Raw genomic sequence first — 57671 nt, forward strand, 5'->3', positions numbered from 1 at the left:
ATCTAATTCTCCTTGTACCCAACGTTGCCCGCCATGCCATTCAACCAGGCAATCCTGAGCGATGGCTAATGGAGGTGTGGTGGGTGGTAAGGCAAAGCGCCAAAGCTTAAGCTCAGGATTGAACCATGGGTGACTTTGCTCGCGTAGCCCTTGCCAGTGGAGTACTGCTTCGGATTCATTAACGGTTTGCATGCCATATTCTTTAAATGCAGAGATGGCTGATTGAACAGCGGCTTTAGCACCGTTCAGACGTAAATGTAGAGTGCCTTCTTGTTGACCTTGCCAGCTAGAGGCATTGATGGGCCAAGGTTGACTAGCTAATGTATTACTCAAGCGTATGGCTTGCTCTTGAGACATTCTGGCGCTAACCGTGGCTGATGCGGCAGGTTTTGGTAAGACTTTGATGGATACATCGAGGAGTAAGGCTAGCGTGCCCATAGAGCCTGGCAAAAGACGAGAGATATCATAGCCGGCCACGTTCTTCATCACCGTGCCACCAAATTTAAGAACATCGCCACGTCCATCCATCACGGTGACCCCGAGTACAAAGTCACGCAGATTGCCAACGCTGATTCTGCCAGGGCCAGCTAGGCCAGAGCAGACCATGCCGCCGATGGTGGCGTTCTCATAGACAGGTGGATCAAACGCAAATTGCTGATCTTTGCTAGCGAGTTCGGCGAGCACTTCTTTGACGGGCGTGCCTGCTTTGACAGTAATGACCAGCTCATCTGGCTGATACTGAACAATCCCCTGATGAGATTGTGTGGGGAGTACAGTGCCACGAAGTTCATTGCCTAGCCAATCTTTTGTGCCGGCACCGCGAATTCTGAGTGGGGTTTTTGAACTTCTTGCTTGGGCAATTGCGTCTTTAAATAATTCGTATTGGTCAGCCATCAGAATCTTTCAAGTTCAGGGTGAGGTAAAACGCCACCAGATACGCGCATACGACCATATTCAGCGCAGCGATTTAATGTCGGTATTGCTTTGTCAGGATTAAGCAGTTTCTTAGGATCAAAGGCAGCTTTAACTCCCCAAAACATTTCTCGCTCATTTTCACCGTATTGCACGCACATTGAATTAATTTTTTCAATGCCCACCCCATGTTCACCCGTGATGGTTCCGCCAAGTTCAACGCATGTCTCAAGAATATCGCTACCGAACTCCTCGGCACGATGCCATTCATCTTGATCTGCGCCGTTGAAAAGAATGAGGGGGTGCATATTGCCATCACCGGCATGAAACACGTTGATGCAACGCAATTGATATTTGACTTCCATCTCTTTAATGCGCTTAAGAAGGGTGGCAATATGTTGTCGAGGAATAGTGCCATCCATACAGTAGTAATCGGCTGAGATACGGCCGGCCGCTGGGAATGCGTTTTTACGGCCGCTCCAAAACTTCAGACGTTCAGCTTCTGATTGAGAAACCTGTATGCGGATAGCACCACTATTTTTAAGCACTTGAGTCATGCGCTCAATTTCTTCAGCGACCTCTTCAGGGGTGCCATCAGATTCACAGAGCAGAATGGCTTCTGCCTCAGTGTCATAGCCAGCATGAACAAATTCTTCGACTGCGCATGCGGCTGCTTTATCGAGCATCTCTAAACCTGCAGGGATGATACCCGCCGCAATGATCGCCGCTACTGCATTCCCACCTTTTTCAACATCATCAAAGCTTGCCATGATGACTTGAGCGAGTTGAGGTTTAGGTACCAATTTAACGGTGATTTCAGTCACCACCGCTAGCATCCCTTCGCTACCAACTAGGATGGCGAGTAAGTCTAAGCCTGGCGCATCGGGTGCTAGGCTGCCAAATTCAACGACTTCACCAGTCATCAACACCGCTCTAACCTTAAGTAGATTATGTAGTGTGAGACCATACTTGAGGCAATGAACTCCGCCTGAGTTTTCGCTCACATTACCGCCAATCGAACAGGCAATTTGTGAAGAAGGATCGGGTGCGTAATACAAACCATATTGAGCCACCGCTTCAGAGATGGCAAGGTTACGAACACCAGGTTGAACGACAGCGGTTCTTGCAATCGGATCAATCGCAAGAATTTTTTTGAATTTAGCCAAAGATAATACGAGACCATCAGCAATCGGCATTGCGCCACCGGATAGGCCTGTACCTGAGCCACGAGGCACAATCGGCACTTGTAATTCATGGCAAACCTTCATCACTTGGATCACCTGATCTTCAGTTTCAGGTAGAGCCACAGCCAAAGGCATTTGACGGTAAGCCGCTAATCCATCACATTCGTAGGGAATAGTATCTTCGGGCTCCCACAGCAAGGCGTGTTCGGGCAGTATGGACTGAAGACGGCCTACTAGGGTCATTTGACGCTCCTTGAGGGCCGTAAAATTGATATCGGCAGGTTTATTCATCGTCTCACTTTTTCTAAGATATATGACATTCTAGCCATTTCCATATAATCTGACATATGGGGAAAAGATTAACGCAAATAGCCACTCGCACCGGTGATGCCGGCGAGACCGGTCTTGGGGATGGGCAAAGAGTTTATAAAGACCATTTGCGCATCTGTGCCATGGGCGATGTGGATGAGTTGAACTCGCATATCGGCCTATTGATGACCGAAGACTTACCCGCCTCAGTTGCTAGTGAACTCAAAGCGCTTTTTTCTCAAATTCAGCATGATTTATTTGATTTGGGGGGTGAGCTTTGTATCCCGAATTACACCCTCTTGAAAGAGGAGCAAGTTGCTCAGCTCGATGTTTGGTTAAAGCAATACAACGATACCTTGCCAAAATTAGAAGAATTCATATTGCCCGGGGGTAGTCGTGCTGCTGCACAAGCGCATATTTGCCGCACGGTCTGCCGCAGAGCCGAGCGCTCGATTGTTAAGCTGGGGCGCCATGAGCCTATTCATGACACGCCTAGGCAATACGTCAATCGCTTATCCGACCTCTTGTTTGTCTTGGCACGTGTCTTAAATCGTGCGGCAGGCGGTGCGGATGTTTTGTGGCATCACAAAAAAACAGCTGAATAAGTCATAGCTATTTGGCTTATCAAATACTCCCAATAAAAAACGCCTCCCAAGGAGGCGTTTTACTTTCCGAAGTTCAGATTACTTTTTTGCGCGACGCTTCTTGACCGCATCCGCTAATACCTCAAGAACTTCCAAGGAGTCATCCCAATTAATACATGCATCAGTAATGCTCATGCCGTATTTAAGATTTTTGGGATCATCTTTGCCGGGCGTAAACTTTTGTGTACCAGCATGAAGATGGCTTTCGACCATCACGCCAAAGATTTTCTTGGATCCCTTGGCTAGTTGTGCAGCAATATCTTTAGCCACTTCAATTTGACGTTCATGCTGTTTGCTTGAGTTGGCGTGAGAGCAGTCCACCATAAGAGATGGGTTGAGCTTGGCGGCCTCTAGTTCAGCGCAAGCCTTATTGACACTTTCTTCGTCGTAATTCGGTGCTTTGCCACCACGCAGAATCACGTGACAATCCGCATTACCTTTAGTTTCAACAATCGCGACCTGACCATTCTTGTGAACGGATAGGAAGTGATGTCCTTTGCTAGCAGACTGAATAGCATCAGTGGCAATTTTGATATTGCCATCCGTACCATTTTTAAAACCAATTGGTGCTGACAAACCTGAGGCTAACTCGCGATGAATTTGGCTTTCTGTGGTGCGCGCACCAATAGCGCCCCAGGAAATCAGGTCGCCAATGTATTGTGGGGAAATCACGTCTAAGAACTCACTACCGGCAGGCATGCCTAAGCGATTAATTTCCATGAGTAAATGTCTTGCCACACGAAGACCTTCATCGATTCTGTAGCTTTCATCGAGGTATGGGTCATTAATGAGACCTTTCCAACCTACAGTGGTACGTGGTTTTTCAAAATAAACACGCATCACGATCTCGAGTTCGCCGGCATACTTTTTGCGTTGTTCTAATAAGCGGCTAGCGTACTCAATGGCTGCGCTAGGGTCATGAATCGAGCATGGACCAATGATGATTAATAAGCGATCATCTTTGCCGTTGAGAATGTCACGAATCTTCTTGCGGGTTTTTTGGATGAGTGACTCAACACTGCTTCCCTTGATCGGAAAGAAGCGAATCAAATGCTCAGGCGGCGGTAATACCGTGATGTTCTTAATGCGCTCATCATCCGTTTCTGAGGTCTTATCTACACTGGCGTACCAGCTGTCTAGATTACTGAGGGCTTTATCGGCCATTTTTCACTCCTTCGTTTACCGCTTTGTTTTTGTCAAAAAAAAACCGCCGGGACATCGGCGGTTTATTTGGAGCTGCGAATTTATTTATAACACTTCGCCTCTCGACCGCCTTGGCCAGAGATACTAAAGTAATAGAAATAGTCTTTGTGCAGCATCATGGCTCTAATGTAGCACAAAATATTGAAAATGAGAAAAATGCCTCAAAGGACCTAAGCGGTCCCGCCAACGGTCATGTTTTCGATTCTGAGAGTCGGCTGTCCCACACCCACGGGTACGCTTTGGCCTTCTTTACCGCATACACCCACACCACTATCTAAGGACATATCATTGCCGATCATCGAAATATCTTTTAGTGACTCAGGCCCATTGCCAATAATTGTGGCGCCTTTAACCGGATATTGAATCTTGCCGTTTTCAACCCAGTAGGCTTCTGAGGCTGAAAATACGAATTTACCGCTTGTGATATCAACTTGACCGCCGCCGAAATTAACAGCGTACAAACCCTTTTTGATGCTCTGAATGATTTCTTGGGGGTCGTGAGAACCAGAGAGCATATAAGTATTTGTCATGCGTGGCATGGGCAGGGCTGCGTAGCTCTCGCGGCGCGCATTGCCAGTGACCGGCATATTCATGAGACGTGCATTCAGGCTATCTTGGATATACGTTTTTAGAATGCCATCTTCGATGAGGGTCGTGCACTGTGTGGGATTGCCCTCATCATCCACGCTCAATGAACCACGACGCCCTGTAATTGTGCCATCGTCAACCACAGTGACTCCTTTGGCTGCTACGCGCTCGCCAATTCTGCCGCTGAACGCCGAAGAGCCTTTACGGTTAAAGTCGCCTTCTAGACCATGACCCACTGCTTCATGTAAAAGTACGCCCGGCCAACCAGGACCGAGTGCGACTGTCATAGGGCCAGCGGGAGCAGGGCGAGACTCTAAATTGATGAGGGCGCTACGTACGGCCTCATTGATCCAGTAATCGATTTTGTCGCTAGTCAGTAGTTGATAGTCAAATCGGCCGCCGCCACCGGATGAGCCCACTTCACGACGACCATTTTGGCTCGCAATTACCGTGATGGACAGTCTCACGAGTGGACGAATATCGGCGGCAATCGTGCCATTAGCGCGTGCGACTAAAACGACATCATGTTCTGCTGCAAGACCGGCCATCACTTGAGTGATGCGCGGATCTTTGGCTTTCGCTGTTCTTTCAATGGACTCCAGTAGGGCCACCTTAGCCTTGGCATCCATTGCAGTGATAGGGTCATTGTGTGGATAGAGCGCAGGTCTGGCATACGTTTTTTTCTGCGGCACTATGTACTGACTATGTTGTTGTGCGCCGATGATTCGAGTGGCTTTGGCTGCCTGAGTAATGGCAGCAGCACTGATTTCATCGGAATATGCAAATGCTGTTTTATCGTGACTGATGCTACGTACACCCACGCCCTGATCAATGCTGAATGAGCCTGATTTAACGATGCTTTCCTCAAGACTCCAAGATTCGCTCAGAGTTCTTTGGAAATAGAGGTCGGCATCATCGAGTTGATGGTGATGCATGAGCGCAAGAGTTTTTCTTAAGAATGATTCATCGATGCCATGAGGGCTTAACAAAATATCTTTTGCAATCCCTAGGGCATCTTGAGCCGATAGGGCTTGTTGATCGATTAAGGCAAGAGGATGACTCATCTTTATAGAACTCTATGCTGTAAAGCTGGTAATTTTGAACGAATTTCAGAAATCAGGTTTTTATCCAAATCGGCACATACGATGCCATAGCCATCTTTTAACTCATCGACCGTATTACCCCAAGGATCGATTAGGATAGATTGCCCCCATGTATTACGCCCATTTTGATGTTTGCCGCTTTGCCCGCTGGCTAAAACATAGCATTGATTTTCAATGGCTCTGGCCTTTAGGAGGGTTTCCCAGTGGGCTTTGCCTGTGGTGTAGGTGAAGGCGGCGGGGATTAAGTGACAGTCCACAGCGCCTAGTTGACGATACAGCTCAGGAAAGCGTAAGTCATAGCAAATCGACAAACCAAAGGACCAAGCTTGCCCTGCAATCTCAATTTCAAAACGACAAACTTCACTGCCCGCCTCAATGGTACTTGATTCATCGTAGTGCTCTTTTTCATGATGAAAGCCAAATAAATGAATCTTGTCGTAGCGGGCGATGATTTTGCCGCAAGGGTCAAAAACTAAAGAAGAGTTTCTGACTTTATTGGCCTGTTCTGCTAGAAGTGGGATCGTGCCCGAAACCAGATAAACACCATGTTCTTGGGCTAATTGGCTCATGGCATCTTGGATAGGCCCCTGAGCAAACGCTTCTCTAATTTTTACCTTATCGTCATCTTGCTGACCCATGAGGCAAAAATATTCAGGAAGCAATACAACTTGTGCCCCAGCCTCGTGCGCTAGCCCCACTAGATCTGTGGCGCTTTTTAGATTATCAGTCCAGCTGGTGCCAGAAGTCATCTGGATAGCCGCTACGCGCAGAATTGAACTCATTGCTCTATTCTAGAGCTATTTTTTACTTGGGCTATTTTGTTGTTTGAGGAGGGATTTATCTCTGATGTCTTTCAGTTGGGCCTCGTTAATCGGCTGGCCCTTACTATCTAAAGCAATGATTTCCGGTTTATCCCAGCCACCCTGAATTAAATAGTCCAATTGGAAGAGTTTGCTGACAGGATCAGCAATTAAGTATTGGCCTAAAAGAGTACTTAAACCAATAATGGGATTGACAAAGGTATACGCAACAGATGCTGAACCAGCGTTTAGGGCGGGTAGTACAGTGATACGTATATCTTGAGTTTCATTGAGTAAGTTGGCGCGGCCGCTCAAGCGGACGTTGCCTTGAGGGCTTCTTAGGCTGAGATCTTGAATTTGCGCAATACCATTTTGGATCATCCCTTTTGAAGTGATTCGATCAAAAGGCATTCCTTGAGACACGATGGGTTTGAGTACCCCACCAATATCTAGTGTGGCCAAACGGTTGAGTCCTTGGAAACTTAACACACCTAAAAGGCGGGCAACCCCAGGCTCTACTTGCAAGACAGTGCCCTTAATTAAATCGAGCGACAAATTGCCGTTCAAAGACTTGAGATCAAAACTGTAGGGTGCATTAGACCAAGAAATAGATCCGACTAATTTACCGGCACCCTTATCCACGGTACTTGGGAAACCAAGATTTTTGAGAAGCTCACCGGCATTATCAATATCTAGATCAAAGTTCAGTATTGTGCTACCTCGATCATCCTTGATGCCCGCCTTCGGTAGTGCCCATTTGCCAGTAGCTTGAAGTTCAGCCACAGGCGTTTTTAAATACAAACGATCTATGCGCCAATCATTTTTGTCATTGCTTGCAAGCAGACTCATCTTGCCATAAGGCTTGCCATTGAAGATCAGGGCATCCGCTTCAATATCCAAGGCTGGAATTTTCTGCATGCGTTGGTTGATGCCGCGGGTGAGCGTATCTCCCTGAGATTCATTTTGAATATTGAGTTTTTGTAATCTTGCAGTGAGCTTTCCCTGTGGTAGGCCGATTTGTGCCGATTTCCATTGCACTAAGCCAACAGCTAGCTCTGAGTTGATGCTGGCATGCCATTGATCTTTTTCATGTGTTGCTAAAACGGCAACATCCTTAAATTCTCGGTCGGCGACGATCAGGCGATCCACATAAGCCGAAATAGTATCTATGGCTGGGGCGCTAGGATTGGCTGATTTAGTGGGTGCATTGGTTTTGATGGTTTTTTCATACCAGTTTTGCCATTCATCAAGATTTAATGTGTTGAGAATGATGTTGGTTGTAAAGCCTTGCTTGGGGAGATTGACGGGGGAGTTAATGCCGATGGAGCCGCGCAGTGCTTTTTGTTCTGCCCAAGCCAACTTCATATCAATTAACTTACCAAGAACGAGCTGCCCTTTATTCTCGAAAACGCCCGTATCTTTGTTGCCTTGCAGTACAAATTGACCCGTTAAACCTTGTCCAGTTTTTTTGCTGAGAGGTTGCGGTAAGCGACTTTGAAATTGTTTGAAATCGAGACCTAAATCTAGCTTGTAACCTTTAGAGCCAGCATTGAAGAAGCCCTCTACTTGAATAGGTCCGTCGAGTTGCTTTATGATATTTTTTTCTTCTGTTTGGCTAGAGGATGATAAGTAGTCAAGCAATTCCTGACTTTGAATCGTGCCGCTTAACTTCGTGCGTTGGGCCTTTTGCCAAGGTAATTGCGTGGGGATACTCGCCATGATATGGCCCCCCCAGACATCAAAGCCTAGTTTTTTGGCCAAAATTTGTTCTTCAGAGAAAACAACAGTGCCGTTGATGTTCTTCACGGCGAGTTGTTTGTTATAGAGTAGTTCGTTAGCTTTTAAAGCCAACTCACCCTCCACGCGAGTGTCAATAGATTTTGCAAGAGGTATATCTAATTTAATGAGTAATTCAGCATTACCGCTGATTTGAAATTCTTGCCATTGAGAATATAAGCGTTGCCCTACTGGACTCTTTGCAAAATAGTTAAGGAGGTCTTGAGTGGGGCCGCTCGCTTTACCCTGAATTTCAAGATGAGTATCTTTGGCGGTGATGTCTTTGGTGTAAGCGCGTGTATTGCTCAGTTGAATTTGTTCAAAGCTCGCTTTTTCAGCGAGCACCTCAAACTCCCCACGGTTCATTTTGATGAGGCCGCGAAGACCATAGAAATCAGACCACAGCCCTTTTTGTTGAGGATCTGCTGGAGCTGGACTGTAGCGTACCTCGCTGACGGGTAAGTGAAGGGTGAATACGCCGATATTTTTATCATTAAATGGTAACCATTGAGGGTGCCCATCAATTTCTAATTTACCTTGGCGAACGACACCTGATTTGAGATTGCTGCGGATATAGTTGCGCGCGTCGGCTGACATGGCTTTGGGAAAGTATGCAGTGATGCCAGCAATATTGGCCTCGTCAATCTCGAGACTAAGCTTGAGATGATCTTTATCTTTTTTATCCTTGAGGGGATGTGTATATTGGCCATTAGCCTTCAGTTTTAAATCATCATTTTGAAGAGCTAAATTTTTAGCACTGACTGACCAATACTTCTCTTGTCTTTGCCAATGGATCTTACCTTTGATCTCTTGGAAATATAGATCACTTTTTTCAGTCAAGTCCAAAAGATTTAACTGGGTATGTGTAGACCCTAGATGAATTTCACCACCAAGCTCAGAGGCTTGTATTTTCCCGCTTAGGCTGCGAATTGAATAATCATTTTTTTGGTAAGGCGTGATATTGATGTCATCAAATGCCATGACCACTCGATAGCTAGCATTTTTTTGCCAAGGCAGTTGGATATCAAAAGGAAGTTTCTTGCTTTCTTTATGCCAACTGATATCCAGATCACGGATTTTTCCAGACGCTTGGAAGCGTTGATTGAACTGATGAAAGTCCTGCGGTAGAGGAAACTGATTCAATAGTTCCTCAAGGAGTGAGACCTCAATTTTTTCTGCCTGAATACCGGCATGTTCGATGGCGCTGATTGATTTAGCTTTTTTCCAATAGATGGCAATATTTTTTAATTCTTCTAGAGGCGATTGTGCTTTGACTTTCCATTGCAGCAGAGGAGTAGTCACAGTCATTTTTTGACCATTGAGGAACTGATTGATTTCAGATTGTGCATAAGCAATCTTGAGTTCTTGCTTGAGACGTCGCCAATCAATGTGTAGTTGTTGTACCTCTAATAATGCTTTTGTTTTTTCAGCAACGCCACCACTTAAGTCAGTGCTACCTTGTGATGAAATTTTGCCGTCCTTTATTTTGAAAGGGAGCTCTATGATTTGATGAATTTTTGCAACTTCAAATTCTTGAATATCCCAGTTAAATTGGCCATGCCAGTCAAGCCAATTGCCGGCGTTCCCGAAAATACTATGTCTAAATTGAGCGTTCAGACCAACCAGATTTTTGGAAAAGGGTGTGCTGGCTGATAGTTCAATAGCGTGCCTAAAGAGATGACTTTCTAAATCAAGTTTGTGTATTTGGAATTGGTGAGTATGGTTGCCATAGCGTTGATCATCCCAGACGATCTTTGAGTTAGATATTTGAATACGATCTTGTTCAAAGATCCAGTTACCTACATCATGTCCTGCAGAGTTGGCATTGATATCAATCCCGGCAATATTCCAGTTTCCTTGTTGGTCACGCTCTACTTGAATCGTTGCATCTTTGATTAATAAAGAGCGAAACATGGGTTTTCTGAACCACAGGGAGTCCCATGAGACGGTACCTTCGACTTCCGGAATCTTGAGCGCTATAGCGCTAGCTTCGTTGAGTTTACGTAGCTCAATATTTTTAATGGCAAAGGATGGCCAAAAAATATCCCATGATGTTTGTATGGACTCAACCTTGACCGATAGCTGAAGTTGCTGGCCAAGCAGTTTTTCGAAATCTTCTTTTTTCTGATTGATTTGTGGCCAGTAATAAAAGCGTACTGTCAGATGAATAGCAATCGTCAAAATGAATACTGCAACTGCAAAATAAGCACTGATACGCAACCAACGCTGGTCATGCGGTTGACTAGCTTTTTCCTTAAGCGCTTGGATGAGCTGCAGAAAAGATTTAATTGCAAACATACCCCACATTATGCGATAGCCGGCAGCCCAAGACTAGCGTTAACATCTTGATTATGAATCTAAATAAATCTAGCTTAGAGAGAGTTTTTGAGCATTCCGCCTATGCCAAGCGTTGGTTAAGTGCTCGGCCCCAATGGCAGGAGGAGTTGGAGCGGGAGGGGCAGCGTGCTCTGGATCCGGGGGTGATTGAGGAAATTCTTGAGCAAGCAAAACACTTTGCACAAGAACCGGTGGTTGATCTGGAAATTGTCGCACGTGAGCTACGTTTGGCTAGGCAGCGTTTCATGTTACGTCTCATTTACCGAGATTTATTAGATTCGGCTTGCCTTGGCGAAGTGACTCAGGCCATTTCGCAATTTGCCGAGCGTGTGCTGGCCATAGGCATTCAAGCTATTAGCCAAGATATGTCTTTGACTGTGGGAAGACCCTATGCTGAAGATCGTTCGCCAATGCCCTTGATGGTTGTTGGTATGGGCAAATTGGGTGGTCGAGAGCTTAATGTTTCCTCAGATATTGATTTGGTATTCCTCTATGAAGAGGAGGGGGATACCCAAGGGGGTTCTAAAAGTATCTCCCATCACGAGTGGTTTACACGCTTAGGTAAAAAATTAATGGGACTCCTTGCGGAGGTTCAGGCAGAGGGTTTTGTATTCCGGGTGGATATGCGTCTACGCCCCAATGGTGATTCTGGACCGCTGGTATGTAGCCTGGGCATGTTGGAAGAGTACTTTACAGTCCAAGGAAGGGAGTGGGAGCGATACGCCTGGATCAAGGGGCGCTTGGTCTATCCTCCAGAGGGTTCAGATCAGTACCCTAAGCGGGTCAAGCTATTGCAAGATATTGTGCGCCCCTTTGTTTATCGGCGCTATTTGGATTTTGGTGTCATTGCGGCGATTCGTGATTTACATGGGCAAATCCAAGCTGAAGCTGAAAAACGATCTTTAGCTCACCCTGAGCGCGCTGCGGATATTAAATTGGGTCGTGGAGGTATCCGCGAGATAGAGTTCTTAGCGCAGATGTTTCAGCTAGTGAGAGGCGGCCAAGACCCTAGTTTACGCATACGTCCTACGCTAGACGTGTTACAGCTTGTGGTGGATAAGCAATTGATTCAGCCTCAAGATTATCAAGCTTTGACCCAGGCTTATGACTATTTGCGGCGCTTGGAGCATCGTTTGCAATATTGGGAAGATGCTCAGACACATCATTTGCCTAATGATGATCTTGCTCAAGAGAGACTTTCAAGGGCGATGAACCATGCCACGGTGGATGAGTTCAGGCAAACCTTATCAGCTCATCGGGATCGCGTAGCTACATTATTTGCCAATGCATTTGTACTCAAGCCAATTGACAGTGATGTGGATCATGAGGTGGCTGATGCACCATGGAACCCTCCAGAGTGCTATGAGCAGTTAAAGGCGGCATGGTCTACCTGGCAGGGTGGTGCGCGGTATCGCTCTTTAACCGATGGCTCCCGACGCCGCTTCATACAACTCATTAGCTACTCTTGTAAACAAATTGCAGATACCGATTGGTCTTTGGAGAAAAAAGATCGCGTCTTAGTCAGAATGCTCAATTTGCTAGAGTCGATTGCGCGACGTTCTTCATATTTGGCACTTTTGTCTGAGTACCCACACATTACCGCCAAATTAATTGCGCTGATTTCATCCTCGAGTTGGGGTACGGATTACCTCATCAAACATCCTCATTTGTTAGATGACTTATTGACGGGGCAGGGTCAGTATTCTCCTGAAGAACACCCTGAGGTGTACTGGGATCAATTAAGAGCCGAAGTGAACTTGATGCTTGATGATGTTTTGGATCAAGGCGATCAGGGTGAACGTGCCATGGATATTCTGCGTCAAGTACATCACACGGAAACTTTCCTGACGCTCTTAGCGGAATTAGGGATTGGCCGTTCAGAGCCTTTGGCTATTGAAAAGGTCAGTGATCGACTCTCGGCATTGGCTGATTTGATTCTGTCTATCACTTTGCAACGGGTTTGGCCTTTTGTTCTCAAAAAATTTAAGCTTGAAAGTATTGAGCCACAATTTGCCATCATTGCTTATGGCAAATTGGGTGGCAAAGAGCTGGGTTACGCTTCCGATTTAGATATTGTGTTTTTGTATGATGCACCGCCTGAAGATCAAGCAGCGCCAGAAATTTATTCTTTTTTTGCGCGTCGCTTGATTGCCTGGCTAACTACCGCGACACCGGCGGGTGTTTTATTTGAAATTGATACACGTCTAAGACCCAATGGTGTATCTGGTTTATTGGTTACTAATTTGGAATCATTCAGACGTTACCAGTTGCGAGAGGGAGATAACGCAGCTTGGGTTTGGGAGCATCAGGCTCTCACGCGTGCACGTTATTGCGCCGGTGATCAGCGTATTGGCCAGCATTTTGAAGAAATACGTGAAGCAGTTTTGGCGCAACAACGCGATACTCCAACCCTCAAGCAAGAGATACGCAGTATGCGCCTGAAAGTGTCTGAGGGGCACCCGAATGACACTGATAGTTTTGATGTGAAGCATGACAGTGGCGGCATGGTGGATATTGAGTTTGTTGTTCAATATTTAGTTCTACAACATAGTGGTCGTTATCCTACGCTGTTGGGGAACTGGGGCAATATTGCTCTACTTAAACGCGCCGCCGATGCTGGTTTGATTGCCAATGAGTTGGCTGATCAAGTGGCCAATGCTTATCGTCTTTACAGAGAGTATCAGCATCGTGCACGCTTAGATGGTGCTGAAAAAACTCGTATTGCGCCTGCGGATATGACTGATGTATTGCAGCAAGCACGCAATGCAGTCAAACTGCTTTGGCAAGATGTCTTAGAGACTTAGCATTTCGCGTGCATGGCGTAAGCTAGTGTCTGTGAGGTTTTCTCCGCCTAACATGCGTGCGATTTCTTGAATACGTCCTTGACGATCTAGATAGTTAATTTCTGAGACCGTGCTGAGATCTTTAATCTGTTTTGTCACTTTCCAGTGTTGGTGTGCGCACGCAGCTACTTGTGGCAGATGGGTCACGCATAAGACTTGATGTTTTTGACCGAGTTCTTGAAGACGTTTGCCTACCATGGCTGCCACGGCGCCGCCGACACCTGAATCGACTTCATCAAAAATTAAAGTCGGAATCTGACTGGCTTCAGATGTGATCACGCTAATGGCAAGACTAATGCGCGCTAACTCTCCACCTGATGCGACTTTTGCTAAAGATTTCGCTTGTACACCTGGATGCCCGGCGACTAAATACTCAATACTTTCTTGGCCGAAGGCGCTAGGCTCTGCTAATGTTTCTAGGTGTATTGCAAATTGACCTCCAGTCATTGCCAAATCTTGCATGGCCAATGTGACTTTACTACTGAGATCTTTTGCTACTTTTTGTCTTGCCTGCGTGAGTTTCTTGGCTGATTTTTCATAGATGGCCAGTTGTGCTGCACATTTCTTTTCTAAAGCGCTGATGTCTTGAGCATCTTCAATGGCTTGTAGTTGTATTTGGGTGTCTTGCCAAAGTTGTGGCAAATCTTCTGGGTTCACACGGTACTTCTTTGCCGCCGAAAAGAGTGTTTTCATGCGCTCTTCGATGTCAGCTAATCGGTCGGGATCTAATTCAATTTTTTGTAGATAGCGATTCAGATTTTGAGCAGCTTCTTGGCTTTGGATGAGGGCAGATTCTATGGCTAAGCGCGCATCTTCGAGGTGGCTATCAATTTTGGCTAGATCTTCTATCGCGTCATATGCCTGACTCAGTAGTTGCTCCACATGCGGTTCGGCTTCCTGTAGATGGTGTAAGGCGGTTTGTGCCCCATCGAGCAGGCGCGAGGCATTAGAGAGGCGTTGATAGTTTTCTTCAACTTCAGCCCATTCACCAGGCTGAGGTGAAATTTCATTGAGTTCATTGACCTGCCAAGCCAAGCGCTCTTTTTCTTTCAGTAAGTGTTCTGCCGCATGTAAAGCGTTATTCAATTGTTGTTTGGCTTCATGCCAAGCATGGAAATCTTGGCTCACCTCAGCGCGTAATGCCTGTAATTGCCCGTACTCATCCAGTAAATCTCTTTGTGCACCTGTTTTCATCAGGGCTTGATGAGCATGTTGACCATGAATATCAATTAATTGTTCGGCCAGACTTTTGAGTTGTGCCAGGGTGGCTAAGCTGCCATTGATAAACGCACGACTGCGGCCATTGGACTCAATAATGCGTCGAAGAATAATGGTCTGCCCATCGTCCTCTAAAGAAAAACCTTCGTTATCGAGAAAGGCTTTCATTCTGTTGAGGAGACTGTCAACTATGGAGAAGACCACCGTAATTTCAGCTTTACTTTTACCTTCTCGAATCTGGCTTGGGTCTGCGCGTTCGCCCAAGGCGAGTGCGAGTGCATCGAGTAGGATTGATTTACCAGCGCCAGTCTCGCCTGTTAGGGCCGTAAAGCCTGCCTCCAGCTCGATATCAAGCTGATCGACGATGACAAAATCCCGAATAGATATATGGCGCAACATGACTGATTAAAAAGAAGAGGGGTATTCATTCCAATGCAGTTTCTGGCGCATTGCACGGTAATCGCTATGACCTACGGGGTGAAGTAAGGTGACATTTTTATTGGAGCGTTCAATACGAATTTGATCGCCAATTTTTAAACTGGTCAGAGATTGCATATCAAAGTTCACGCAGACGTCTTTACCGCTGACCAGTTCAATAGTGATTTGTGAGTCACTCGGTAGTACGATAGGGCGATTCGATAGAGCATGCGGTGCAATGGGAGCTAAGACCATCCCAGCTACTGCGGGATGCAAGATAGGGCCTCCTACAGACATTGCATAAGCTGTAGAGCCTGTTGGGGTGGCGACAATTAAGCCATCAGAGCGTTGGTTATACATAAACTGGCCATTGACATTGACCGTTAACTCCACCATGCCAGCAATACCTGAACGATTGACCACTACATCATTCAGTGCCGAGCCTTCTCCAATAAGGGCGTTATTTCGATAAACCTTGGCTTCAAGAAGGTAGCGTATATCTTGTTCATAGCGCCCAGCCATCATGTCTGTGATTACGGACTCGGCTTCCTGAATCGGAATATCGGTCATATACCCTAAAGTGCCCATATTGACGCCCACGATAGGAATACCAAGGCCCGCTATTTGACGGGCGATACCTAATAATGTGCCGTCACCACCGACTACCAAAACCAAGTCTACATTTTGTGCAAAACGACTTGTTGGTAATTCTGGAAGTTGATGTGCTGAGCTGTGGCGTGCCGTTTCTGACTCCAAGAAGACTTCGCAGCCTAGTTTTGCCAGAATTTCGGAGATATGTTTCAAAATCTGCGAAAAGCCTTCGGCCTGGTATTTACCAACCAGAACTATCTTTTTGAAATGCTTTTGCGCAGTTTTTGACTTAACATTGGACATGTAATGATTAAACCATAGCGGTAATGACTCTACAATTTCTCAATTATGGATGAGCGCTCCAAAGTATTACTGAAAATTCTGATCGAACACTACATTGCTGATGGTCAGCCGGTGGGCTCACGCACGCTCTCAAAGTATTCAGGCTTAGATTTATCTGCTGCCACCATCCGTAATGTGATGTCTGACTTGGAGGAAATGGGTTTTGTGTCTAGCCCACATACTTCAGCGGGCCGGATTCCAACGCCTAAAGGTTATCGTTTGTTTGTCGATACCATGCTCACGGTGAAGCCTTTGGAAGAAATCCTCACCCATGAGGTCCAAGATGCGATTCAGATTGATGCACCTCAAAGAGTGGTCACAGCAGCTGCCCAGGTTTTGTCTAATTTATCGAGTTTTGCAGGCGTCGTATTGACCCCGCGCCGTTCCGAGCTCTTTCGGCAGGTCGAGTTTTTACGCTTATCAGAAAAGAGAATCTTGCTGATTTTGGTGACCCCCGATGGGGATGTGCAAAACCGCATTATCTTGACGCAAAAAGATTACAGTCCTTCTGAGTTAACCGAGGCTGCAAATTACTTGAATGCTCACTATGCCGGCCTGAGTTTTTATGACGTACAGGGGCGCTTACGTCAGGAGTTAGAGGGTTTGAGAACGGATATCGCCAGTTTGATGGAAGCCGCTTTACAGGCTGGAACAGATGCGAATGAAGCTGAAGCAGACGTGGTCATATCAGGAGAGCGACGCTTGCTGAATGTGAACGATTTGTCTTCAGATATGGATAAGTTAAAACGTTTGTTTCATCTTTTCGAAGAAAAAACCGGTCTATTGCAGCTGTTAGACGTCTCTTCTAAAGCCGATGGCGTACAAATATTTATTGGTGGCGAAAGTCAGTTGGTGCCCATGGAAGATATGGCCATTATTACAGCCCCATATAACGTTGATGGTAAGGTGGTGGGTACCTTAGGGGTGATTGGCCCCACACGTATGGCTTATGAACGTGTCATACCGATTGTCGACATTACTGCTAAATTACTCTCAAGTGCTTTAAGCACGAAATAAATAAAAAATTGGAGACACCATGGGGCCACATCAAAAACCCTTAAGAACAGGCATTTTGTTGGTGAACTTAGGGACGCCGGATGCACCGACGGCCTCGGCAGTTCGCCCATACTTACGACAATTTTTATCCGATACGCGTGTGGTTGAGATACCCAAATTGATTTGGTGGTTCATCTTAAATCTCATTATCTTGCCCCTGCGTTCATCAGCTTCAGCCAAGAAATACGCGAGTATTTGGATGAATGGGCCTGATGGGGGTTCGCCACTTTTAATTCATACGCGACGCGTCGCTCTTGCTTTAGAGCAGCAGTTGCTCTCCCATGAGAAAGACATTCGCGTCGAGATGGCGATGCGCTATGGCAACCCCAGTATTGAGTCTGCCATGAAGAAGCTACAGTCTGATGGTGTTGAGCGTTTACTGGTTCTACCCATGTATCCACAGTACTCAGCGACAACCTCGGCATCTAGTTTTGATGAAATCTTCCGGATTTTAAAAACTTGGAGAAATCAACCTGAAATCAGAATTGTGAAGCATTACCATGATCATCCAGCCTATATCCGGGCGTTGAAGCTACAGGTTGAGCGCTATTGGGATGCCCATGGGCGCCCTGATTTTTCTCAAGGGCATAAGGTCTTGTTTTCATTTCACGGAGTACCTAAGCGTACCTTGGATAAGGGCGATCCTTATCATTGTGAATGCCATAAAACTGGACGCTTATTGCGAGAGGCCTTGGGTTTGTCGGCAGAGCAGGCCATGGTTACCTTTCAATCTCGTTTTGGTAAAGCGGAGTGGTTAAAACCTTATACCGCTCCAACGGTTGATAAGTTGGGACATGAGCGTTTACAAAGAATGGATATATTTTGTCCGGGCTTTCCATCTGATTGTTTAGAAACCCTCGAAGAAATTGCGATGGAGGTGAGGGAAGAGTTCTTGACTGCAGGGGGTGGCGAGTATCACTACATCCCTTGTATGAATGATTCTCCTGATTGGATCAGCAGCCTAGAGGAAATCGCCTTGCAACACATGGGGGGCTGGCCTATGCAGCCAGAATCTAGTCAAGAGGTCGCCATGCGCTTACAACGTGCTCAAGCCTTGGGTGCCAAAAACTAAACCCTTGAAATCCTCTTAATTGGCCCTATATAGGTCTTTGTTAGTTAAACAAAGACCATTATGAACGACCCTCAAAATCCAGAAAATAATAATCAAAACAAAGAGTTAGAACCTATCCAGGCTGAGGAAGCCGCGAAAGAGGCGGCTAACGAGTTAACGCCAGAAGAAAAAATCCTGGCTTTAGAACAGCAAGTGGCCGACTTGCAAGATCAATTTTTGCGCGCCAAGGCAGAGGCTGAAAACAGCCGACGTCGTGCTATCGAGGAAGTTGCTAAAGCCCATAAATATGCTATCGAAGGCTTTGCTGAGCATTTATTGCCCGTGGTTGATAGCTTGACCGCGGCCCTGGCTGATCAATCAGATGATTTGGTCAAGGTGCGTGAAGGTGTTGATCTGACCATGAAGCAGTTGATGTCAGCCTTAGAAAAAGGTCGGGTGATTGAAATTAATCCGGTGGGCCAAAAGTTTGACCCTCATCAGCATCAAGCGATTTCGATGGTGCCTTCTGAGCAAGAGGCGAATACGGTGGTCACCGTTTTACAAAAAGGCTACATGATTGCTGAGCGAGTCTTAAGACCAGCCTTGGTAACAGTTAGTCAGCCGAAGTAGGCGCTAACTTGAAATCAGCAGATTCAGACATATATACAAAACATAGATTAATTTAGGAGTAGAACATGGCAAAGATTATCGGTATTGATTTGGGTACAACGAACTCATGTGTGGCAGTTTTAGAAGGTAATAGCCCTAAGGTGATTGAGAACGCAGAAGGTGCGAGAACAACTCCATCGATTATTGCTTACATGGAAGATGGTGAAATTTTGGTAGGTGCACCGGCTAAGCGTCAGTCAGTGACGAATCCTAAAAATACGCTATATGCCGTTAAGCGTTTGATTGGCCGTAAATTTGAAGAAAAAGAAGTTCAAAAAGACATTTCCTTGATGCCATATAGCATTAGTAAAGCCGATAACGGTGATGCTTGGGTAGAGGTGCGTGGCAAAAAAATGGCCCCTCCACAAATCTCTGCAGAAGTCTTGCGTAAGATGAAGAAAACAGCTGAGGATTACCTCGGTGAGGAAGTGACCGAAGCGGTGATTACTGTACCCGCTTACTTTAATGATAGTCAGCGTCAGGCAACTAAAGACGCAGGTCGTATCGCTGGCTTAGATGTTAAGCGCATCATCAATGAGCCTACGGCTGCTGCTTTGGCGTTTGGTTTGGATAAACAAGAAAAAGGCGATCGCAAAATTGCTGTGTACGACCTAGGCGGCGGTACATTTGACGTCTCAATTATCGAAATCGCTGATGTGGATGGTGAAAAGCAGTTTGAGGTTTTATCAACCAACGGTGATACTTTCTTGGGTGGTGAAGATTTTGACCAGCGCATCATTGACTTCATTATTGAAGAATTCAAAAAAGAGCAGGGTGTTGATTTATCAAAAGATGTGCTCGCTTTACAGCGCCTAAAAGAAGCTGCTGAAAAAACCAAGATTGAGCTCTCATCGAGCCAACAATCAGACATTAATCTGCCCTACATTACTGCTGATGCAAGTGGCCCTAAGCATCTGAATATCAAGCTCACACGTGCCAAGCTCGAGTCTTTGGTTGAAGATTTGATTGCGCGCACGATTGAGCCATGCAAAACAGCGATTAAGGATGCTGGTATTGCTGTGGGCGATATTCATGATGTGATCTTAGTCGGTGGTATGACTCGTATGCCGAAGGTTCAGGAGAAGGTCAAAGAGTTTTTCGGTCAAGATCCTCGTAAAGATGTGAACCCAGATGAGGCCGTTGCTGTCGGTGCTGCAATTCAGGGGGCTGTTTTGGCGGGTGACCGTAAAGACGTTTTGCTTTTAGATGTCACCCCTTTGTCTTTGGGTATTGAAACCTTGGGTGGTGTGATGACAAAGATGATCACAAAAAACACCACTATTCCTACCAAGCATGCTCAGGTCTTCTCAACGGCTGAAGATAATCAACCGGCTGTGACGATCAAGGTATTCCAGGGTGAGCGCGAGATGGCCTCTGCGAATAAATTATTAGGTGAGTTCAATCTCGAAGGAATTGCACCTGCAGCGCGTGGCACCCCTCAAATTGAGGTTTCTTTTGACATCGACGCCAATGGTATTTTGCATGTAGGCGCCAAAGATAAGGCGACTGGTAAAGAAAACAAAATCACGATCAAAGCTAATTCAGGATTGTCTGAAGAAGAGATTCAGCGCATGGTCAAAGATGCAGAAGCCAATGCTGAAGAAGATCGTAAATTGCGTGAGTTAGTTGACGCTCGCAATACTGCCGAGGCTTTAGTGCACTCTACTAAGAAAGCTTTAGAAGAGCATGGTGCTAGCTTAGAGGCGGGTGAAAAAGAAAAAATTGAAGCCGCTATGAAAGACTTGGAAGAGGCAGCTAAAGGGTCTGATAAGGATGCGATCACAGCCAAGACTGAAGAGTTGGGTAAGGTCAGCCAAAAGTTAGGCGAAAAGGTCTATGCTGCGATGGCTGAAAAAGCTAAAGCTGGTGAGGCGCCTGCAGGTGAGGCGAAGCCAAAAGATGATAATGTGGTTGATGCTGAATTCAAGGAAGTGAACGACAAGAAGTAAGCATAGGCTCCACCCAATCAACTACACGATTAGGAATTTGTTTTGGCTAATAAGCGTGATTTTTATGACATTTTGGGCATTGCCCGAAATGCTAGCGACGACGATATTAAAAAGGCTTATCGCAAGTTAGCGATGAAGTATCACCCTGATCGTAATCCGGGTAGTCAAGAGGCTGAAGAAAAATTCAAAGAGGCTAAAGAAGCCTACGAGATGCTGTCTGATCCTCAAAAACGTGCCGCATATGACCAATATGGTCATGCGGGTGTCGATCCTAATATGGGTGGTTTTGGCGGTGGGGCACAAGGCTTTGGTGGTTTTGCCGATGCCTTTGGTGATATTTTTGGCGATATCTTCGGTGGTGGTGCGCGCGGTGGCCGAGGTGGACCACAAGTCTACCGCGGTGCAGATTTGCGCTACAGCATGGAGATTTCTCTAGAGGAAGCTGCCCACGGTCATGAAACGCAAATTAGGGTACCTAGTTGGTCGAATTGCGAATCTTGTGAAGGTACTGGTGCTGAACCAGGCTCTAAAGTAGAGACTTGCTCCACCTGCGATGGTGTGGGGCAGGTGCGAGTTTCGCAAGGCTTCTTCTCCATGCAGCAAACCTGTCATCGTTGCAGTGGTACAGGTAAGTACATTCCTAAGCCTTGCAGAAAATGTCATGGTTCTGGGAAGATCAAGTCGCAAAAAACTCTTGAAGTCAAAATTCCAGCTGGCATCGATGATGGCATGCGCATACGTTCGGCGGGTAATGGTGAGCCTGGTGTCAATGGTGGCCCCCATGGCGACTTATATGTTGAAGTACACATTAAGCCCCATCCTGTATTTGAACGTGAAGGTGATGATTTGCATTGCCAAATGCCAATTTCTTTTGTCGATGCTGCGCTAGGTGGGGAGATTGAAGTCCCAACCTTGTCGGGTAAAGCTAGCTTTGAGGTGCCAGAGGGTACTCAAAGTGGCCGCACATTCCGTTTGCGTTCTAAAGGAATTAAGAGTTTAAGAACAGCCTTGCCGGGTGATTTATATATTCACGTACAGGTAGAAACTCCGGTGAAGTTAACGGATGCACAAAAGAAAATCTTACGTGACTTTGAAGAAAGTTTGCAATCGGGTGGGGCCAAACATAACCCACAACAAAAAGGCTGGTTTGATCGAGTGAAAGACTTCTTTAACTAAGCGTCGGCTTTAAAACAATGCTCGGGGCCAGGAAACTGGCCCTTTTTGACTTCTGCGATATATGTTTTGAATGCTTCTTCAATCGAGTTCGAGGTGGCCAGGAAATTTTTGACAAATTTCGGCGCTCGCCCCGGAAATGCGCCTAGTAAATCATGCATCACTAGAACTTGACCCGAGCAATCTGGGCCAGCACCAATCCCAATCGTTGGTATTGAAATTGCTTGAGTGATTTTTTGACCTAAAGTCGATGGGATGGCTTCAAGCACTAAGAGTTGTGCCCCTGCTTTTTCTAAGATTTGCGCATCCTCGATGGCTAATTGGGCTGCTTCTGGTGATTTGCCTTGAACCTTAAAACCACCCATGGTGTGAACGGATTGTGGCATGAGACCTAAATGTGCGCAAACCGGTACGCCATGCTCTACCAGATGTTTGACTGTATTGGCTAGGTGGCGGCCACCTTCTAGCTTCACCATTTGTGCACCGGCACGCATGAGTGCGGCCGCATTTTCTAATGCTTGATCAGGATTGCCGTAACTGGCAAATGGCATATCTGCTAATAAAAAAGCATGGTGACGACCACGTGCTACTGCGCTCACGTGATAGACCATATCTGCGATGGTAACCGGTGTGGTGCTGGTGTGACCTTGAATCACATTACCTAAGGAATCCCCCACCAAAATTACATCAATGCCAGCGCGATCCATGAGTGCCGCAAAGCTAGCATCATAGGCCGTGAGGGTTGTAATTTTTTCGCCACGGGAACGCATTTCTTGTAGATGACTGATTGTCATCACAGGGCGTGATGGGTTTTCTTGTAAATAAGACATAGGCGCTTATTCTAAACCTTGCTGGGGCAGCAGCAACCTTTAATTTTTTCGATGCGTTGATTTTGTAGGTGCGGCAGGTAGTCAGCTAATTTGCCAAATCGAGGGAGGGATAAATTAGGTTCGATTTCTAATAAGGGCAGTAAAACAAAAGCTCTTTCTACCATTCTAGGGTGGGGTACTTGCAGTTGTTCATCATCGAGAATGACTTGATCATAGGCGAGTAGGTCTAAATCAAGTGTTCTTGGAGCGTTTAGAAAGGGACGCTCACGGCCAAAATCATTTTCTACTTGTTGGCAGACTGTCAGTAATTGATGTGGGGTGAGTTCGGTCTCTAAAGAAATAACTGCATTGATGAAGTCTTGCCCATCGCAACCGATGGGGGCGCTTTGATACATACAACTGCGCGTTAATACTTTTAGCTCGCGTCTTTGCGCGAAACACATAATGGCATCTTTGATGAGTTGTTTTGTATCACCAATATTGCCACCTAGACCAATGTAGGCCAATGCCATCTCAACTACTCCCTCGTGCTGTTGTGCTTACTTTATCTTTTTTTTAAAGTTTTTGCTCGACGGGGGTCTTTTTTGTATTTCTGCGGCGACGACGCTTGGGACGTTCAGGGTTTGCATTAGACAGAGTTTGTTCTTCTTTGACTTGCTTGAGTAGTTCTTGGCGCTGGATTTCATCACTGTGCGCAAATTTGTCCCACCAGGCGGCTAGTTCAGTGGGCTTCTCCCCAAGCTGGCTACGCAGCAGAAGAAAATCGTAGGCTGCCCTAAATTTTGGATTTTCAATCAGTTTGTATGGCCCGCGTCCCACGCGTTTGTCTAAGCGCAGTTGTAAAGACCAGATTTCACGCATATCTGCTTCATGACGTCTTTGCATGCCCATAAAGGCACGTTGGCTGCTTAAAACCTCATCGATTGCTGCGTGTAGTGCAGGGACCGTGGGTAGTTCTGCCTCGTATTTAGCCCAACACTCAATCACCTCGTGCCACAAGAGAGTGGCAAAGAGAAAGCCTGGAGAAATCGATTTACCGGCTTGGACACGTGCATCAGTATTTTTTAAAGCCTGTGAAACAAATGCCAGGCGATCTTCGTCTGCGGCGATTTTGTTGACGAGAGGTAGAACGTAGGGACTAAGACCTAATTGACGTAGACCCAAAAGAGATTGCCAAGCATGACCAGACATGAGTAGTTTTAGGATTTCATCAAACAGGCGTGCCTCTGGGACATCCTGAATGAGACTGGCTAATACGGTAATGGGTTGAGCGGTTTTTTGTTCAATCGTAAAACGAGTTTTGGCAGAAAATCGAATGGCGCGTAGCATACGCACGGGATCTTCCCGATAGCGCTGGCTAGGTTCGCCAATCATGCGAATCATTTTTCTTTCAATATCTTGGATGCCGCCGTGATAGTCCAACACGATCTCTGATTGCGGATCGTAGTACATAGAATTAATCGTGAAATCTCGTCGCAGAGCATCTTCTGCTTGGGTGCCCCAAACGTTGTCGCGCAAAATCCTACCTGAGGCACTCACATGCCCCTCTTCTTGCTGGCTAAGAGAGCGAAAGGTTGATACTTCAATAATTTCAGGACGTTCTTTGCCGTAAAAAGTGACGTGCACAATCTGAAAACGCCGCCCGATAATTCGTGAGCGACGAAACAGTTTTTGTACCTGATCAGGTGTTGCGCTCGTGGCCACGTCAAAGTCTTTCGGAGCGATACCTAATAGCAGATCTCGGACTGCGCCTCCTACGATGTAGGCATCGTGCCCTGCCTCTTGGAGAACTTGCGTCACCTTAATCGCGTTTTTTGAGACTAAGGACAGATCGATCTTGTGATGCTTCTTGCTGATCTTTTGAGGGTGAAAATTTTTACCGTGGGCGATTTTCTTTTGCGCCGGTGATTTCTTAAAAATGCGATCAATAATTTTTTTGATCATGCAAATAAATCCAAGATCTTCCAACCACGTCGTATGCTTTCTGCGCGTAAGCGTTGATCGGGGTTTGTCGCTATCGGGTTTTGTACTTTTTCCAACAAGGGTAAATCGTTCATAGAGTCGGAGTAGAACCAGGTTTCGCCGACAGTGGCCCAAGTTAGATTGAGGCTTGCTAGCCAGTTTTCAACGCGGATTACCTTCCCTTCTCTAAAGTTAGGTAAACCGGCGACTTGACCAGTGAAGCGTGCGTTGGGATCATTATTTTCAGTGGCGGGTTCCGTGGCAATCAAGTGTTCTACACCAAAAGCGTGTGCAATGGGGCGGGTCACGAAGCTATTCGTGGCCGTCACCACAGCGCAGATGTGACCGGCGGATTGATGTTGTTCTACAAGTTGGCGAGCGCTATCACGCAAAGCAGGTTGAATCACTTCTTGCATAAAGTCTGCATGCCAATTGGCAAGTTGCTCACGCGTGTGGTTGGCAAGCGGTTGCAGCGCGAACTCTAAAAAAGCATAAATATCTAGGCGACCTGCTTGATAGTCCTGATAAAAGCGCTCATTCTCTTGCGCGTAATGAGCGCCATCGACAACACCGCGTTTAACTAAATAGCGGCCCCATTCATGGTCGCTATCAATCGGTAAAAGGGTGTGGTCTAGGTCAAATAAAGCAATACCATTCATAGCCGCCATTATCCTGATTTTTCTTGGAGTAGTTGTTTCACGAGTGGTAACGTGACGGCGCGTTTGGTTTCAAGAGAGTAAATGTCTAGGGCTTCAATCAAGCTCATCAGACTTGGCATGTCTCTGTGGAAGTGGTGTAACAGCCAAGGAGCGACATCTGCAGATAAATTCATGCCGCGTGCTAAAGCGGCTTGTTCAATGGCTAAAACTTTTTCTGGATCAGAAAGTTCTTTGACTCGATAGACGCATGCCCAGCCTAAACGGGTTCTTAAATCTTCTCGAATATCTAAATATGTAGGTGCTTGATCACTCGCGGTGAGTAATACGCTTTGATTTTGGTCTTTGATGAGATTGTGGATTCTGAATAACCAAGCTTGTTGATCTGTATTGAGTAGTTGGGTGTCGTCACAGGCAACACAGGATAAACGGGCCTCTTCTAGCCCTTGTATCGCTTGTTGCCAAGCCATATCAGAGCTAGTCGGAGATAAAAAAATGCCGTTTTGCTCGGGGGCTTCTTTACTGTAAGCAAATAAAAGATGAGATTTACCAGAGCCGGATGCTCCCCATAAATGGATCATCCGTTCGTGAGCTGGTAGCGCGCTATTTCGCACTTTGCCTGCTAAACCCAAGAGGTGTTGATGTAAGGCTTCATTACCCTGTGGCAAATAGTTATGCAGCGTGGGCTTGGGAACCTCACTCAAATTAAGGGCATTTTGCTTGGGTAAATCAACCATACTATTTATTGCGGTACCAAGATGACTGTTGATATCGCTCAAAGCCATGACGGGTGAGAACGAGCAAGATTGCTGATAGTGGTAGGGCTAATAAGATGCCGAAAAAGCCAAACCATGATCCAAATAGAATCAGAGCAAAAACAACAAGTACTGGATGAAGTCCAATTCTTTCCCCCACGAACTTAGGAGTTAAAAATAAACTTTCAATCAGTTGGCCTAGGCCAAAAATAATGAGCACACCAATAATCGGTACAGCACTTTCGGCTTGCAAGATGGCAGATAAGAGTGCCAATATAAAGCCCAAAGCAAAGCCAATGTAGGGGATGAATACCGCAATACCAGTAAATAGGCCTAGGGCTAAGGCGCCGGTAATATCGAGTATCGAGAGTGCAACACAGTAGTAGATTGCTAAGTAAATAATGACGATCAATTGGCCGCGAAGATATTGTGAGAGCAGTTCATCAATTTCACGGGCAATGGTATTGGTAGTCTCTAAGGATTTTCTGGGAACAATATGCTGTATTTTCTCCAGAAAGTGATCCCACTCAGTGAGTAAATAAAACATCACGAAGATAATCAATAGGAAATTCACTAAGCCAGACAAAATACTTTGTGTTGAGGCCAGTAGCGCACTCAAGCTAGAGTTAATCAGGGTATTCGCATTCTCAGAGAGTTGTTGGCTGATTTTGGTTTGGATGAGTTCGCGTGTTTGGGCTAGATCAATTTTCAAGGCGAGCTTGTCGATGTATGGCTGAAGATTATTTTGCAGATGCGTCAGCCATGCGGGTAGTTGCTCGCGAATCAGTGGAATTTCACTTTGCAAAACCGTCACAATGAGGGCAAAAAGCCCTAGTATTGAAGCTAGAGCCAGGATAATGGTGCTAATGGCAGCGAGCGCGCTAGGGCTGCGTAAACTGATGAGACGTAGATAAACCGGCCTTAAGACATAAGCCAAAATAAAGGCGGCAAGGAAAGTTGTTAATAAAGAGGCCATAAGGACGACTTATCCACTAAAATTCCATGATTCTACCGATACATAACCATTTTTAACCATGTCAGCACAAAATACTCAAAATTCTGGATTGTCTTATCGTGACGCGGGTGTCGATATCGAGGCGGGTGACGCTTTAGTCGAGCGCATTAAGCCTTTGGCCAAAAAAACCCTCCGTGAGGGTGTATTGGGCGGTATTGGTGGTTTTGGAGCACTTTTTGAGGTCCCTAAGCGTTATCAAGAGCCTGTTTTGGTGTCTGGTACTGATGGTGTGGGAACAAAGTTAAAACTTGCTTTTGAGTGGAATCGTCATGACACCGTCGGTCAGGACTTAGTGGCCATGAGCGTGAACGACATCTTGGTACAAGGGGCTGAGCCTTTATTCTTCTTAGACTATTTTGCCTGCGGCAAGCTCTCTGTAGATACCGCAGCCACTGTGGTTGGTGGTATTGCACGAGGGTGTGAGTTGGCTGGTTGCGCTCTGATTGGTGGTGAGACTGCAGAAATGCCGGGTATGTATCCTGAAGGTGAGTACGACCTAGCCGGTTTTGCCGTCGGCGCAGTAGAAAAGAAAAAAATAATTGATGGCTCTAGCATTGCAGCGGGTGATCGGATTCTGGGCTTGGCATCTAGCGGAGCCCATTCGAACGGATACTCTTTGATTCGCAAGATTATTGAGCGTGCTCAAGCGCGCCCTAGTGATTCACTCAACGGGCAGCGTCTTGAAGACGTGGTGATGGCCCCCACACGTATTTATGTGAAATCCATGTTGCATTTGATGCAGCATTGCACTGTTAAAGGAATGGCTCACATTACGGGAGGTGGTTTAGTCGAAAACGTGCCACGTGTATTACCTGAGCATGTACAGGCTGTTTTACACCGTAGTGCTTGGCAAATGCCTGCTTTATTCCAATGGTTACAGCAACAAGGTGGCGTAGAGGATGCCGAGATGCATCGCGTCTTTAACTGCGGCATTGGTATGGTTGTGATTCTTGCTGCTGATCAGATCAAGGAGGCCAAAGCTATTCTTGAGGCGCAAGGTGAAACGGTTTATGAGTTGGGTGAAGTTGTCGCTAGACCGGCAGGCGCACACCAAACTATTGTGGTTTAGTCAAAAAATCAAAGCAGTATTTGAGAGCTGCATCGAGCGATCCTTCGGATAAGGGGTCAAAGCAAGTTTTATCGCTGATACCTCTTAGCCATGTGATCTGGCGTTTAGCCAATTGGCGTGTAGCAGTAATAGCCTGCTCACGCATTTCTGCAAAAGTAGTTTGATTATCTAAATACGACCAAGCTTGACGATAACCTACCGCCCTGATGGCTGGTAGGTTGGGATGGAGTGCTGGGTTTGCTTTTAATTGTTTTACTTCATCTAAAAACCCTGCATTTAGCATTTGTTCAAAGCGCTGTTCAATTCTTTCGTGAAGTATTTTGCGGTCCCCCGGTTCCAGGCTGACCAGGTGCCAGATCGAGTCTTGGACTTGATCTTCATAACGGCCGGTTGTTTTAGGATTTTCAGCTTGCCATGCGCTCATTGTTTTACCGCTGATGAGATAGACCTCTAGCGCTCTCTGAATTCTCTGAGAGTCATTCGGTTTGAGGCGTTCTGCTGTGAGCGGGTCGATCTTGGCTAAACGGGCGTGTAAAGTCGGCCAGCCGATGGACTGTGCTTCAGATTCTAATTCTGCGCGAATGACTGGATCAGCCGTTGGCATTTCACTTAAGCCATGGGCGAGAGCTCTCCAGTAGAGCATGGTGCCACCGACAATCACGGGTATGTTGCCGCGGTCGCGTATTGTTTTGACAAGCTTTTGGGCATCTTGGGCAAATTTTGCCGCTGAATAGGGTTCATTGGGCTCGCAAATGTCGATGCAATGATGTCTCACCTGTTGCAGTTCAGTGGCGGACGGTTTGGCTGTCCCAATATCCATGCCACGATAGACCAAAGCCGAGTCCATACTGATGATTTCAAGTTCACGTTGATGGGCGTGCAATTTATCTGCGAGCCGCATACTTAAAGCTGATTTACCACTGGCTGTGGGGCCGGCAATGACTAAGACGGCCTGATCCATTAGCGACCCCGCATGAATAATTTGTCTAAGTCTTGAATACTGAGTTGTATCCAAGTGGGGCGTCCATGGTTACATTGATCGGCACGATCGGTGGTCTCCATTTGTCGTAAAAGCGCATCCATCTCGGCAAGATTGAGGTAGCGATGTGCGCGAACTGCAGCATGACAAGCTTTTGTGGCTAATTCCTCATGTTGCGCGGCCTCTAAAACAGCTTGGCTACCAGTCTGATGCAAATCTTCTAATAAGTGACGCAATAGTTCTGCTGGGTCAGCCTTCGCTAATAGGACGGGCAGACTACGAATGGCAATTTCATGTTTGGATAAAACCGACAGGTCAAAACCCATCTGTCTGAGTGCGGCGCGAGCCTCTTGAGCAAGCCCAGTCTCTTTTTCAGAAACATGGACCACAATCGGTACAAGTAACTCTTGTACACGAACTTCTGCACTTAATTCAGTTTTGAATTTTTCATACAAGACACGCTCATGTGCCGCATGCATATCAACTAGAACTAGGCCATGTTTGTTTTGGGCCAATATATAGATGCCACCAATCTGCGCAATCGCATGGCCCAGTGGTAAATCATTCGACTCTGGTATGGCTTGCGGCTGGGCAACGCTGGGGGTCAGTTTGACAAATAAACGCTCTAAATCTGTACGCTCAGTAACGGGTAGATTGAGATTCTTTGACTCAATGAATCGATTCCATAGCGGATTGCTAGGAATGCTTTGCATAGTTTCCATAGCGCTTGCGCTTGCAGGTTTGGCAAGAGCCTGATGAATTGCTTGATAGATGAATTGATGAACGGCACCGCTTTCCCGAAAGCGGACTTCTGTCTTGGCCGGGTGCACATTCACATCAACTAGTTCCGGTTGAATTTCTATGGCCAACACTAACATCGGTTGTCGATCACCATGTAATACATCTTGGTAAGCGGCCCGAATAGCGTGTTGTATGACTTTATCTCTGACATAGCGGCCATTGATATAAGTAAACTGCATATCAGCTCGCGCGCGACTGGCAGTCGGCTGGCTGATAAAACCACGAACCGATACTTGCCCTTGAAGCACTTCAATGGGGATGCGATGGTTTTTAAACTCTTCTCCCAAGATGGCATCTACACGCTCTGCGATTGATTGGCTAGGCCAACGTTCAATCACTTTGCCGTTATGCCAAACGGCAAATGCAATATCAGGTCTTGCTAAAGCAATACGACGAATCACATCTAGGCAATGGCCTAATTCGGTAGCGGGACTTTTGAGGAACTTGCGGCGCGCAGGGGTATTAAAATACAGGTCAGCGACATCAATGCTTGTGCCAAGGGGCCCCGAGGCTGGAGCCACATCTTGCACGCATTGACCCCCGTTCACTTGAATGCTCCAGGCATGACTTGCATCGCTAGTACGAGTAGTTATGTTCAGGCGTGAGACTGAGGCGATGGAGGCGAGGGCTTCCCCCCGAAATCCCAAAGAGGCTACTGATTCCAAATCATCTAGGCTACGGATTTTGCTTGTTGCGTGACGTGCGATGGCTAAAGGCAATTCATTAGCCACGATACCTATGCCATCATCTTGGATCAGAACGCGTTGGCAACCGCCTTCTTCTAGGCGAATGGTGATCGCTCTAGATTGTGCATCGATCGCGTTTTCTAGAATTTCCTTAACGACTGATGCTGGTTTTTCAACGACTTCGCCAGCAGCAATCTGACTAATGAGAGTATCGGGTAATGCAGCAATCGAGGCACGCATGATTAATGATGCTTGTGCTGTTGTTCCAGCTGCTCAATTTGCGCTTGTATTTCTTCGATATCACTCGCATCACTGGCATGCTCGATGTAACGCTGCATATCTTCAATCGCTGGACGGATATAGTCTAGTTGTGCCAAAGCTAAGCCTCGATCCCTGATTTCTTCTAGAGCATCGGGTAGAAGTATCACTAGCCGTTGTTGGATGCCTAAAAGACGCTCCCAGCGTTCTTGCTGCGTATAGATCGCTTTTAAGTTGCGCAAGTAACGAGAGAGAATTTCTCTTGAGCTCGAGGTGCGCAAAAAAATACCTAAGGGTAATTGCAGTTCATCTTTATATCCTTGGGCATCCAAATAAGGATCTAGCATGTTCTGCAGCTCTTGTTTTGATAAGGAAGTGCCTGTCAGAGGGTCGATGATCACCTCACCTTGCGGTAGAGACAGACGCACCATAAAGTGATTTGGAAAAGACACCCCCTTAATGGGTAGATCGATCCTTTGGCCTAGTTCAATCAGCAAGATAGCCAAAGAAATCGGTATGCCACGCCGCGTTCTAAGTAGGCTATGGATGTATGAGTTATCTGGGTCGTAATAGTTGTTTTGATTAGGGCCAAAGCCCAGTTCTTTGTAAAAGTAGAGCTTCAGAATTTGTAGTTTCTGTAAGCCTGACATTTCTTTACTGATTCGGGCATGCAGTTTCTGGGCAAGACCATCGATTTCATCAACGACATGCTCGACATCTAGGTCAGGATAGGCATGTTGTGCAACCGCGATCGCTGCTTCAGTCAATGGAAAGTGATCATCATCGGCTACGAGTGTGGCGAAGTAATCTAGCTGTTGAGTGGGCATATATTAATTAATGAGCTCGTAGTAAGAAGTCTTTGGTTCTAAAACCTAAGAGCCATAGACATGCTAAGTATGTTACACCGGCAAAAGATATCCAAGCTGTAAAAATGCCGATGCGTAAAAACGGGGTGCTTTGTAGAGCAATCCAATCGTGTTGTTTGAGGCCGCTATACAAAATCACGCTAATTAATATCAAGGCAAGGAGAAGTTTTGCAAAGAACATCAGCCAACGAGCATTTTTATGAAACACGTTTTTGCGATGAAGGCCATACCAAAGTAGTAAGGCATTCATGATCGCGCCCAAGCCAATAGACAGGGCTAAACCTGCGTGAGCAAAGTAAGGCACAAAAATGATGTTCATGAGTTGTGTGGCAACTAGCACCAGAATAGCTATTTTCACTGGCGTTTTAATATCTTGGCGTGAATAAAAGGCGGGCGCCAAAATCTTAATCATGATCAGACCAATCAGGCCAACTCCATAAGTCGCTAGAGCATAACGCGTCATATGGACATCGTGAGCGTTGAAGGCGCCATAGTGATACAGAACCGCAGCCATCGGTTCGCCAAAAATAAACAGGGCCACTGCGCTAGGCGCTGCCAAGATAAAGGTGAGCTTCATGCCCCATTCCATGAGCTGCCCAATATGTTCATGATCACCTGAAGCATTGGCGCGACTGAGGCTAGGAAGTAATACTGTGCCAATCGCAACCCCTAGCAAGGCTGTCGGAAACTCCATGAGGCGATCGGCATACGATAGCCAAGAGACACTACCTGCGACTAAATGGGAGGCGATGTTGGTATTAATGATTAAGGATAATTGCGCTACCGATACCCCAAATAAGGCCGGCCCCATAAGCTTGACGATTTTTTGAGCCCCTGGATGAAGCCAGGCAGCCTTGATCGTAGATGGGCCTAAACCAATTGTGGGCAGCATGCCAATACGCTTTAAGGCTGGAATTTGTATCGCTAACTGCAAAATGCCACCCAAGATCACGCCACAGGCTAGGGCATAAATCGGTGTCTCTAGGTAGGGTGAAATAAAAATTGCCGCCCCGATCATCGAGAGATTTAATAAAACGGGCGTAAATGCGGGGATACCAAAACGCTTATAGGTGTTTAGGATTCCGGCTGCCAATGAAACCATGGAGATCAGGGCGATGTAGGGAAACATCAGTCGAGTGAGGCCAATCGCACTGTCTCTACCTGACTCGGCTAAGCCAGATGCGATTAAATAGACCAAGAAGGGGGCGCACAAAATCCCTAAGAGGGTGCTGAGTATGACCGCCCAGAATAAGAGGGTGGCGACCGCGGAAACGAGTTGTTGGGTGCCTTCTTGACCCTCTTTGGCGTTAGTTTCACCCAAAACGGGTACAAAAGCCTGGGAAAAGGCCCCTTCCGCAAACATTCGACGCAGTAAATTAGGCAGTCGGAAGGCCACATTGAAGGCGTCGGTCCATTCTGAGGCCCCAAAGGTCCTGGCGATTAAGGTTTCCCTCAAAAGCCCCGTAATACGGGATAGCATGGTCAGACTACTGACTTTGGCGGCTGCAGATAATAGATTCACGACGTTAGTTTTACAGATTTTCGGCGGGGGTGGTAGTCTAATGGCGGATAAGATATAATGCTAGTTTCTGATTTTCAGGGATATTTTGCTGGTGCACGGTAATAAGGCTGTGAATTCAGCTAGCAAAACCCTCAAAAATGCAGTTCTGATTGTTTTTTATAAAGGTTAAAAATGGCAAATACCGCCCAAGCTCGTAAACGTGCCCGCCAGGCCGTTAAGCAAAACGAACATAACGCCAGTTTGCGTTCACGTTTGCGCACAGCAATTAAATCAGTGCGCAAAGCTGTAGAAACTGGTGACAAGGAAGCCGCTGCGAAAGTTTTCCAAACAGCGCAAGCGACGATCGACAAAATTGCTGACAAGAAGATTGTGCACAAGAACACGGCTGCACGTACAAAGTCTCGCTTGTCTGCTGCTGTAAAAGGCATGGCTGCTTAATTAGCACGTTGTGCAAATAAGCCCGTTCCTGTTGTAGGAGCGGGTTTTTTGTTTTTAGGTATTTGGTTTTACGGGGAGTTCGCAGGCTTCGACCAAAGGTAAATTATTGTCTTTTGCGAAATTCTTCACGAAATCAAGCGCTTTGGGTTCTATGTCTTTGAGTCGTTCGTCGACAATGACACATTTAACCCCTGCAACGATCACGGGTTTGACATAGGGTGAGTAGGTCAAGCGAGGATCGCCAGTGTCGTCTTCAGGTCGAAATTGAGCCATGACGCCACATAAGCGCTCTGCCCAATCGCTGGGTCGAAATGGTTTTCCATCGTGGGTCAGACCTTGAATGAAAAATTGTTTGTTCGACACAGTCTAGGCAGCTTGAATAAAGGGATGGATAATTCGGGTTAACCCGATGATTTTAGCAGTTTGAGATTGTGATCAACCAATATATTTAATTTGAATCGGAAAGATAGGTAAACCAATATGGCAGCCACTGTTCCAGTGAGACACTATCTGCAGTTCGCTGATTTCGATGCGAAGGACTACGCCTATCTACTAGAAAGATCTGCTTTACTGAAGGCCAAGTTCAAGCGTTATGAGACTTGGCATCCCCTTCATGATCGCACCTTGGCAATGATCTTTGAAAAAAATTCTACGCGTACACGCTTATCTTTTGAGGCGGGGATACATCAGTTGGGGGGTCATGCTGTCTTTCTGAATACCAAGGATACTCAATTAGGTCGTGGTGAACCGGTTGAAGATGCGGCCCAGGTGATTTCTAGAATGACTGACATCATCATGATTCGCACTTTTGGTCAGGACATTATTGAACGATTCGCGGCCAACTCTCGGGTGCCTGTGATTAATGGTTTAACCAATGAATATCACCCCTGTCAGGTCTTAGCAGATATCTTTACCTATGTAGAGCATCGTCAATCGATTGCCGGTAAGACGGTGGCCTGGGTTGGGGATGCTAACAATATGGCTTATACCTGGATACAAGCCGCTGAAATTTTAGGCTTCCAGGTTCATTTCTCAGCGCCGCTGGGTTATCAATTAAGGGCTGAAATGTTAAGCCCGAATGCCAAGCAATATTTGAAAGTCTTTGATGATCCTAAAGCGGCTTGCGAGGGCGCTGATTTGGTAACCACTGATGTGTGGACCAGTATGGGTTATGAGGCTGAAAACCAAGCCCGTTTAGCTGCATTTAAGGCGTGGATGGTTAACCAAGACTTAATGGCTGTGGCCAAGCCTGATGCCTTGTTTATGCATTGTTTGCCTGCTCACCGCGGTGAGGAGGTTTCTGCGGAAGTGATTGATGGACCACAAAGTGTTGTTTGGGATGAGGCGGAAAATCGCCTTCACGTTCAGAAGGCTTTGATGGAATATTTGTTGTGTGGCAAGTTGTAATGACCCTTTGAGTAAATAAATATGTCTGATATTAAAAAAGTAGTACTGGCCTATTCTGGTGGCTTAGATACCAGTGTGATTTTGAAGTGGTTACAAGACACCTATCAATGTGAGATTGTGACCTTTACGGCTGATTTAGGCCAAGGTGAGGAGTTAGAGCCTGCCCGTGCCAAGGCTTTGAAATTCGGGATTAAGCCTGAGCATATTTTTATCGATGACTTGCGCGAAGAGTTTGTGCGTGATTTTGTTTTCCCGATGTTCAGGGCTAATACGATTTATGAAGGTGAGTATCTCTTAGGTACATCGATTGCTCGTCCGCTGATTGCCAAGCGTCAAATTGAAATTGCTCGTGCAACGGGTGCTGATGCAGTCTCGCATGGTGCTACCGGTAAAGGGAATGATCAGGTCCGCTTTGAGTTGGGTTACTACTCGCTTGAGCCATCGATTAAAGTGATTGCCCCATGGCGCGAGTGGGACTTACTCTCTCGCGAAAAGTTACTGGCCTATGCAGAAAAGCATGGCATTCCTGTAGAAATGAAACACAAGCAGGGTGGAGCACCCTACTCTATGGATGCTAACTTGTTGCATATTAGTTATGAGGGGCGCCATTTAGAAGATCCTAAAGCCGAGGCAGAAGAGGCGATGTGGCGTTGGACTGTATCTCCTGAGCAGGCTCCCGATCAAGCCGAATACTTGGATATTGAGTATGAAAAGGGCGATCCTATCGCTATTAATGGTAAGCCTTACAAGCCCCATGATTTACTCGCTGAGTTAAATAAGATCGGTGGCAAACATGGCATCGGTCGCTTGGATTTGGTTGAGAACCGCTATGTGGGTATGAAGAGCCGTGGTTGTTATGAAACGCCTGGCGGCACAATTCTGCTGAAGGCGCATCGTGGTATTGAGAGTATTACTCTTGATCGTGAAGTCGCCCATCTCAAAGATGACTTGATGCCTCGTTATGCAAGTTTGATTTACAACGGTTACTGGTGGGCACCAGAGCGTGTGGCTTTGCAAACATTGATCGATCATACCCAGCAGCAAGTCAGCGGCTTTGTACGTTTGAAGTTGTATAAGGGCAGTGTCACTGTCGTTGCACGTGATTCAAAAAATACCCTTTTTGATCAAACAATCGCCACCTTTGATGACGATGGTGGTGCATACAATCAGGCCGATGCCGGCGGCTTCATCAAGTTAAATGCTCTGCGTATGCGCATTGCTGCGAATGCACGTCGTAAGCGTGGCCTCTAATTTAATAAGGACAAAAAATGCAATTTGAACAAGTCACAGTGAACAAAAAGGCGAATGTTTTTTTTGATGGCAAATGTGTGTCACACACGGTCACGTTGGCCAGTGGTGAGCGTAAATCTGTAGGTGTTATTTTGCCAAGCACCTTGCGTTTTGATTTAAGCACTCGTGAAGTGATGGAAGTCGTTGATGGCACAGCTCATGTGAGTATCAATGGTGCGGCAGAGCAAGCTTATGCTGCTGGTCAAGCATGGACTGTTGAAGCCGGTGGCTACTTCATTATTCGTGCAGAGGCACCCGTTCATTACGTTTGCCACTTTGGTTAAACCTACTTCGGTAGACCAACAACGCGGTGGTTCGGCCCAATTCCTTTTTTGGCGAACCAGCCGCGATTCATTTCTAAAGCATAGCGAATAGCCTGATGGGGGCAATGATTTGTCTCTGTCATTGCTTGCATATCTTCAATATTCACAATCTTGCCATCATCGGCAATAAAGGCGATCGATAAAGGGATGCGGGTGTTTCTCATCCAAAAACAATGAAAAGCCTTGTCTTCAAACACAAACAACATACCGTCATCATCGGGTAAAAATTGGCGATACATGAGACCTTGCGTACGAGCTGCGGGCGTTGCGGCAATCTCAGCTCGGATTGTATAAAGCCCAATGCTTAATTCGGTATGTGAGGTCTTTTGGGCCTCGGCTTGAAACCCACATAAGCTTAGGGTTAACCCAAGTATGACTAAAAAACTCCCTCTGTATCGATACGAAAACATCTTCTTTTATATTTTTCTGTAAGTTTGGTGTTGAGTTATCAGGCGACAATAAGCCTAGCTAGGTGGACTGTATCAGAGGTGTCACAGGTCTGATCAGAGTCTTTGCACATTTACCCCATGTCCAAAGTAGTACACTATGCGAAAATAACAATTCCTTACAATGGAGAGCACTTGCATGTATAAGCATATTAAGGTCCCAGCTGGTGAAAAAATCACCGTCAATAAAGACTATTCATTAAACGTTCCAGATCATCCAATCATTCCTTACATTGAGGGAGATGGTACAGGTTTTGACATTACCCCCGTGATGATCAAGGTGGTGGATGCCGCTGTTGAGAAAGCCTACAAGGGTAAGAAAAAGATTTCATGGATGGAAATCTATGCTGGTGAAAAGTCCACCAAAGTGTATGGCCCTGATGTTTGGTTGCCAGAAGAGACTCTGCAAGTTCTCAAAGACTACGTTGTTTCAATCAAAGGTCCTTTGACAACTCCTGTAGGTGGCGGTATTCGTTCTTTGAACGTGGCCTTGCGTCAAGAGCTTGATCTTTATGTTTGCTTGCGCCCTGTACGCTATTTCAAAGGCGTGCCATCTCCTGTGAAAGAGCCAGAAAAAACCGATATGGTGATCTTCCGTGAAAACTCCGAAGACATCTATGCGGGTATTGAGTGGCAAGAGGGCACTGAAGGTGCCAAGAAGGTCATTGAATTCCTAACCAAAGAAATGGGTGTGAAGAAGATTCGCTTCCCAGCTAGCTCAGGTATTGGTGTTAAGCCAGTCTCCCGTGAAGGTACGCAGCGTTTGGTTCGTAAAGCGATTCAGTACGCGATTGATAACGATAAGCCATCCATGACGATCGTTCATAAAGGCAACATCATGAAGTTCACTGAAGGTGGCTTCCGTGATTGGGGCTATGAAGTTGCGATCAAAGAGTTTGGCGCACAGTTAATTGACGGCGGTCCATGGTGCAAGTTTAAGAATCCTAAGACAGGCAAAGATATCATCGTTAAAGACGCTATTGCAGACGCCTTCTTGCAGCAGATCTTGTTGCGTCCTGCTGAATACAGCGTGATCGCCACATTGAACTTGAATGGCGACTACATCTCTGATGCCTTAGCGGCTCAAGTGGGTGGTATTGGTATTGCTCCAGGCGCTAACTTGTCAGATAGCGTTGCGATGTTCGAGGCAACTCACGGTACAGCACCTAAGTACGCAGGCAAGGATTACGTGAACCCAGGTTCAGAAATTCTTTCAGCTGAAATGATGCTGCGCCATATGGGTTGGTTTGAAGCCGCTGATTTGATTATTAGCTCGATGGAAAAGTCAATTTTGTCTAAGAAAGTGACATATGACTTTGCTCGTTTGCTTGAGGGTGCTACGCAAGTATCATGCTCTGGCTTTGGTCAAGTCATGATCGACAATATGTAATTGAGCATGCTTCAGAAAAACCCCGGGATATCCCGGGGTTTTTTATTTTCTAGGTAAAAATCCTTTCTGACTGATTTTGGAACTTGTGTTTAGAATAAGGGCATGAGTAAACAAAAAAGATCTGGACAAATTGACTTACCCGTTATTAAGGGTGATGAAGCTGCCGTCATGGATCGTCAGGCTGAACGTGTTCGGCCTCCTAAAATGTATCGTGTGGTTTTATTAAATGATGACTACACTCCTATGGAGTTTGTGGTCATGATTATTCAAGAATATTTTCACAAGAATCAAGAAAGTGCCACGCGAATTATGTTGCAAGTTCATCTTGAAGGTAAGGGCGTTTGCGGCGTCTATACCAAAGATGTTGCTGCAACGAAAGTGCATCAAGTTGTCGATCGCGCGCGTGAGGCAGGACACCCATTACAGTGCACTATGGAGGAAGCATGATTGCCCAAGAGCTAGAAGTCACTTTACATATGGCATTCGTTGATGCGCGCGCATCACGACATGAGTTCATCACTGTAGAGCATCTACTATGTGCGCTATTAGATAACGCGACTGCCACTGATGTACTCAAGGCGTGCGCGGTCAATATCGATGATTTAAAAAGTCATCTAAAAAATTTCATCAATGACAACACGCCCATTGTGCCGGGTACTGAAGAAGTCGATACACAGCCTACCTTAGGTTTTCAACGCGTGATCCAAAGAGCCATCATGCATGTGCAGTCGACCTCTAACGGTAAAAAAGAAGTGAATGGCGCCAATGTGTTGGTGGCCATTTTTGGTGAAAAAGATTCTCATGCGGTCTACTATTTGCAGCAGCAGGGCGTGACCCGCTTAGATGTAGTCAACTACATCAGCCATGGCATTCGCAAAGATCAAGCGGAGAGCCCAAAGCCACAGGAAGGCGCCAATGAGTCTGAGGAAGGCAATGCCTCTGGCAAGGATAGCCCCTTAGAGCAGTACACCCAAAATCTCAATGTGATGGCACGCCAAGGCCGTATTGATCCTCTGATTGGTCGTGAAGCCGAAGTCGAGCGCGTGATTCAGGTGTTATGCCGCCGTAGAAAAAATAATCCTCTGTTAGTTGGTGAGGCAGGGGTCGGTAAAACCGCGATTGCAGAAGGTTTGGCTTGGCGGATTACCAAAGGTGATGTTCCTGATGTTCTTTCGCAAGCCGTGGTCTATTCTTTAGACATGGGTGCATTGCTAGCGGGCACCAAATATCGCGGTGACTTCGAACAGCGTTTAAAAGGCGTGCTCAAGAATCTCAAAGATAATCCGAACGCTGTCCTCTTTATTGATGAGATTCATACCTTAATTGGTGCAGGTGCTGCTTCAGGAGGTACCCTAGATGCGAGTAATCTACTAAAGCCTGCTTTGTCAGGTGGTCAGATGAAGTGTATTGGCGCCACGACCTTCAATGAATATCGAGGTATCTTTGAAAAAGATGCTGCGCTTTCTAGACGTTTCCAGAAGGTGGATGTGGTTGAACCTACAGTCGATCAAACTGTACAAATTCTACGTGGTTTGAAATCTAAATTTGAAGAGCATCATGGTGTGAAATACGCACAAGGTGCCCTAACTGCTGCTGCTGAGCTCTCCTCACGCTATATCAATGACCGTCACTTACCTGATAAGGCGATTGATGTGATTGATGAAGCAGGTGCTGCGCAACGTATCCTGCCTAAGTCAAAGCAGAAAAAAACGATTGGTCGCCAAGAGATTGAAGATATTGTGGCTAAGATTGCGCGTATCCCGCCTCAATCGGTCTCTGTGGATGACCGTAGCAAACTACAGACCCTTGATCGTGACTTAAAGAGTGTGGTGTTCGGTCAAGATCCTGCGATTGAAGTATTGGCTGCCGCTATCAAAATGTCACGCGCTGGCTTGGGTAAAGAAGATAAACCGATTGGCTCATTCCTCTTTTCAGGCCCAACGGGCGTGGGTAAGACTGAGGTTGCTAAACAGTTGGCCTTTATTATGGGTATCGAGCTGATTCGCTTTGATATGTCTGAGTATATGGAGCGTCACGCAGTCAGTCGTTTGATCGGCGCGCCCCCAGGCTACGTTGGTTTTGATCAAGGTGGATTGTTAACTGAGGCTGTGAATAAAAAACCTCATTGCGTCTTACTGCTAGATGAAATTGAAAAAGCACATCCCGATATCTTCAATATTCTTTTGCAGGTCATGGATCACGGCACGCTTACCGATAACAATGGTCGTAAAGCCGATTTCCGTAATGTGATCATCATTATGACTACTAATGCCGGTGCTGAGACTATGCAAAAGTCTACGATTGGATTCACGACTGCGCGTCAGGCGGGTGACGAGATGGGGGATATCAAGCGTACTTTCACACCTGAGTTCCGCAATCGTTTGGATGCCATTGTGGCCTTCAGAGCCTTGGATGAGGCGATCATTTTGCGAGTGGTCGATAAGTTCCTCATGCAGCTTGAAGAGCAGCTACATGAAAAGAAAGTGGATGCCAACTTTACAGATCGATTGCGCCAGTATCTTGCCAAGCATGGCTTTGACCCATTGATGGGAGCAAGACCTATGCAGCGCTTAATTCAGGATCTGGTACGTAAAGCCTTGGCTGATGAGCTGCTCTTTGGCCGTTTAGCTCATGGCGGACACGTGGTGGTTGATATGGATGATCAAGATCAGATTGTCTTGGATTTCGATGCCCCGGTGCGCCCATTTACGGGCAAGCAGACCAGTGGTAATGCCGCCTCGACGCAAGAGGCCTAAGCTAGGGTATTAAGACTAAGCTCGACCCGTACTACCAAACCCGCCAGTGCCTCTTGCGCTGGCGGTAAATTCCTCAACTTCTTGCCATTCAACTTGAGCGACAGGCACGATGACTAGCTGAGCTAGGCGCTCCATGGGTTCTAACTTAAATGCGGTTTGACCGCGATTCCATGTACTGACCATCAACTGCCCTTGGTAATCGGAGTCAATTAAGCCGACTAGATTGCCTAAAACGATGCCATGCTTATGACCGAGGCCTGAGCGAGGCAAAATCAAGGCAGCGTATTGAGGGTCGTCTAAGAAAATCGATAACCCTGTGGGTACCAGAACGGTTTGGCCTGGTTCAATAGTGATTGCTTCATCGAGGCAGGCGCGTAAATCGAGTCCGGCACTCCCAGCTGTGGCGTATTGAGGCAGGTTATTGCGCATGCGCTCATCTAAGATTTTGACTTGTAGTTTTTTCATTGCTTAGGCTTTAGTGGAGATATATTCAATTAACTCACGAGCCAAACTGATTTTGTCTTTACGGCTCGTCGTGTGTTGTTGATCTTTTTCGATATAGAGCAATTGGTTTTCATCCAAACCAAAGGTCTCGGGCCCAATATTGGCTATTAATAGAGGGATATTTTTACGAATTAATTTATCTTTACCGTTTTTCTCGAGGTCATGGCTCTCCGCTGCAAAACCGATGCAGTAGGGCTTGGGGTTGGAGCCAGTATGATCTACGACAGACTTTAAGATATCTGGGTTAGGTTCGAACTCAAGATGAAGATCGCTTAGCCCCCGTTTTATTTTTTCGTCAGCTGGATTTTTAATCGCCCAATCAGCGACGGCGGCAACGGCAAAGAAAAAGTCTGTGCGTTGCTGGCGGATGCATTGCATCACTGCAGCTTGCATGTCCTTTGCGCTCATGACATCGTGACGCTTAATTCTTTGAGTAAAGGTCAGAGGTGTCTCTAGATGACAGGGGCCGGCCACTAAGTCGACAGTCGCACCCGCTTCAACTGCAGCTTGGGCAATAGCAAAACCCATCTTTCCTGAGCTACGGTTAGTGATGCCGCGTACTGGATCAATCGCTTCATAGGTGGGACCCGCTGTAATGAGAACATGCTTACCTACAAGTACTTTTTTCTGCAGGTGAGCCTGAATACCAGCAAATATTTCTTTAGCCTCTAGCATGCGCCCCATGCCATTTTCACCGCAGGCCTGTGTGCCTGAGGTAGGCCCCAAGATCTCAATACCTTGAGTGATCAGTCCGGCTATGTTTCTTTGAGTCGCAGGGTTCCCCCACATTTGTCGATTCATGGCAGGAACCACGATCAGTGGGCAATCGCGTGCTAAACAGCTCACGCTAATTAAATCATCCGCGAGACCCGCATTGATTTTTGCAATCAAATCTGCGCTGGCAGGTACGGCAACCATTAAATCGATCTGCCGAGTTAATTCAATGTGAGCCATGTTATTAGCAATTCGGTTATCCCATTGACTCACATAGACTGTTTGACCGCTCAGTGCTTGCATAGTGACTGGTGTCATGAATTGCGTTGCAGATTCACTCATCATCACTTGAACTTTGGCGCCTGCGCCAGTGAGTAGACGAACCAACTCCGCCACCTTAAAGGCTGCGATACCGCCTGACATGGCGAGCAGAATACGTTTACCTTGCAAAAGACTCATGAGCGATTGACGCGTCTTATTTCATCGATGAGCAACAGTACCACACCCAGACTAATCGCGCTATCGGCAATATTAAAGGCGGGCCAGTGCCAACCAGCGTAATGTAAATCAATAAAATCAACTACAGCGCCGTAAGCAATACGATCAATCACATTGCCAATGGCGCCGGCTAAGATGAGGCTGAGTGCTGTGCTGAATATTTTCTGCTGATGATTCTTAAATAAGAGATAGATAATAAAAATTGCAGCCACAATACCCAAGCCCGTAAAGAACCAACGTTGCCAGCCACCTGCTTGAGATAAGAATGAAAATGCAGCCCCGGGGTTGTAGACCAAAGTCCAATTCAAAAATGAAAATACAGGTCGTGGAATCGCCTCAAATAAATAATGTTTAGCGATTAACTTGGTGATCTGATCAATGATCAAAATAATCAGGGCCAATCCTAGCCATGAGACCGCGCTTGAAGATTTTCCTGATGAACGTTTAGCCATAAATTATGCGTGCTCGCGTTGTTCACCCGCCCCAAACAGATTAGAGGTGCAGCGACCACATAATTCTGGGTGTTGTGGATCATGACCTACATCATCGCGATAGTGCCAGCAACGACCGCATTTGGAGTGACTCGATGGATGCACTATCACTTTGAACTCTGAACCAGTCGAAACTTTTACACTGGCCGCTGAGGTAATCGTAATGAAACGTAAATCATTACCCAGACTTTGTAAGATGGCAGCCTCTTGTGCAGGGGCTTCGATAGTAATTTCTGCCTGTAATGATGAGCCTACACGACCTGCCTCACGTTCGGTTTCAATGGCTTTCGTAATCTCCGAGCGCATTTCACGAATCTTGGCCCATTTATCGAGCAAAGCATGACTATCTGCGATATTGGGTAAAGCATAGAACTCTTCTGTAAAGATCGTATCTTGACTATCGGTTTGGTGAGCAAAAACTTGCCAAGCCTCTTCTGCTGTAAAGGAGAGGAAAGGAGCAATCCAACGTAAAAATCCCTGCGTAATGTGATACAGGGCATTCTGTGCTGAGCGGCGTGCCGGTGCATCAGCCTGTAGGGTATACAGCCGGTCTTTCAGAATGTCTAAATAGAAACCGCCCATATCTTCAGAGCAGAATGTCATCAAGCGACTGACGACAGGATGAAACTCATAAGCATCATAGTGTGCCAAGGTGCTCTTTTGTACTTCCTCACTCAGGGCTAAAGCGTATCGATCAATTTCTAGCCATTGTTCTGGAGGCATCTGATGTTTTGCATAATCAAAATCAGATAGATTAGCCAGCATAAAGCGTAGGGTATTGCGAATGCGGCGATAGCTTTCTACGACGCGTTTCAGAATTTCTTCTGAGATGGTCATTTCACCCGAGTAATCGGTAGAGGCTACCCATAGGCGAATAATTTCAGCGCCCATGCGGTCGGCCACTTCTTGAGGGGCCACTACGTTACCAACCGATTTACTCATTTTGCGACCTTGACCATCGACTGTGAAGCCGTGTGTCAGTAGGGCTTTATAGGGAGCTTTGCCATCTAGCATCGCACCTGTGAGTAATGAAGAGTGGAACCAGCCACGATGTTGGTCAGAGCCTTCTAAATAAAGGTCAGCCCAGTGTTCATCAGCCGCTGCGGGTTTATGATTATCGGTGAGCGTATCTTGATGTGAGCCACGAATCACATGCCAGTGGGTAGTGCCCGAGTCAAACCAGACATCTAAAGTATCTTTATTTTTCTCATAAGCGTTAGCTTCTGCGCCGATGAGTTCGGCGATATCTAGTTTTTGCCAAGCTTCAATACCTTCTTTTTCCACACGTTGTGCAATGAGCTCGAGAAGCTCTACGGTGCGTGGATGGGGCTGGCCAGTTTCTTTATGAATCAAAAAGGCCATCGGTACTCCCCATTGACGCTGGCGTGACAGCGTCCAATCGGGGCGATTAGCAATCATGCTATGCAAGCGTTGCTGCCCCCATGCGGGGTAGAACTGAGTCGCTTGGACAGCCTTGAGCGCAGTTTCTCTGAGTGAGGCGCCATCAACAGCTTTATCCATGCTGGCAAACCATTGCGCTGTGGCGCGATAGATGACAGGGGTCTTGTGACGCCAACAATGCATGTAAGAGTGTTCTAGCTTGCTTGATTTGAGTAAGGTGCCGACGTTTTGTAAAGCTTCTACGATCTTGGGGTTGGCTTGCCAAATGCTCAAGCCTGCAAATAAGGGGAGGGTCGATGCGTATACACCGTCACCCATGACTGGATTAGGAATTTGATCGTCTGGTAGGCCATGTGCTTTGCATGACTTAAAGTCTTCTTCACCATAAGCGGGGGCGCAATGAACCAAGCCTGTACCGTTATCTGTGCTGACATAGTCAGCCAGATAGATAGGGGCGGTTCTTTGGTAACCTGGATCTGCGTCGTATAGTGGGTGTTTGAAATGAACTCCTGCTAACGCAGCACCTGGACATTGTGCAAGTACTTCACCAGCCAAGCCATAGTTCTTTAAACATTCTTCACGTCGTTCTTGAGCCAAGATCAATAGACCGCGCTCAGTTTTGATTAATTCATAGATGACTTCAGGGTGAAGGTTAAGTGCCATATTGGCCGGTAGTGTCCAAGGGGTTGTGGTCCATATAACGGCCATTCCTTGTTCGCTAGGCAGTTGCTTGAGGCCAAACGCTTGGGCTAGAGCAGTCAGTGATTCTTTGGCAAAACCAAAACCGACATCGACTGCTAAATCTATTTTATCTTTATATTCGACTTCCGCTTCAGCTAGCGCTGATCCGCAGTCAAAACACCAATTCACGGGTTTGAGTCCGCGAAAAACAAAACCCTTCTCATAAATTTTGCCTAGAGCACGAATCTCATCAGCTTCATTTTTATAAGACATGGTGAGGTATGGGTTTTCCCAATCTGCTAGAACGCCCAGTCTTTCAAAATCTTTCTTCTGCTGATCTACTTGCACTTGTGCATACGCACGTGCTTTGGCTTGAACTTCTGCGGTACTTAAGTTTTTGCCAAATTGTTTTTCAATCTGAATCTCAATAGGCATGCCATGGCAATCCCAGCCAGGGACATAGACAGCATCCATGCCACTCAAACCTTTGGCTTTGACAATCATATCCTTGAGGATCTTATTGACCGCATGCCCGATATGAATATCGCCATTGGCATAGGGAGGGCCATCATGCAAGATGAATTTCTTCTTGCCTTTTTTTGCTTGACGAATTTTTTGATAAATTTTCTTGGTTTTCCATTGCTCTACCCAAAGAGGTTCTCTTTTAGGTAGATCACCGCGCATGGGGAAGGCGGTATCTAATAGGTTGACCGGATAGTTATTCTTTTTTTCAGACATACTTATTTCTTCAATTTATCAAAATAGTTCTTTGCATAAACTGCATCGCTAGCAATGGCAGTTTGTAACTGAGTTAAATCTTCATAACGTGCTTCGTCCCGAATTTTTTCGAGAAGCTCCACCTGTACTAGCTTGCCGTAAACCTCTTCTTGGAAGTCAAAAATATGCACTTCTAATAGATAGCGCCCAGAATCATCGACCGTAGGGCGCTGACCTAGACTTGCGACAGCAGAAAGAGGATTTTCCCTCAATCCGTGCACCAAAGCGATAAAAATCCCTTCAATCGCGGGTTTTCTGACGTGTAAGCGGTTAGCTACTGCTAAATTCAACGTAGGAAAGCCCAAATTTCTGCCCAGTTTCTGACCATGTAGCACATGCCCAGAAATCATATAAGGTCGACCCATGAGCGATTGAGCGTGCGCTAGATCGCCTACTTTGAGGGCTTGGCGGATGGCTGAGCTAGACACTCGTTCTTCATCGTGTGTGATGGTGGGGAGGCTCGCCACTGTAAAGCCTAAGCGCTGTCCGGCATTGACAAGACTCTGAAAGTCCCCTTGGCGACCTGCGCCATAGCGAAAATCATCGCCGATTAAGATATGACGCGTTTTGAGTGATTGATGCAAGAACGTTTCTTCGAAAGCTTGGGCACTCATCCCTGAAAAACTGCTATTGAAGTGCTGTACATAAACATAATCGACACCACAGGCTGCAATAGCGGATAATTTGTCCCTTAAGTTAGAAATCCTTGTGGGCGCCATAGCAGGCTTTAAGATTTCGATAGGGTGAGGTTCAAAAGTCATCACACATGATTGAAGACCCTGCTCTTTAGCAGTTTTTACTAATCTTGTAAGCATGGCCTGATGCCCCCTGTGAACCCCATCAAAGTTGCCGATGGTCAGTGCGCATGGGGCCCAATGGTTAGGCGAGGGAATGCTTCTAATGACTTTCACGATAAGCTATCCATTATATTGTCGAGCATGAAATCTATCGTCATTCTTATTTCTGGCCGTGGTTCCAATATGGAAGCCATTGTTAGAGCTTGCCAAGCTGAGGCTTGGGGGGCTTCTATCGCTGCCGTTATTGCTAACCGACCCACCGCCAGTGGCCTAGATTTTGCAAGACAGGCGGGCATTACCGCCTTGGCAATCGATCACAAAAATTATTCGAGTCGCGAGGAGTTTGATGCGGCTCTGATGGTTGAGATTGATCGTTTCAACCCTGATTTGCTAGTTTTGGCCGGTTTTATGCGTATTTTGACCCCTGCTTTTGTGAATCACTATGCCGGCCGCCTGCTCAATATTCATCCCTCTTTATTACCGGCCTTTCCTGGGGTGCACACTCACCAGCAGGCTCTGGACGCTGGCGTTACAAGACATGGTGCGACGGTCCACTTTGTCACCGAAGAGTTAGATCATGGCCCGATTGTGATTCAGGCATCTGTGCCGGTTTATCCGGGGGATAATGAAGATACATTGGCAGCTCGTGTATTGGTCCAGGAACATCAAATTTATCCACGTGCTATTCGATGGTTTATTGAGGATCGCCTCAAGATTGTCGGTGATCAGGTGCTAGTCACACCCCCTGAGATTCAAATGATTCATACAGAAAGTAAATAATGACCCATCTTAAAGCCATGGCAGCGCGCGCAAAAGTCTTGCCACATCATGTCGAGCAATTGGCATTTTTGATTGAGCAGTTGGGTCCACTGACTTATCCGGCGGATATGGTGGTGAGCCGCTATTTCCGAGCGCAGCCTCAGTTAGGTAATCGAGATCGTGCTCTTTTGGCCGAGGCCTCATTTACATATTTAAGACGCAAATCTCAAATTGCTCAGTTTGCGCAAAGTGGTCAAGGGCCCTTAGGGCGACGTTTGGCTTTATTGGCCTTGCACCATACTTTTATAGATAGTGATTTGGGTACGGGGCAGCGCGCCGAAAGCGCTCTCGCAGATATGGCTTTTGTGGTTCAGCCCCCAGAGATTGAATGGCTACAACGTTATGCCAGTCTAGATCGTGAGAGTTTGGCGCCGCACATTCGTTTTAACTTGCCCGAGTGGCTCTGGCAAAGAATGTGTGCTGAGCTATCAGATGAGTTTGCACAAAGCTTGGCAGAAGCGATGCTGAAGTCTGCACCTTTGGACTTGCGTGTGAATACACTCAAGGCCCAAGCTGAAGATGTCATGCAGCAACTCAATGAGCTTGGCGGACGTTATCAAGCAGTCGCGACTCCTTATGCCCCGGATGGTTTACGCCTCAAAGGTAAACCCGCTTTACAAAACCAAGAGCTCTTTAAAAAGGGTTTAGTAGAGGTTCAAGATGAGGGTAGCCAGCTCTTAGCAATGCTCTTAGCGCCCAAGCGTGGTGAGATGATCGTTGATTTTTGTGCTGGGGCTGGTGGTAAAACCTTGGCGCTAGGCGCCATGATGAAATCGACAGGTCGCCTGTATGCACTCGATGTTTCAGAAAAACGTTTGGCTAATTTAAAACCCCGTTTAGCCCGTAGTGGCTTATCTAATGTGCATCCGGTCTGGATCGATCACGAGAATGATGTCAAGGTTAAACGCCTAGCGGGTAAGATTGATCGTGTACTCGTCGATGCACCTTGTAGTGGCTTGGGTACATTGCGACGCAATCCCGATTTGAAATGGCGACAAAACCCTGAGGCGATTACGCAGCTGCATGCAAAACAATTATCAATCCTACAATCTGCGGCTCGCTTACCAAAAATTGGGGGTCGCCTTGTCTATGCAACTTGTAGTTTCTTGCAAGAAGAAAATCAGGCAGTGGTTGAGGCCTTTTTACAGTCTCACCCTCACTATGAGTTGTTAAGCCCTAAGGATGCCCTCAAGGGCAGTTTCCCGCAGCATGACGGTACGCCTATCGGGGGTGAGCATTTAGGCTATTGGCAGTTATGGCCTCAAGTGCATGGCACAGATGGCTTTTTTGCAGCGATCTTGCAGCGGAAAAGCTAGATAAATTTCTCTAATTTCGCTTAATTTGGAGTTATTTTTCAGCAAATAAGCTGATTTTGGTCAAAACCTTGCATCATCAAGGTTTTGATTTTATGACTAATTTGTTAAAATTCGAGCATTAACAACGGGAGAGGAAAGCCACATGGCTTCATTGGAAGTATTTCGCGATCATTTTTTAAATGGGTTGGCTAATGGCTATTTGGATTTAGCGTGGTGGCAGATCATCGTAGTGACGTTGGTGCTCACACACATTACGATTGCTAGCGTCACCATCTTCTTGCACCGTTGTCAGGCACATCGTGCCTTAGATTTACATCCTCTTCCATCCCATTTCTTTCGCTTTTGGCTGTGGTTGACCACTGGTATGGTGACTAAAGAGTGGGCTGCGATTCATCGTAAACATCACGCTAAATGCGAAACCGCAGATGATCCTCATAGTCCGCAGGTACTAGGTATTCAAACCGTTTTAAGCCGTGGTGCTGAGTTATATCGTGCTGAGGCAAAAAACCGTGAAACGATTGAAAAGTATGGTCATGGCACACCTGACGACTGGGTGGAGCGCAATGTTTATTCCAAGTATCAGTGGCAAGGTGTGGGTTTAATGTTGATTATTGACCTATTCTTATTTGGTGCTATTGGGGCAACCGTATGGGCGGTCCAGATGCTGTGGATTCCGATTACAGCCGCCGGAATTATTAATGGTATCGGCCACTATTGGGGATACCGCAATTATGAGTGTGAGGATGCTTCGACCAATATTTTGCCTTGGGGTATTTTGATTGGCGGCGAGGAGCTGCATAACAATCATCACACGTACGCCACGAGTGCCAAGCTATCTAATAAATGGTACGAATTTGATATTGGCTGGGGTTATATACGCGCTCTCGAGATGATGGGTTTGGCTAAAGTGAAAAAGACGCCACCCAAGCCTGTATTGGCAGATGTGCGTCAAGCTTGCGAGCTAACTTTGCAAGCAGTGATTGCTAATCGCTATGAAGTGATGTCCCGCTATTCAAAGGCACTGCGCAAGACTCTAGATCATGAACTGACGCATATGCGTGAACTCGCAGGACGCTTCAGTGGTGCGCATACATGGCTACAAAAAGACGAGAGTAAATTAAGCTCAGATGAAAAAGCCCGTTTACAAGATTTGATGGATCAATCTAAAGCGGTACGCTTGATGATTGAGATGCGTCGCGAGTTAACTGCTCTTTGGGGTCGCTCTAACGTGACGAAAGAGCAGTTGATTGTGCAACTCCAGGATTGGTGCCAACGTGCTGAGGCTAGCGGTATGCAAGCTTTACAGGACTTCTCCTTGCGCTTACGCCGCTATACTTTGAAGCCTGCCTAGCCTCTATCAATCCAACAGCCAATAAAAAACCCGCTTAGAGCGGGCTTTTTATTGCATGCCACTTAAAGGCATGACCAGATTCTTCAATCAATTATTTGATCTTAGTTTCCTTGTAAGCAACGTGCTTGCGTGCTTTAGGATCAAACTTCATGATTTCAATCTTTTCTGGCATCGTACGCTTGTTCTTGGTCGTGGTGTAGAAGTGACCTGTACCAGCTGTAGATTCCAGTTTGATTTTTTCGCGACCGCCTTTAGCCATTTTTGAGCTCCTTAAATTTCACCGCGAGCGCGTAAATCGGCCAATACGGCATCAATACCCACTTTGTCGATCAAGCGTAGACCAGCGTTCGTAATACGCAAGCTGACCCAACGATTTTCAGATTCAACCCAAAAACGACGGTTTTGCAGATTAGGCAAAAAGCGACGCTTCGTCTTATTGTTTGCATGGGAAACATTGTTGCCGACCATCGGCTTTTTCCCGGTGACTTGGCATACTCGTGCCATGACACACTCCTTTAATTGCGAAAAAACAAGATTGTATCAGGTGCGGCACAAGTATTCCACTACTTCTCTAGAAAAGCCATTTTTAGACCATGACTGCAGCGCGCAATGGTGTTTATAAGTTAGTATTTACTACCATTAATAGTTAAATAAAACCTTGCTCATGTAGAGAAATTGCCCCATTTTTTGAAACAATCAAGTGGTCTAAAAGATCAATTTGTACAAAGCTTAAAGCTTGCGCTAAAACAGCTGTTAGCTCTAAATCATCGGCACTTGGCTTTAATTCTCCGCTGGGATGGTTGTGCGCCACAATTAAATTGCTACAACCCAAATCCAGACACTCTTTGAGTACTTCTCGAACATGGACGGTGGCGCAGTCCACCGTGCCACGAAAAAGTTCTTTGGCGCATATCAGTTGATTGCCAGGGTCTAAAAATAAGCAGGTAAATACTTCATAGGGTTTATGACCAATGGTGTTGATCAGAAAGTCTTTGACTAGCCCAATCGATTGCAAATTGTTGCGTTGTTCCAGTTCTTCAATATAGCTGCGACGTGCTATTTCAAGGCAGGCGCGCAATTGGGCCCATTTCGAAACGCCGATTCCCTTAAATTCTTTAAACGCCTGGTAGTCGGCATGCAATAGTTTGCCTAATGAGCCAAAATGCTGAATGAGCCGCAGTGCCATTTCACTAGCACTCTCCCCCGGAGTGCCAGTACGTAAAAATAGAGCCAAAAGCTCAATTTCACTGAGTGAACTAGGCCCTTGTGAAAGAAGTTTTTCTCGGGGTTTGTGTGGGTATGTGGAATCTTTTTTAATAATCGAATTGCTAGCTAAAATAGGCCTATGACTAAATCTGACAAAAATACGACTTGCGTCTCGAGCAGTTCTTACCTGACGTTGAACTACCGCATCGGTTTGCCTGAAGGTGGCGACTTGGTAAACACTTTTGAAGATAAGCCTGCCACATTGTTGATGGGTACAGGACAGTTGTCGCCGATCTTGGAAGACGCTCTGTTGGGCTTGACGACGGGCGAGCGTAAGGTTTTTGAGTTCCCGCCTGAGAAAGCGTACGGGGTGCGTAACCCTGATTTGGTGAAACAGATTTCTTTGCAGACTCTGCGAGAAAACAGCTCGGCGGAGGAAGACTATCAAGCCGGAGATATGATTGAGTTTAATGCGCCCAATGGTGCGAAGTACTCGGGTACCTTGCTGGCGATTGATGAGCAAACGGCCACCTTTGACTTTAATCATCCCTTGGCTGGTAAGACTATTCAATTTGAAGTTGAAATTATTGGCATCCTCTAAATGACTCAGAGTTCCACTGTTGCTGATGCTGAGATTGTGTTGGCGCAACCGCGTGGTTTTTGTGCGGGAGTAGACCGAGCGATCACCATTGTTGAGAAAGCCTTGGAAAAATTTGGGCCGCCTATTTATGTGCGTCATGAGATTGTGCACAACGCTTATGTCGTTAATGATTTGCGCGCACGCGGTGCGGTTTTTGTAGATGAGTTGTCTGAGGTGCCCACGGGTGCAACTGTCATTTTTAGTGCTCATGGTGTATCGCCCGCGATTCGTGAAGAGGCGACTCGACGGGGGCTGAAGATTTTTGATGCCACATGTCCTTTGGTGACTAAGGTTCATGTTGAGGTCATCAAAATGCGCAAAGAAGGTATGCAGGTGGTGATGATTGGTCATAAAGGTCATCCTGAGGTTGAAGGCACCATGGGCCAGGTCCCTGATGGCATTCAACTTGTAGAGTCCATTGCTGATGTGGAGCGCTTAAATATTGCCAGCGATAGTCCGATTGCTTACGTCACTCAAACCACTTTGTCTGTCGATGAGACGGTGGAGATTGTGGCTGCTTTAAAACGTAAATATCCGCATATCACACAACCCAAAAAACAAGATATTTGTTACGCCACCCAAAATCGTCAGGACGCCGTGAAATTTATGGCACCACAAGTTGAAATAGTTATTGTGGTTGGTAGTCCAAATAGTTCCAACTCCAATCGCTTGCGTGAATTATCTGAAAAGCTGGGTGTAATTTCCTACATGGTGGATCATCCAGATCAATTGCAGCCGGAATGGTTTGTGAATAAAAAGCGCGTGGGCTTAACAGCAGGTGCGTCAGCACCGGAGAGTTTGGCGCAATCGATTATTGAGAGGATTAAATCATTTGGTCCTCGCCAAGTCAAAAACCTAGAGGGTATAGTAGAGACCACAGCCTTTGCTTTACCTAAAGGGTTGAATGATTAAATTTTTTGGGCACTGATTAGGAGATCGTGAATGAACAAAAAAATAGTTTGGGCACCCTTAGCCATCGCACTCGCAGTGAGTATCGTTGCTTGTGGCAAAAAAGAAGAAAAAGCTGCAGATGGTTCGCAGATCATCAAAATTGGTCACGTAGCACCTCTGACGGGTGGCATCGCTCATTTGGGTAAAGATAATGAGAATGGCGCACGTCTTGCCGTGGAAGAGGTGAATCAAGCAGGCCTTACGATTAATGGCAAGAAAGTCACCTTGGTTTTAGTACCTGAAGATGATGCTGCTGATCCTAAGACAGCGACTTCTGTGGCGCAAAAATTAGTAGATGCAAAAGTGGTTGCCGTTGTTGGGCATCTGAATTCAGGGACCACGATTCCAGCTTCCAAAATATATAGTGATGCAGGTATTGTGCAGGTATCCCCTTCAGCAACGAACCCCGATTACACCAAGCAAGGCTTTAAAACGACATTCCGCTTAGTGGCTACCGATGCGCAACAAGGACCGGCTTTGGCTAACTACACGACTAAAAATCTGAAAGCCAAGACAGTGGCCATTATTGATGATGCAACTCAGTATGGCAAAGGTTTGGCAGATGAGTTTGAGAAAACGATTAAGGCCGCTGGAGTGAAGGTGCTTGCTCGTGAAGCAACCAATGACAAAGCGACCGACTTCAAAGCCATTCTGACCAAGATCAAGGGTCTTAAGCCCGATGTGATTATGTATGGTGGTATGGACGCCACAGGTGGCCCATTGGCTAAGCAAGCTAAAGAGTTAGGCATCAAGTCAAAAATTGTTGCTGGTGATGGTGTGTGTACTGATAAGGTGGCAGAGTTAGCAGGTGATGCAGTGAGCAATATTATTTGTTCTGAAGCCGGTATGGCACTTGCCAAAATGGAAGCAGGCGAAGATTTCCAAAAGCGCTACAAAACACGTTTTAACGCTGACGTACAAATTTATGCACCATTTACTTATGACTCTGTCATGGTGATTGTCGATGCGATGAAGCGTGCTAATTCGACTGAGTCAGCGAAGATTCTTGAAGCGGTAGCGCAAACCAATATGAAGGGATTGATTGGTAACATTGCTTTTGATGCCAAAGGTGATCTCAAAGAGGGTGTGATTACTCTTTACGAATACAAAAACAAAAAGAAGTCAGTTCTCGAAATCGTCAAGATGTAAAGCAAACGGGGTGTCAGATGACACCCCGCATTGTTTATGGATATTTTTTTACAACAAATTATTAATGGCCTTGTACTAGGCAGTATTTATGCCTTGATCGCCTTAGGCTATACGATGGTCTATGGTATTTTGGGCATTATTAACTTTGCTCATGGTGATGTTTTGATGGTGGGGGCCATGTTGGCCTTGACCTTCATCATGACGATGATGGGTTTGTGGCCCGATATGCCGGCATGGTTGACGCTTTGTTTGGCAATCGGTTTCTCGATGGCTTTGTGTGCGGCTCTGAGTTACTCCATCGAAAAGATAGCTTATCGCCCCTTACGTCAGGCGCCTCGTTTAGCACCTTTGATTACAGCAATCGGCGTATCTATTTTGTTGCAGACGATTGCCATGATGATTTGGTCCCGTAACCCTCTGACATTTCCGCAGTTATTACCGACTCAGCCTATGCAGGTATTCGGGACGGGTGCCACGATTACAGGTAAAGAAATTGTGATTCTTCTTACTTCATTGCTAGTCATGGTGGCTCTATTACTCTTAGTTGAAAAAACTCGCTTAGGTAGAGCCATGCGTGCCACTGCAGAAAATAAACAAGTGGCAGCCCTGATGGGCGTGAACCCCAATCGGATTATCTCAATCACATTCATGTTGGGCGGTGCCTTAGCGGCATTAGCAGGAGTGATGATAGCGACCAACTATGGTAATGCTCATTTTTATATGGGGTTCATTCCTGGTCTGAAGGCCTTCACAGCAGCGGTTTTGGGAGGCATTGGTAACTTACCTGGGGCGATGTTAGGCGGTTTACTGCTCGGTTTAATTGAATCTCTAGGGGCAGGTTACATTGGCGATCTGACTGGTGGTGTGCTGGGCTCAAATTACCAAGATGTATTTGCCTTTGCGGTCTTGATTCTGGTTTTGGTATTTAGACCTTCAGGGCTCTTGGGTGAGCGGGTGGCTGATCGTGCTTAAACCCAATCCAATCTTTGCTCAGAAACCTTTTCTAGGTCTTGCTCTATTTGCCAGCGCTATTATTTTGGCGCCTTGGATTGTGGGTGGTATTGGTGGTAACTACTGGGTACGCATACTCGATTTTGCCCTGTTGTATCTGATGCTCGCTATTGGGCTCAATATTGTGGTTGGATTTGCAGGTTTGCTAGATTTGGGTTTCATAGCTTTTTATGCTGTGGGGGCTTATACCGCTGCATTACTCTCATCGCCACACTTGAGCTCTCATTTTCCATGGATTGCCGAGCTTTTCCCGCATGGCCTACATTTGAGCGTATGGCTCATCATTCCAATTGCAGCGACCATTGCCGCCATTTTTGGATGTTTATTAGGTGCGCCAACGCTGAAGTTAAGGGGAGACTATTTAGCGATAGTCACCTTGGGCTTTGGCGAAATTATTCGTATTTTTATGAATAATCTAGATCGTCCTGTGAACATTACCAATGGTCCCAAAGGGATTCGGGCCATCGATCCGATAACTGTCTTTGGTGTCGACCTCTCTAAAAAAGTAGATCTTGGTTTTATACAAATTGAAGCCGTCTATTTGAGCTATTACTTATTTGTACTCCTGGCACTCTTAGTGATTCTGATTGCTTATCGCCTACAACATTCTCGTTTGGGCCGCGCTTGGGTGGCTATCCGTGAAGATGAAATCGCCGCGAAAGCTATGGGCATCAATACGCGCAACGTCAAACTCTTAGCCTTTGCTTTGGGTGCCTCATTTGGGGGTGTGGCTGGTGCCATGTTTGCTGCTTTTCAGGGTTTCGTATCACCCGAATCATTTGTGCTTTGGGAATCAATCGTGATCTTGGCGATGGTTGTGTTAGGAGGTATGGGGCATATCCCTGGCGTGATTTTGGGCACTTTTTTATTGGCAGGTTTACCTGAGCTTTTGCGCGCGGGTATTGAGCCTTTACAAAGAATGCTTTTCGGTTCGGTGGTGCTTGAAGCAGAAATCATTCGACAATTGTTATTTGGTTTAGCCTTGATCTTGATCATGTTGTATCGCCCGCAAGGTATTTGGCCGCCTTCTCATCAAGTGGGAAGGAGAACATCATGAGTCAATATCTCCTAGATGTGCGAGGCGTTGTTAAGCGTTTTGGCGGACTAGTTGCCTTACAAGATGTTTCTTTACAAATAGAAGCTGGTTCTATTGTGGGCTTGATTGGACCCAATGGGGCAGGCAAAACGACTTTCTTTAATGTCATTACCGGTTTGTATGAACCGGACGCTGGTGAGTTTTATCTTGAGGGGCAGACTTATGAACCTCGAGCAGTTCACGAGGTCGCGCAAGCTGGAATTGCTCGCACTTTCCAAAATATTCGTTTGTTTGGTGAGATGACTGCCATAGAAAACGTCATGGTAGGTCAACATATCAGAACTCAATCTGGAGTTTGGGCTACGATTTTGCAAAGCCAAAGTTTTAAAAATGAAGAGCGTGAAATCCGTGAACGTGCCCAAGCCTTATTGGATTATGTAGGTATTGCTCGATATACAGATTTCACGGCCAAAAATTTATCTTATGGTCATCAACGTCGTTTAGAAATTGCGCGAGCACTGGCTACCCAACCCAAATTACTGGCTTTAGATGAGCCAGCAGCCGGCATGAATGCCACTGAAAAACTAGAACTGCAAGCGCTATTAGAAAAAATTGCCGGCGATGGGAAAACGATTCTTTTGATTGAACATGATGTCAAATTGGTCATGAATTTATGTCAACGCTTAACTGTGCTTGATTACGGTCGCGTGATTGC

At 46.3% G+C, this 57671-nt stretch carries 52 protein-coding genes (2 of these 52 cut by a window edge); 24 read left to right on the forward strand and 28 right to left on the reverse strand.

The features are described 5' to 3' along the window. Positions 1-894 carry the 5' portion of a glycolate oxidase subunit GlcE gene (gene glcE, locus ICE94_RS05575; RefSeq protein WP_216149659.1) on the reverse strand. The gene continues 192 nt to the left of window position 1, outside the view, so the window shows 894 of its 1086 coding nt (coding positions 1-894); the start codon lies at positions 892-894; its stop codon lies off the left edge, out of view. Continuing rightward, on the reverse strand, positions 894-2339 hold the full coding sequence (locus ICE94_RS05580; RefSeq protein ID WP_255539143.1) for an FAD-linked oxidase C-terminal domain-containing protein: 1446 nt from the start codon (positions 2337-2339) through the stop codon (positions 894-896). The genes glcE and ICE94_RS05580 overlap by 1 nt, the downstream gene beginning before the upstream one ends. Before the next feature lie 104 nt (positions 2340-2443). On the opposite strand from ICE94_RS05580, the gene ICE94_RS05585 reads away from it, so the two are divergent. After that, complete coding sequence (locus ICE94_RS05585; protein WP_216149661.1) at positions 2444-3010, forward strand: cob(I)yrinic acid a,c-diamide adenosyltransferase; 567 nt, start codon at positions 2444-2446, stop codon at positions 3008-3010. Positions 3011-3088: 78 nt separating this feature from the next. Here ICE94_RS05585 and ICE94_RS05590 read toward each other — a convergent pair whose 3' ends face one another. The 4 genes from ICE94_RS05590 to ICE94_RS05605 form a co-directional block, all read right to left on the reverse strand. After that, a complete protein-coding gene (locus tag ICE94_RS05590; RefSeq protein WP_216149662.1) occupies positions 3089-4213 on the reverse strand; it encodes a 3-deoxy-7-phosphoheptulonate synthase in 1125 nt (374 codons plus the stop codon). Positions 4214-4422: 209 nt separating this feature from the next. Next, positions 4423-5904, reverse strand: coding sequence for a metalloprotease TldD (gene tldD, locus ICE94_RS05595; protein WP_216149663.1), 1482 nt, complete (start codon positions 5902-5904; stop codon positions 4423-4425). Positions 5905-5906: 2 nt separating this feature from the next. Then, entirely contained in the window at positions 5907-6725 is an 819-nt protein-coding gene (locus tag ICE94_RS05600; protein WP_216149664.1) for a carbon-nitrogen hydrolase family protein, read from the reverse strand. 15 nt (positions 6726-6740) lie between these two features. Then, a complete protein-coding gene (locus tag ICE94_RS05605) occupies positions 6741-10817 on the reverse strand; it encodes a YhdP family protein (RefSeq protein WP_216149666.1) in 4077 nt (1358 codons plus the stop codon). 53 nt (positions 10818-10870) lie between these two features. On the opposite strand from ICE94_RS05605, the gene glnE reads away from it, so the two are divergent. Beyond that, a complete protein-coding gene (gene glnE, locus ICE94_RS05610; protein WP_216149668.1) occupies positions 10871-13660 on the forward strand; it encodes a bifunctional [glutamate--ammonia ligase]-adenylyl-L-tyrosine phosphorylase/[glutamate--ammonia-ligase] adenylyltransferase in 2790 nt (929 codons plus the stop codon). Here glnE and recN read toward each other — a convergent pair. Beyond that, complete coding sequence (gene recN / locus ICE94_RS05615; protein ID WP_216149670.1) at positions 13649-15316, reverse strand: DNA repair protein RecN; 1668 nt, start codon at positions 15314-15316, stop codon at positions 13649-13651. The two genes, glnE and recN, sit on opposite strands and share 12 nt — an antisense overlap. Before the next feature lie 6 nt (positions 15317-15322). Beyond that, positions 15323-16228, reverse strand: coding sequence for an NAD kinase (locus ICE94_RS05620; RefSeq protein WP_216149672.1), 906 nt, complete (start codon positions 16226-16228; stop codon positions 15323-15325). A 45-nt stretch (positions 16229-16273) separates the two neighbouring features. On the opposite strand from ICE94_RS05620, the gene hrcA reads away from it, so the two are divergent. From hrcA to dnaJ, 5 genes are all read left to right on the forward strand, one after another. After that, a complete protein-coding gene (hrcA, locus tag ICE94_RS05625) occupies positions 16274-17284 on the forward strand; it encodes a heat-inducible transcriptional repressor HrcA (protein ID WP_216149674.1) in 1011 nt (336 codons plus the stop codon). 19 nt (positions 17285-17303) lie between these two features. Continuing rightward, positions 17304-18395, forward strand: a complete 1092-nt coding sequence (gene hemH / locus ICE94_RS05630; protein WP_216149675.1) for a ferrochelatase — start codon at positions 17304-17306, stop codon at positions 18393-18395. A gap of 57 nt (positions 18396-18452) precedes the next feature. Then, on the forward strand, positions 18453-19004 hold the full coding sequence (grpE, locus tag ICE94_RS05635; protein ID WP_370623795.1) for a nucleotide exchange factor GrpE: 552 nt from the start codon (positions 18453-18455) through the stop codon (positions 19002-19004). 65 nt (positions 19005-19069) lie between these two features. Further along, positions 19070-20992, forward strand: coding sequence for a molecular chaperone DnaK (gene dnaK, locus ICE94_RS05640; protein WP_216149679.1), 1923 nt, complete (start codon positions 19070-19072; stop codon positions 20990-20992). Positions 20993-21034: 42 nt separating this feature from the next. Continuing rightward, complete coding sequence (gene dnaJ / locus ICE94_RS05645; RefSeq protein ID WP_216149681.1) at positions 21035-22168, forward strand: molecular chaperone DnaJ; 1134 nt, start codon at positions 21035-21037, stop codon at positions 22166-22168. Here dnaJ and panB read toward each other — a convergent pair. From panB to ICE94_RS05675, 6 genes are read right to left on the reverse strand one after another with little or no spacing between them, the layout of a single operon-like run. Beyond that, positions 22165-22995, reverse strand: coding sequence for a 3-methyl-2-oxobutanoate hydroxymethyltransferase (panB, locus tag ICE94_RS05650; RefSeq protein WP_216149683.1), 831 nt, complete (start codon positions 22993-22995; stop codon positions 22165-22167). The two genes, dnaJ and panB, sit on opposite strands and share 4 nt — an antisense overlap. A gap of 11 nt (positions 22996-23006) precedes the next feature. Continuing rightward, positions 23007-23507: a 2-amino-4-hydroxy-6-hydroxymethyldihydropteridine diphosphokinase gene (folK, locus tag ICE94_RS05655; RefSeq protein WP_216149685.1), complete on the reverse strand. Its 501-nt coding sequence runs from the start codon at positions 23505-23507 to the stop codon at positions 23007-23009. A gap of 43 nt (positions 23508-23550) precedes the next feature. Then, a complete protein-coding gene (pcnB, locus tag ICE94_RS05660; protein ID WP_216149687.1) occupies positions 23551-24939 on the reverse strand; it encodes a polynucleotide adenylyltransferase PcnB in 1389 nt (462 codons plus the stop codon). Further along, positions 24936-25616, reverse strand: coding sequence for an HAD family phosphatase (locus tag ICE94_RS05665; RefSeq protein ID WP_216150982.1), 681 nt, complete (start codon positions 25614-25616; stop codon positions 24936-24938). Before ICE94_RS05665 ends, pcnB begins: the two co-directional genes overlap by 4 nt. A gap of 8 nt (positions 25617-25624) precedes the next feature. Beyond that, positions 25625-26350 (reverse strand): DnaA regulatory inactivator Hda, encoded by a 726-nt coding sequence (gene hda / locus ICE94_RS05670; RefSeq protein ID WP_216149689.1) that lies wholly within the window; start codon positions 26348-26350, stop codon positions 25625-25627. 1 nt (position 26351) lies between these two features. Further along, positions 26352-27344 carry an AI-2E family transporter gene (locus ICE94_RS05675; protein WP_216149691.1) on the reverse strand — a complete coding sequence of 331 codons (993 nt, stop codon included), beginning with the start codon at positions 27342-27344 and terminating at the stop codon, positions 26352-26354. A 58-nt stretch (positions 27345-27402) separates the two neighbouring features. On the opposite strand from ICE94_RS05675, the gene purM reads away from it, so the two are divergent. Beyond that, positions 27403-28452 (forward strand): phosphoribosylformylglycinamidine cyclo-ligase, encoded by a 1050-nt coding sequence (gene purM, locus ICE94_RS05680; protein WP_216149693.1) that lies wholly within the window; start codon positions 27403-27405, stop codon positions 28450-28452. On the opposite strand, the gene miaA is transcribed toward purM, so the two are convergent. Genes miaA through murJ form a run of 4 tightly spaced genes read right to left on the reverse strand, consistent with a single transcriptional unit; the run spans position 28439 to position 33564 of the window. Beyond that, a complete protein-coding gene (gene miaA / locus ICE94_RS05685; protein ID WP_216149695.1) occupies positions 28439-29413 on the reverse strand; it encodes a tRNA (adenosine(37)-N6)-dimethylallyltransferase MiaA in 975 nt (324 codons plus the stop codon). The two genes, purM and miaA, sit on opposite strands and share 14 nt — an antisense overlap. Next, positions 29413-31158, reverse strand: coding sequence for a DNA mismatch repair endonuclease MutL (gene mutL, locus ICE94_RS05690; protein WP_216149697.1), 1746 nt, complete (start codon positions 31156-31158; stop codon positions 29413-29415). Before mutL ends, miaA begins: the two co-directional genes overlap by 1 nt. Before the next feature lie 2 nt (positions 31159-31160). Continuing rightward, positions 31161-32003, reverse strand: a complete 843-nt coding sequence (locus ICE94_RS05695; protein WP_216149699.1) for a SirB1 family protein — start codon at positions 32001-32003, stop codon at positions 31161-31163. Between the two features lie 7 nt (positions 32004-32010). Beyond that, positions 32011-33564, reverse strand: coding sequence for a murein biosynthesis integral membrane protein MurJ (gene murJ, locus ICE94_RS05700; protein WP_216149701.1), 1554 nt, complete (start codon positions 33562-33564; stop codon positions 32011-32013). 171 nt (positions 33565-33735) lie between these two features. Here murJ and rpsT point away from each other — a divergent pair, with 171 nt between their 5' ends. Then, complete coding sequence (gene rpsT / locus ICE94_RS05705) at positions 33736-34002, forward strand: 30S ribosomal protein S20 (protein WP_216149703.1); 267 nt, start codon at positions 33736-33738, stop codon at positions 34000-34002. Positions 34003-34056: 54 nt separating this feature from the next. Here rpsT and ICE94_RS05710 read toward each other — a convergent pair whose 3' ends face one another. Continuing rightward, positions 34057-34365, reverse strand: coding sequence for a DUF3579 domain-containing protein (locus ICE94_RS05710; RefSeq protein WP_216149705.1), 309 nt, complete (start codon positions 34363-34365; stop codon positions 34057-34059). Between the two features lie 117 nt (positions 34366-34482). On the opposite strand from ICE94_RS05710, the gene argF reads away from it, so the two are divergent. The 3 genes from argF to ICE94_RS05725 are packed head-to-tail and all read left to right on the forward strand — an operon-like array spanning position 34483 to position 36983. Beyond that, positions 34483-35409 carry an ornithine carbamoyltransferase gene (argF, locus tag ICE94_RS05715; protein ID WP_216149707.1) on the forward strand — a complete coding sequence of 309 codons (927 nt, stop codon included), beginning with the start codon at positions 34483-34485 and terminating at the stop codon, positions 35407-35409. Between the two features lie 21 nt (positions 35410-35430). Beyond that, positions 35431-36660 (forward strand): argininosuccinate synthase, encoded by a 1230-nt coding sequence (locus ICE94_RS05720; RefSeq protein WP_216149709.1) that lies wholly within the window; start codon positions 35431-35433, stop codon positions 36658-36660. Between the two features lie 17 nt (positions 36661-36677). Next, on the forward strand, positions 36678-36983 hold the full coding sequence (locus tag ICE94_RS05725; protein WP_216149711.1) for a pyrimidine/purine nucleoside phosphorylase: 306 nt from the start codon (positions 36678-36680) through the stop codon (positions 36981-36983). 2 nt (positions 36984-36985) lie between these two features. Here ICE94_RS05725 and ICE94_RS05730 read toward each other — a convergent pair whose 3' ends face one another. Further along, on the reverse strand, positions 36986-37432 hold the full coding sequence (locus tag ICE94_RS05730) for a DUF192 domain-containing protein (RefSeq protein WP_216149713.1): 447 nt from the start codon (positions 37430-37432) through the stop codon (positions 36986-36988). 175 nt (positions 37433-37607) lie between these two features. Between ICE94_RS05730 and icd the strand changes: the two genes are divergently transcribed. The 3 genes from icd (at position 37608) to clpA (ending at position 41614) form a co-directional block, all read left to right on the forward strand. Further along, on the forward strand, positions 37608-38858 hold the full coding sequence (icd, locus tag ICE94_RS05735; RefSeq protein ID WP_216149715.1) for an NADP-dependent isocitrate dehydrogenase: 1251 nt from the start codon (positions 37608-37610) through the stop codon (positions 38856-38858). 168 nt (positions 38859-39026) lie between these two features. After that, positions 39027-39305, forward strand: coding sequence for an ATP-dependent Clp protease adapter ClpS (gene clpS / locus ICE94_RS05740; protein WP_255539144.1), 279 nt, complete (start codon positions 39027-39029; stop codon positions 39303-39305). Then, a complete protein-coding gene (gene clpA, locus ICE94_RS05745; RefSeq protein WP_216149719.1) occupies positions 39302-41614 on the forward strand; it encodes an ATP-dependent Clp protease ATP-binding subunit ClpA in 2313 nt (770 codons plus the stop codon). The genes clpS and clpA overlap by 4 nt, the downstream gene beginning before the upstream one ends. A gap of 15 nt (positions 41615-41629) precedes the next feature. On the opposite strand, the gene dut is transcribed toward clpA, so the two are convergent. The 5 genes from dut to ICE94_RS05770 are packed head-to-tail and all read right to left on the reverse strand — an operon-like array spanning position 41630 to position 47591. Continuing rightward, a complete protein-coding gene (gene dut, locus ICE94_RS05750; RefSeq protein WP_216149721.1) occupies positions 41630-42079 on the reverse strand; it encodes a dUTP diphosphatase in 450 nt (149 codons plus the stop codon). A gap of 3 nt (positions 42080-42082) precedes the next feature. After that, positions 42083-43291 carry a bifunctional phosphopantothenoylcysteine decarboxylase/phosphopantothenate--cysteine ligase CoaBC gene (gene coaBC / locus ICE94_RS05755; RefSeq protein WP_216149723.1) on the reverse strand — a complete coding sequence of 403 codons (1209 nt, stop codon included), beginning with the start codon at positions 43289-43291 and terminating at the stop codon, positions 42083-42085. Then, the gene (lspA, locus tag ICE94_RS05760; protein WP_216149725.1) at positions 43288-43782 is read right to left on the reverse strand and encodes a signal peptidase II; all 495 of its coding nucleotides are present in this window, start codon (positions 43780-43782) and stop codon (positions 43288-43290) included. The genes coaBC and lspA overlap by 4 nt, the downstream gene beginning before the upstream one ends. A gap of 3 nt (positions 43783-43785) precedes the next feature. Further along, positions 43786-46641: an isoleucine--tRNA ligase gene (ileS, locus tag ICE94_RS05765; RefSeq protein ID WP_216149727.1), complete on the reverse strand. Its 2856-nt coding sequence runs from the start codon at positions 46639-46641 to the stop codon at positions 43786-43788. 2 nt (positions 46642-46643) lie between these two features. Then, positions 46644-47591, reverse strand: a complete 948-nt coding sequence (locus ICE94_RS05770; protein ID WP_216149729.1) for a bifunctional riboflavin kinase/FAD synthetase — start codon at positions 47589-47591, stop codon at positions 46644-46646. A 27-nt stretch (positions 47592-47618) separates the two neighbouring features. Between ICE94_RS05770 and purN the strand changes: the two genes are divergently transcribed. The 3 genes from purN to ICE94_RS05785 all read left to right on the forward strand — a co-directional run bounded on the left by purN (position 47619) and on the right by ICE94_RS05785 (position 50963). Then, on the forward strand, positions 47619-48257 hold the full coding sequence (gene purN, locus ICE94_RS05775; RefSeq protein ID WP_216149731.1) for a phosphoribosylglycinamide formyltransferase: 639 nt from the start codon (positions 47619-47621) through the stop codon (positions 48255-48257). Further along, positions 48257-49612: an RsmB/NOP family class I SAM-dependent RNA methyltransferase gene (locus ICE94_RS05780; protein ID WP_216149733.1), complete on the forward strand. Its 1356-nt coding sequence runs from the start codon at positions 48257-48259 to the stop codon at positions 49610-49612. Before purN ends, ICE94_RS05780 begins: the two co-directional genes overlap by 1 nt. Positions 49613-49754: 142 nt before the next feature. After that, positions 49755-50963 (forward strand): acyl-CoA desaturase, encoded by a 1209-nt coding sequence (locus ICE94_RS05785; RefSeq protein ID WP_216149735.1) that lies wholly within the window; start codon positions 49755-49757, stop codon positions 50961-50963. A 91-nt stretch (positions 50964-51054) separates the two neighbouring features. Here the strand turns inward: ICE94_RS05785 and rpmG are convergent, their stop codons facing one another. The 3 genes from rpmG to radC all read right to left on the reverse strand — a co-directional run bounded on the left by rpmG (position 51055) and on the right by radC (position 52419). Beyond that, the gene (gene rpmG / locus ICE94_RS05790; protein ID WP_216149738.1) at positions 51055-51222 is read right to left on the reverse strand and encodes a 50S ribosomal protein L33; all 168 of its coding nucleotides are present in this window, start codon (positions 51220-51222) and stop codon (positions 51055-51057) included. Between the two features lie 11 nt (positions 51223-51233). Then, on the reverse strand, positions 51234-51467 hold the full coding sequence (gene rpmB, locus ICE94_RS05795) for a 50S ribosomal protein L28 (protein ID WP_216149740.1): 234 nt from the start codon (positions 51465-51467) through the stop codon (positions 51234-51236). 142 nt (positions 51468-51609) lie between these two features. Then, positions 51610-52419, reverse strand: coding sequence for a DNA repair protein RadC (radC, locus tag ICE94_RS08490; RefSeq protein WP_370623796.1), 810 nt, complete (start codon positions 52417-52419; stop codon positions 51610-51612). Here radC and ICE94_RS05805 point away from each other — a divergent pair. The 6 genes in view from ICE94_RS05805 to ICE94_RS05830 are tightly spaced (at most 36 nt apart) and all read left to right on the forward strand, a layout consistent with a single transcriptional unit that may run on beyond the window. Next, positions 52309-52770 carry a peptidylprolyl isomerase gene (locus ICE94_RS05805; protein WP_216149741.1) on the forward strand — a complete coding sequence of 154 codons (462 nt, stop codon included), beginning with the start codon at positions 52309-52311 and terminating at the stop codon, positions 52768-52770. The genes radC and ICE94_RS05805 overlap by 111 nt on opposite strands. Further along, positions 52771-53721 (forward strand): 4-hydroxy-3-methylbut-2-enyl diphosphate reductase, encoded by a 951-nt coding sequence (gene ispH, locus ICE94_RS05810; RefSeq protein ID WP_216149743.1) that lies wholly within the window; start codon positions 52771-52773, stop codon positions 53719-53721. A gap of 30 nt (positions 53722-53751) precedes the next feature. Next, positions 53752-54909, forward strand: a complete 1158-nt coding sequence (locus ICE94_RS05815; RefSeq protein WP_216149745.1) for a branched-chain amino acid ABC transporter substrate-binding protein — start codon at positions 53752-53754, stop codon at positions 54907-54909. A 36-nt stretch (positions 54910-54945) separates the two neighbouring features. Next, positions 54946-55881, forward strand: a complete 936-nt coding sequence (locus ICE94_RS05820; RefSeq protein ID WP_216149747.1) for a branched-chain amino acid ABC transporter permease — start codon at positions 54946-54948, stop codon at positions 55879-55881. Positions 55882-55891: 10 nt separating this feature from the next. Next, positions 55892-56977: an ABC transporter ATP-binding protein gene (locus tag ICE94_RS05825; protein ID WP_370623797.1), complete on the forward strand. Its 1086-nt coding sequence runs from the start codon at positions 55892-55894 to the stop codon at positions 56975-56977. Further along, positions 56974-57671: the 5' portion of an ABC transporter ATP-binding protein gene (locus tag ICE94_RS05830; RefSeq protein WP_216149752.1), read on the forward strand. The gene runs 73 nt beyond the window's last position; 698 of the gene's 771 nt are visible here — the first part of the coding sequence; its start codon is at positions 56974-56976; its stop codon lies beyond the right edge, outside the window. Before ICE94_RS05825 ends, ICE94_RS05830 begins: the two co-directional genes overlap by 4 nt.

The organism is Polynucleobacter sp. MWH-Loch1C5, assembly GCF_018881775.1.
In the GTDB taxonomy this organism is placed as follows: Bacteria; Pseudomonadota; Gammaproteobacteria; order Burkholderiales; family Burkholderiaceae; genus Polynucleobacter.

What these genes read in the sequence shown, in the direction of transcription:
- hemH (WP_216149675.1), top strand. Translation starts at nt 17,304, where the DNA reads ATGGGGCCACATCAAAAACCCTTAAGAACAGGCATTTTGTTGGTGAAC.
- dnaK (WP_216149679.1), top strand. Translation starts at nt 19,070, where the DNA reads ATGGCAAAGATTATCGGTATTGATTTGGGTACAACGAACTCATGTGTG.
- ICE94_RS05620 (WP_216149672.1), bottom strand. Translation starts at nt 16,228, where the DNA reads ATGTCCAATGTTAAGTCAAAAACTGCGCAAAAGCATTTCAAAAAGATA.
- tldD (WP_216149663.1), bottom strand. Translation starts at nt 5,904, where the DNA reads ATGAGTCATCCTCTTGCCTTAATCGATCAACAAGCCCTATCGGCTCAA.
- coaBC (WP_216149723.1), bottom strand. Translation starts at nt 43,291, where the DNA reads ATGAGTCTTTTGCAAGGTAAACGTATTCTGCTCGCCATGTCAGGCGGT.
- ICE94_RS05780 (WP_216149733.1), top strand. Translation starts at nt 48,257, where the DNA reads ATGACCCATCTTAAAGCCATGGCAGCGCGCGCAAAAGTCTTGCCACAT.
- ICE94_RS05675 (WP_216149691.1), bottom strand. Translation starts at nt 27,344, where the DNA reads ATGGCCTCTTTATTAACAACTTTCCTTGCCGCCTTTATTTTGGCTTAT.
- rpmB (WP_216149740.1), bottom strand. Translation starts at nt 51,467, where the DNA reads ATGGCACGAGTATGCCAAGTCACCGGGAAAAAGCCGATGGTCGGCAAC.
- ICE94_RS05720 (WP_216149709.1), top strand. Translation starts at nt 35,431, where the DNA reads ATGTCTGATATTAAAAAAGTAGTACTGGCCTATTCTGGTGGCTTAGAT.
- ICE94_RS05665 (WP_216150982.1), bottom strand. Translation starts at nt 25,616, where the DNA reads ATGAATGGTATTGCTTTATTTGACCTAGACCACACCCTTTTACCGATT.
- folK (WP_216149685.1), bottom strand. Translation starts at nt 23,507, where the DNA reads ATGGCATTGGCCTACATTGGTCTAGGTGGCAATATTGGTGATACAAAA.
- ICE94_RS05605 (WP_216149666.1), bottom strand. Translation starts at nt 10,817, where the DNA reads ATGTTTGCAATTAAATCTTTTCTGCAGCTCATCCAAGCGCTTAAGGAA.
- ICE94_RS05600 (WP_216149664.1), bottom strand. Translation starts at nt 6,725, where the DNA reads ATGAGTTCAATTCTGCGCGTAGCGGCTATCCAGATGACTTCTGGCACC.
- ileS (WP_216149727.1), bottom strand. Translation starts at nt 46,641, where the DNA reads ATGTCTGAAAAAAAGAATAACTATCCGGTCAACCTATTAGATACCGCC.
- clpA (WP_216149719.1), top strand. Translation starts at nt 39,302, where the DNA reads ATGATTGCCCAAGAGCTAGAAGTCACTTTACATATGGCATTCGTTGAT.
- mutL (WP_216149697.1), bottom strand. Translation starts at nt 31,158, where the DNA reads ATGCGTGCCTCGATTGCTGCATTACCCGATACTCTCATTAGTCAGATT.
- hrcA (WP_216149674.1), top strand. Translation starts at nt 16,274, where the DNA reads ATGGATGAGCGCTCCAAAGTATTACTGAAAATTCTGATCGAACACTAC.
- argF (WP_216149707.1), top strand. Translation starts at nt 34,483, where the DNA reads ATGGCAGCCACTGTTCCAGTGAGACACTATCTGCAGTTCGCTGATTTC.
- purN (WP_216149731.1), top strand. Translation starts at nt 47,619, where the DNA reads ATGAAATCTATCGTCATTCTTATTTCTGGCCGTGGTTCCAATATGGAA.
- ICE94_RS05725 (WP_216149711.1), top strand. Translation starts at nt 36,678, where the DNA reads ATGCAATTTGAACAAGTCACAGTGAACAAAAAGGCGAATGTTTTTTTT.
- lspA (WP_216149725.1), bottom strand. Translation starts at nt 43,782, where the DNA reads ATGGCTAAACGTTCATCAGGAAAATCTTCAAGCGCGGTCTCATGGCTA.
- panB (WP_216149683.1), bottom strand. Translation starts at nt 22,995, where the DNA reads ATGTCTTATTTACAAGAAAACCCATCACGCCCTGTGATGACAATCAGT.
- ispH (WP_216149743.1), top strand. Translation starts at nt 52,771, where the DNA reads ATGACTCAGAGTTCCACTGTTGCTGATGCTGAGATTGTGTTGGCGCAA.
- ICE94_RS05585 (WP_216149661.1), top strand. Translation starts at nt 2,444, where the DNA reads ATGGGGAAAAGATTAACGCAAATAGCCACTCGCACCGGTGATGCCGGC.
- purM (WP_216149693.1), top strand. Translation starts at nt 27,403, where the DNA reads ATGTCAGCACAAAATACTCAAAATTCTGGATTGTCTTATCGTGACGCG.
- ICE94_RS05695 (WP_216149699.1), bottom strand. Translation starts at nt 32,003, where the DNA reads ATGCCCACTCAACAGCTAGATTACTTCGCCACACTCGTAGCCGATGAT.
- clpS (WP_255539144.1), top strand. Translation starts at nt 39,027, where the DNA reads ATGGATCGTCAGGCTGAACGTGTTCGGCCTCCTAAAATGTATCGTGTG.
- glnE (WP_216149668.1), top strand. Translation starts at nt 10,871, where the DNA reads ATGAATCTAAATAAATCTAGCTTAGAGAGAGTTTTTGAGCATTCCGCC.
- icd (WP_216149715.1), top strand. Translation starts at nt 37,608, where the DNA reads ATGTATAAGCATATTAAGGTCCCAGCTGGTGAAAAAATCACCGTCAAT.
- miaA (WP_216149695.1), bottom strand. Translation starts at nt 29,413, where the DNA reads ATGGATCAGGCCGTCTTAGTCATTGCCGGCCCCACAGCCAGTGGTAAA.
- ICE94_RS05820 (WP_216149747.1), top strand. Translation starts at nt 54,946, where the DNA reads ATGGATATTTTTTTACAACAAATTATTAATGGCCTTGTACTAGGCAGT.
- rpmG (WP_216149738.1), bottom strand. Translation starts at nt 51,222, where the DNA reads ATGGCTAAAGGCGGTCGCGAAAAAATCAAACTGGAATCTACAGCTGGT.
- ICE94_RS05580 (WP_255539143.1), bottom strand. Translation starts at nt 2,339, where the DNA reads ATGACCCTAGTAGGCCGTCTTCAGTCCATACTGCCCGAACACGCCTTG.
- ICE94_RS05730 (WP_216149713.1), bottom strand. Translation starts at nt 37,432, where the DNA reads ATGTTTTCGTATCGATACAGAGGGAGTTTTTTAGTCATACTTGGGTTA.
- rpsT (WP_216149703.1), top strand. Translation starts at nt 33,736, where the DNA reads ATGGCAAATACCGCCCAAGCTCGTAAACGTGCCCGCCAGGCCGTTAAG.
- dut (WP_216149721.1), bottom strand. Translation starts at nt 42,079, where the DNA reads ATGAAAAAACTACAAGTCAAAATCTTAGATGAGCGCATGCGCAATAAC.
- hda (WP_216149689.1), bottom strand. Translation starts at nt 26,350, where the DNA reads ATGGTTGATTTACCCAAGCAAAATGCCCTTAATTTGAGTGAGGTTCCC.
- ICE94_RS05590 (WP_216149662.1), bottom strand. Translation starts at nt 4,213, where the DNA reads ATGGCCGATAAAGCCCTCAGTAATCTAGACAGCTGGTACGCCAGTGTA.
- recN (WP_216149670.1), bottom strand. Translation starts at nt 15,316, where the DNA reads ATGTTGCGCCATATATCTATTCGGGATTTTGTCATCGTCGATCAGCTT.
- ICE94_RS05815 (WP_216149745.1), top strand. Translation starts at nt 53,752, where the DNA reads ATGAACAAAAAAATAGTTTGGGCACCCTTAGCCATCGCACTCGCAGTG.
- pcnB (WP_216149687.1), bottom strand. Translation starts at nt 24,939, where the DNA reads ATGATCAAAAAAATTATTGATCGCATTTTTAAGAAATCACCGGCGCAA.
- ICE94_RS05805 (WP_216149741.1), top strand. Translation starts at nt 52,309, where the DNA reads ATGACTAAATCTGACAAAAATACGACTTGCGTCTCGAGCAGTTCTTAC.
- ICE94_RS05785 (WP_216149735.1), top strand. Translation starts at nt 49,755, where the DNA reads ATGGCTTCATTGGAAGTATTTCGCGATCATTTTTTAAATGGGTTGGCT.